General features: G+C 63.1%; 48 protein-coding genes (2 of these 48 cut by a window edge). 20 read left to right on the forward strand and 28 right to left on the reverse strand.

Features of this window, described 5'->3' with window-relative positions; translation table 11 throughout:
• From NR164_RS00510 to NR164_RS00550, 9 genes are all read right to left on the reverse strand, one after another.
• Positions 1-2,614 carry the 5' portion of an AAA family ATPase gene (locus NR164_RS00510; protein ID WP_256822069.1) on the reverse strand. The gene continues 1,025 nt to the left of window position 1, outside the view, so the window shows 2,614 of its 3,639 coding nt (coding positions 1-2,614); the start codon lies at positions 2,612-2,614; its stop codon lies beyond the left edge, outside the window.
• The gene (locus tag NR164_RS00515) at positions 2,611-3,852 is read right to left on the reverse strand and encodes an exonuclease SbcCD subunit D C-terminal domain-containing protein (RefSeq protein ID WP_046490942.1); all 1,242 of its coding nucleotides are present in this window, start codon (positions 3,850-3,852) and stop codon (positions 2,611-2,613) included. Before NR164_RS00515 ends, NR164_RS00510 begins: the two co-directional genes overlap by 4 nt.
• 409 nt (positions 3,853-4,261) lie before the next feature.
• Entirely contained in the window at positions 4,262-5,902 is a 1,641-nt protein-coding gene (locus tag NR164_RS00520; protein WP_232588752.1) for a BatD family protein, read from the reverse strand.
• Positions 5,899-7,638 (reverse strand): tetratricopeptide repeat protein, encoded by a 1,740-nt coding sequence (locus NR164_RS00525; RefSeq protein ID WP_046383654.1) that lies wholly within the window; start codon positions 7,636-7,638, stop codon positions 5,899-5,901. Before NR164_RS00525 ends, NR164_RS00520 begins: the two co-directional genes overlap by 4 nt.
• Entirely contained in the window at positions 7,635-8,723 is a 1,089-nt protein-coding gene (locus NR164_RS00530; protein ID WP_057004657.1) for a VWA domain-containing protein, read from the reverse strand. Before NR164_RS00530 ends, NR164_RS00525 begins: the two co-directional genes overlap by 4 nt.
• Positions 8,716-9,210 (reverse strand): DUF4381 domain-containing protein, encoded by a 495-nt coding sequence (locus NR164_RS00535; protein ID WP_017846484.1) that lies wholly within the window; start codon positions 9,208-9,210, stop codon positions 8,716-8,718. The genes NR164_RS00530 and NR164_RS00535 overlap by 8 nt, the downstream gene beginning before the upstream one ends.
• On the reverse strand, positions 9,207-10,139 hold the full coding sequence (locus tag NR164_RS00540; RefSeq protein ID WP_017846483.1) for a DUF58 domain-containing protein: 933 nt from the start codon (positions 10,137-10,139) through the stop codon (positions 9,207-9,209). The genes NR164_RS00535 and NR164_RS00540 overlap by 4 nt, the downstream gene beginning before the upstream one ends.
• Positions 10,140-10,144: 5 nt before the next feature.
• Positions 10,145-11,104: a MoxR family ATPase gene (locus NR164_RS00545; RefSeq protein ID WP_003218556.1), complete on the reverse strand. Its 960-nt coding sequence runs from the start codon at positions 11,102-11,104 to the stop codon at positions 10,145-10,147.
• A 148-nt stretch (positions 11,105-11,252) separates the two neighbouring features.
• Positions 11,253-11,603 carry a hypothetical protein gene (locus NR164_RS00550; RefSeq protein ID WP_256822070.1) on the reverse strand — a complete coding sequence of 117 codons (351 nt, stop codon included), beginning with the start codon at positions 11,601-11,603 and terminating at the stop codon, positions 11,253-11,255.
• Between the two features lie 826 nt (positions 11,604-12,429).
• Here NR164_RS00550 and NR164_RS00555 point away from each other — a divergent pair.
• Positions 12,430-17,298: an NAD-glutamate dehydrogenase gene (locus NR164_RS00555; protein WP_256822071.1), complete on the forward strand. Its 4,869-nt coding sequence runs from the start codon at positions 12,430-12,432 to the stop codon at positions 17,296-17,298.
• Between the two features lie 128 nt (positions 17,299-17,426).
• Here the strand turns inward: NR164_RS00555 and NR164_RS00560 are convergent, their stop codons facing one another.
• From NR164_RS00560 to NR164_RS00570, 3 genes are all read right to left on the reverse strand, one after another.
• Positions 17,427-18,122, reverse strand: a complete 696-nt coding sequence (locus NR164_RS00560; RefSeq protein ID WP_017846480.1) for a GntR family transcriptional regulator — start codon at positions 18,120-18,122, stop codon at positions 17,427-17,429.
• 16 nt (positions 18,123-18,138) lie between these two features.
• Complete coding sequence (locus NR164_RS00565; RefSeq protein WP_017846479.1) at positions 18,139-18,840, reverse strand: FadR/GntR family transcriptional regulator; 702 nt, start codon at positions 18,838-18,840, stop codon at positions 18,139-18,141.
• 109 nt (positions 18,841-18,949) lie between these two features.
• A complete protein-coding gene (locus NR164_RS00570; protein ID WP_173677810.1) occupies positions 18,950-20,275 on the reverse strand; it encodes a C4-dicarboxylate transporter DctA in 1,326 nt (441 codons plus the stop codon).
• 216 nt (positions 20,276-20,491) lie between these two features.
• Between NR164_RS00570 and NR164_RS00575 the strand changes: the two genes are divergently transcribed.
• Positions 20,492-21,121, forward strand: a complete 630-nt coding sequence (locus tag NR164_RS00575; RefSeq protein ID WP_017846477.1) for a DNA-3-methyladenine glycosylase I — start codon at positions 20,492-20,494, stop codon at positions 21,119-21,121.
• Positions 21,122-21,135: 14 nt separating this feature from the next.
• Here the strand turns inward: NR164_RS00575 and NR164_RS00580 are convergent, their stop codons facing one another.
• From NR164_RS00580 to NR164_RS00605, 6 genes are all read right to left on the reverse strand, one after another.
• Positions 21,136-21,540, reverse strand: a complete 405-nt coding sequence (locus NR164_RS00580) for a cupin domain-containing protein (RefSeq protein WP_017846476.1) — start codon at positions 21,538-21,540, stop codon at positions 21,136-21,138.
• Positions 21,541-21,623: 83 nt separating this feature from the next.
• Positions 21,624-23,057, reverse strand: a complete 1,434-nt coding sequence (locus NR164_RS00585; RefSeq protein ID WP_046383650.1) for a PLP-dependent aminotransferase family protein — start codon at positions 23,055-23,057, stop codon at positions 21,624-21,626.
• 131 nt (positions 23,058-23,188) lie between these two features.
• Positions 23,189-23,956, reverse strand: a complete 768-nt coding sequence (locus NR164_RS00590; RefSeq protein ID WP_017846474.1) for an SDR family oxidoreductase — start codon at positions 23,954-23,956, stop codon at positions 23,189-23,191.
• Between the two features lie 31 nt (positions 23,957-23,987).
• A complete protein-coding gene (locus tag NR164_RS00595; RefSeq protein WP_046383649.1) occupies positions 23,988-25,055 on the reverse strand; it encodes a phosphotransferase family protein in 1,068 nt (355 codons plus the stop codon).
• 129 nt (positions 25,056-25,184) lie between these two features.
• Complete coding sequence (locus NR164_RS00600) at positions 25,185-26,138, reverse strand: 2-hydroxyacid dehydrogenase (protein ID WP_046383648.1); 954 nt, start codon at positions 26,136-26,138, stop codon at positions 25,185-25,187.
• 142 nt (positions 26,139-26,280) lie between these two features.
• Entirely contained in the window at positions 26,281-26,805 is a 525-nt protein-coding gene (locus NR164_RS00605; RefSeq protein WP_017846471.1) for a cysteine hydrolase family protein, read from the reverse strand.
• A gap of 486 nt (positions 26,806-27,291) precedes the next feature.
• Between NR164_RS00605 and NR164_RS00610 the strand changes: the two genes are divergently transcribed.
• On the forward strand, positions 27,292-28,569 hold the full coding sequence (locus NR164_RS00610; RefSeq protein ID WP_057004649.1) for a serine/threonine transporter: 1,278 nt from the start codon (positions 27,292-27,294) through the stop codon (positions 28,567-28,569).
• A gap of 143 nt (positions 28,570-28,712) precedes the next feature.
• Positions 28,713-30,365 carry a SulP family inorganic anion transporter gene (locus tag NR164_RS00615; protein ID WP_256822072.1) on the forward strand — a complete coding sequence of 551 codons (1,653 nt, stop codon included), beginning with the start codon at positions 28,713-28,715 and terminating at the stop codon, positions 30,363-30,365.
• A 51-nt stretch (positions 30,366-30,416) separates the two neighbouring features.
• On the opposite strand, the gene acnB is transcribed toward NR164_RS00615, so the two are convergent.
• On the reverse strand, positions 30,417-33,017 hold the full coding sequence (gene acnB, locus NR164_RS00620; protein WP_017846468.1) for a bifunctional aconitate hydratase 2/2-methylisocitrate dehydratase: 2,601 nt from the start codon (positions 33,015-33,017) through the stop codon (positions 30,417-30,419).
• 396 nt (positions 33,018-33,413) lie between these two features.
• Here acnB and NR164_RS00625 point away from each other — a divergent pair, with 396 nt between their 5' ends.
• Positions 33,414-33,884, forward strand: coding sequence for a DUF1289 domain-containing protein (locus NR164_RS00625; protein WP_256822073.1), 471 nt, complete (start codon positions 33,414-33,416; stop codon positions 33,882-33,884).
• A gap of 3 nt (positions 33,885-33,887) precedes the next feature.
• Here the strand turns inward: NR164_RS00625 and NR164_RS00630 are convergent, their stop codons facing one another.
• On the reverse strand, positions 33,888-34,751 hold the full coding sequence (locus NR164_RS00630) for a universal stress protein (protein ID WP_017846466.1): 864 nt from the start codon (positions 34,749-34,751) through the stop codon (positions 33,888-33,890).
• 149 nt (positions 34,752-34,900) lie between these two features.
• Here NR164_RS00630 and NR164_RS00635 point away from each other — a divergent pair, with 149 nt between their 5' ends.
• From NR164_RS00635 to NR164_RS00645, 3 genes are all read left to right on the forward strand, one after another.
• A complete protein-coding gene (locus tag NR164_RS00635) occupies positions 34,901-35,503 on the forward strand; it encodes a tRNA-(ms[2]io[6]A)-hydroxylase (protein WP_017846465.1) in 603 nt (200 codons plus the stop codon).
• 171 nt (positions 35,504-35,674) lie between these two features.
• Entirely contained in the window at positions 35,675-36,382 is a 708-nt protein-coding gene (locus NR164_RS00640) for a winged helix-turn-helix domain-containing protein (RefSeq protein WP_017846464.1), read from the forward strand.
• Positions 36,383-37,657, forward strand: coding sequence for an ATP-binding protein (locus NR164_RS00645; protein ID WP_079444012.1), 1,275 nt, complete (start codon positions 36,383-36,385; stop codon positions 37,655-37,657).
• 108 nt (positions 37,658-37,765) lie between these two features.
• On the opposite strand, the gene NR164_RS00650 is transcribed toward NR164_RS00645, so the two are convergent.
• The 4 genes from NR164_RS00650 to NR164_RS00665 form a co-directional block, all read right to left on the reverse strand.
• Positions 37,766-38,557, reverse strand: a complete 792-nt coding sequence (locus NR164_RS00650; RefSeq protein ID WP_256822074.1) for a MipA/OmpV family protein — start codon at positions 38,555-38,557, stop codon at positions 37,766-37,768.
• An 18-nt stretch (positions 38,558-38,575) separates the two neighbouring features.
• The gene (locus tag NR164_RS00655) at positions 38,576-40,399 is read right to left on the reverse strand and encodes a serine hydrolase (protein ID WP_256822075.1); all 1,824 of its coding nucleotides are present in this window, start codon (positions 40,397-40,399) and stop codon (positions 38,576-38,578) included.
• Between the two features lie 94 nt (positions 40,400-40,493).
• Positions 40,494-40,982, reverse strand: a complete 489-nt coding sequence (locus NR164_RS00660; protein WP_256822076.1) for a GFA family protein — start codon at positions 40,980-40,982, stop codon at positions 40,494-40,496.
• Positions 40,983-41,015: 33 nt separating this feature from the next.
• The gene (locus tag NR164_RS00665) at positions 41,016-41,906 is read right to left on the reverse strand and encodes a LysR family transcriptional regulator (protein ID WP_256822077.1); all 891 of its coding nucleotides are present in this window, start codon (positions 41,904-41,906) and stop codon (positions 41,016-41,018) included.
• A 229-nt stretch (positions 41,907-42,135) separates the two neighbouring features.
• Here NR164_RS00665 and NR164_RS00670 point away from each other — a divergent pair, with 229 nt between their 5' ends.
• From NR164_RS00670 to dctM, 8 genes are all read left to right on the forward strand, one after another.
• Positions 42,136-42,954 (forward strand): MaoC family dehydratase N-terminal domain-containing protein, encoded by an 819-nt coding sequence (locus NR164_RS00670; RefSeq protein ID WP_177031460.1) that lies wholly within the window; start codon positions 42,136-42,138, stop codon positions 42,952-42,954.
• A 28-nt stretch (positions 42,955-42,982) separates the two neighbouring features.
• Positions 42,983-44,146 (forward strand): acyl-CoA dehydrogenase family protein, encoded by a 1,164-nt coding sequence (locus NR164_RS00675; protein ID WP_057004641.1) that lies wholly within the window; start codon positions 42,983-42,985, stop codon positions 44,144-44,146.
• 10 nt (positions 44,147-44,156) lie between these two features.
• Positions 44,157-45,506, forward strand: a complete 1,350-nt coding sequence (locus NR164_RS00680; protein ID WP_256822078.1) for an MmgE/PrpD family protein — start codon at positions 44,157-44,159, stop codon at positions 45,504-45,506.
• Between the two features lie 9 nt (positions 45,507-45,515).
• Entirely contained in the window at positions 45,516-46,712 is a 1,197-nt protein-coding gene (locus tag NR164_RS00685; RefSeq protein ID WP_256822079.1) for a CaiB/BaiF CoA-transferase family protein, read from the forward strand.
• A gap of 14 nt (positions 46,713-46,726) precedes the next feature.
• Entirely contained in the window at positions 46,727-47,542 is an 816-nt protein-coding gene (locus NR164_RS00690) for a CoA ester lyase (protein ID WP_256822080.1), read from the forward strand.
• A gap of 153 nt (positions 47,543-47,695) precedes the next feature.
• Entirely contained in the window at positions 47,696-48,679 is a 984-nt protein-coding gene (locus NR164_RS00695; protein WP_079444003.1) for a TRAP transporter substrate-binding protein, read from the forward strand.
• Positions 48,680-48,760: 81 nt separating this feature from the next.
• Positions 48,761-49,393, forward strand: a complete 633-nt coding sequence (locus tag NR164_RS00700; protein ID WP_256822081.1) for a TRAP transporter small permease — start codon at positions 48,761-48,763, stop codon at positions 49,391-49,393.
• Complete coding sequence (gene dctM, locus NR164_RS00705) at positions 49,393-50,673, forward strand: C4-dicarboxylate TRAP transporter large permease protein DctM (protein WP_017846452.1); 1,281 nt, start codon at positions 49,393-49,395, stop codon at positions 50,671-50,673. Before NR164_RS00700 ends, dctM begins: the two co-directional genes overlap by 1 nt.
• 34 nt (positions 50,674-50,707) lie before the next feature.
• On the opposite strand, the gene ampC is transcribed toward dctM, so the two are convergent.
• Positions 50,708-51,862, reverse strand: coding sequence for a class C beta-lactamase (gene ampC, locus NR164_RS00710; protein ID WP_057004635.1), 1,155 nt, complete (start codon positions 51,860-51,862; stop codon positions 50,708-50,710).
• 128 nt (positions 51,863-51,990) lie between these two features.
• Between ampC and NR164_RS00715 the strand changes: the two genes are divergently transcribed.
• The gene (locus NR164_RS00715) at positions 51,991-52,869 is read left to right on the forward strand and encodes a LysR family transcriptional regulator (protein ID WP_046383640.1); all 879 of its coding nucleotides are present in this window, start codon (positions 51,991-51,993) and stop codon (positions 52,867-52,869) included.
• Between the two features lie 64 nt (positions 52,870-52,933).
• Here NR164_RS00715 and yghX read toward each other — a convergent pair whose 3' ends face one another.
• The 3 genes from yghX to NR164_RS00730 all read right to left on the reverse strand — a co-directional run bounded on the left by yghX (position 52,934) and on the right by NR164_RS00730 (position 55,334).
• A complete protein-coding gene (yghX, locus tag NR164_RS00720) occupies positions 52,934-53,821 on the reverse strand; it encodes a YghX family hydrolase (RefSeq protein ID WP_102617552.1) in 888 nt (295 codons plus the stop codon).
• A 44-nt stretch (positions 53,822-53,865) separates the two neighbouring features.
• Complete coding sequence (locus tag NR164_RS00725) at positions 53,866-54,360, reverse strand: PaaI family thioesterase (RefSeq protein ID WP_046383638.1); 495 nt, start codon at positions 54,358-54,360, stop codon at positions 53,866-53,868.
• Between the two features lie 83 nt (positions 54,361-54,443).
• Entirely contained in the window at positions 54,444-55,334 is an 891-nt protein-coding gene (locus NR164_RS00730; protein WP_256822082.1) for a DMT family transporter, read from the reverse strand.
• Between the two features lie 91 nt (positions 55,335-55,425).
• Here NR164_RS00730 and NR164_RS00735 point away from each other — a divergent pair, with 91 nt between their 5' ends.
• The 3 genes from NR164_RS00735 to NR164_RS00745 form a co-directional block, all read left to right on the forward strand.
• Complete coding sequence (locus NR164_RS00735; RefSeq protein ID WP_017846446.1) at positions 55,426-56,751, forward strand: PLP-dependent aminotransferase family protein; 1,326 nt, start codon at positions 55,426-55,428, stop codon at positions 56,749-56,751.
• Positions 56,752-56,827: 76 nt separating this feature from the next.
• The gene (locus NR164_RS00740; RefSeq protein ID WP_256822083.1) at positions 56,828-57,040 is read left to right on the forward strand and encodes a DUF6434 domain-containing protein; all 213 of its coding nucleotides are present in this window, start codon (positions 56,828-56,830) and stop codon (positions 57,038-57,040) included.
• Positions 57,037-57,527, forward strand: partial view of a CPBP family intramembrane glutamic endopeptidase gene (locus tag NR164_RS00745; RefSeq protein WP_256822084.1) — the 5' portion only. The gene runs 247 nt beyond the window's last position; 491 of the gene's 738 nt are visible here — the first part of the coding sequence; it begins with the start codon at positions 57,037-57,039; the stop codon falls past the right edge of the window. Before NR164_RS00740 ends, NR164_RS00745 begins: the two co-directional genes overlap by 4 nt.

Raw genomic sequence — 57,527 nt, forward strand, 5'->3', positions numbered from 1 at the left:
GCCAGTCTTCGGCGCGTGGGTGTTCACCGAGCAGGCGGGTGAGTTTTTCCTGGGCCGCGTGTTGCTGGGCGGCCAGTTCGCTGACCTGCTGGCGCAATGCGTCGAGTTGCTGCTGGCGATGTTGCTGATGGGTGTGTTCTTTCTCGATCGCCTGCTGACGCGCTTGTTGCTCGGCCAGTTCATCGCGCTGATGGGCCAACTGTTCGAGGCGCTGACCAACCTGTTGGTCCAACTGCATGAAGGTCGCCGCCGGTTCGCTGCGCAGGCCCTCGAGTGTCTCGGTCGGCAACAGGCTGGCGAACGCCTGGAGTTCTTCGTCGAGGCGTTCGCGGTCGTTGGCCAGTTCGCGTTGCTGGTCGATCAGCAACTGGCGGGCCTGCTGGCTGGCGTCCTGGGCGGCTTGCAGCTGTTGCTGCAGGCGCCCGGCGTTTTGTTGCAGGTTGAGCAGGGCGCCTTGGCGTTGCTCGTCCTGGGTGATGTTTTGCGTCAGTTGACTGAGCTGCTGGGCCAGCCAGGTGCTGCGCAGGGCCGCCTCCTGATTGAACAGCGCGGCCGCCAGCGGGTGCGCGTCCAGGCTCGGCGCCAGGGCTTGCTGTTGGATTGCCAGTTGCTCCTGTTGCTGCAGGAATTCCTTTTGCTGGGCGATCAAACCGCCGACTTCACCGCGCAGCTCGGTGAGTTTTTCCTTGAGGCTGTCGACGGCTTTCTGCGCCATCGCCTCTTCGTTTTCGTCGTGGCGACCGAGGCTGTGCAGCAACGCTTCGGGTTGGTGATACGGATGCGCTTGGCTGCCGCACACCGGGCAGGGCTGGTCATCCTGCAATTGCCCGCGCAACTCCTCGACACTGGCACTGCGGGCCAGGCGCTGGCGCTCCAGCAGTTGCTTGGTCACCGTCAGGGTCTGTTCGGCGCGCGTGAGTTCGGCTTTGGTGTGCAGGCCGGTCTGGTTCAACTGATCGCGTTGTTGTTGCGCGTCCGCGAGTTTTTGCGTCAACACGCTGGCTTGCTGGTCCAGCTGTTGCTGGTTGTCCCACAGCCGGGTGAGGTCTTCGAAGGCGCGTTGCTGCTTGCGATTGTCTTGCAGCAGGCTGGCGAGTAACTGGATCTGCTCGGCGACGGCGTGAGGTTCGGCGCCGGCCTCCTGGTACAGCAGGTCGAGGGCATCGCGTTGTTGGGCGAACTTCTCGGCGGCGGCGGTGGAGCGCTGTTCAAGCTGCGGCAGTTCGGCCTGACCTTTGTTCAGGCGATTGCCGATCAGCATCAGTTGTTGCAGGCGGTCGCGGTAGGCGTTCCAGGCCTCGCTCAACGGCGCGAGGGCGGCGCTGCGTTCCAGGCCGGCGGCCAGGCGTTGCAGGCGCTCGGCGACGTGGGTGTGTTTTTCCTGCAAGCCCTTGAGCAAGGCCTGACCTTCGGCGCAGGCCGTTTCGTGCTGTTGCTGGTCCTCGTTGCGCTTGGCCAGTTCCTTGTTCAGGTGGGCGAGGGTGTTTTGTTCCTCGAAGGCCTGGCGCAGCAAAGGCCCGGCGTCGGCCTGAGCTTGCAGGGCCGCGGCCAGCGCTGTTTGGGCCGATGCCTGCTGTTGTAGGGCTTGCTCCTGGCGGCCATGCAGATCGGTTTGCTGCTCGATCTGCGCTTGAATGTGCGCGGCCAGCGGCGTGAGCAAGGTGTCGAGCTCAGCCTGGCGCGCGAAGTGATGGCGCTGCGGCGCCAACTGTTCCAGGCGGCTCAAGTCCTCGCGCTGCGGGCCTTGGCTGTCCCAGTGTTGCTGGGCTTGTTGCAACTGTTCGACGGCACTGAGCTTGCGCTCCTGCCATTCGCGCAGTTCCTTGAGCCAGGTGTGCTGCAGCTCCAGCTGCTTGAGCTGGGCTTGCTCGGTCTTGAGCTGTTGCTGCGCGTGGGCCAATTGTTGGTCCAGCTCGGCGCGGGCTTGCTCGGCCAGGGGTTCCACGCCGGTGGCCTGGTCCTGCAGTTGTTTGTGGGCGTCCTTGGCGTCCTTGGCCTTGTCGAAGGCGCGACGGCCGAGTTGGGTGTAGAGCGCGGTGTCGGTGAGCTTTTCCAGCAGTTCGCTGCGCTCGTTGTCGTTGGCCTTGAGGAAGGCGCTGAACTCGCTCTGCGCCAGCAGTACCGCGCGGGTGAACTGCTCGAAGTTCAGGCCCAGGGCCAACTCCAGCTGGGTCTTGTATTCGGTTTTCTGGCTCGCCAGCAACTGGTCGCTGTCCAGGTCGATCAGGCTTTGCCGGCTGTTCTGCAACTTGCCGCTGGCTTTGTCGCGGGCGCGGTTGGCTTCCCAGCGCGCACGGTAGCGGCGGCCGTTGACGCCGACAAAGTCGACCTCGGCATACCCGCCGCCGGTGCCGCGTCGCAGCAACGTGCGCGGGTCGCCGATGGAAATATCGCTGTCGGCGTCGGGCATCTTGGCCTGGCCGGTATCGCCCAGGCGTGGCACGGCACCGAACAGCGCCAGGCACAGCGCGTCGAGCAGAGTACTTTTGCCGGCGCCGGTCGGCCCGGTAATCGCGAACAACCCGGCGCTGGCCAGGGGCTCGGCGGTAAAGTCGATCTCAAACGGGCCCGCGAGGGAGGCGAGGTTTTTCAGGCGGATGGCGAGGATCTTCATGGCTGTTCGCCCTCCTGTTGCACTTCCTGGAGCAGCACCGCGAAGTCCTTCAAGGTCTGTTCATCCACTTCACTGCCGTAGTTGTCCTGCCAGGCGCGGCTGAACAGCTCCTGGGGGGTGAGCTGGTCGAGTTCGATCAGGCGCTCGTTGTCGGTGTCGTCGCTTCCGCGTTTGCCGGCGTACTCGGCAGCGATACGCACCAGGCGCACGGCCTTGCCTTGCAGGGCGGTTTCAATTTGCTGGCGCAGGTCGGGTTGCGGCTCGTCGAGGCGCACGCGCACTTCCAGCCACGGCTGGCGTTGGGTTTCGGCGAGCAGGTCGATGTCCGGCAAGTCGCCGAGCTGCTTGAGGATATCGGCCAGCGGTGCGGCTTCCAGGCGTTGCAGGTTGACCGCGCGCGGGATCAGGCGCGGTTCGACGCTGAGCAGGGTTGCGCCGTCGAACGTCACGTCGAGAATCTGGTGTTGGTAGCCGATTTCGGAAAACGACAACGGGATCGGCGAACCGCTGTAGCGAATGCGCTCCTCGCCGTTGACCCGTTGTGGCTTGTGCAGGTGGCCGAGGGCGACATAGCTGACGCTGGCATCGAACAGGCTGGCGGGCAGCGCTTCGGCGTTGCCGATGATCAGGCTGCGCTCGGAGTCTTCCGACACCGAACCGCCGGCCATATGTGCATGGCTGATGGCAACCAGCGCCTGGCCGGGCTCGCGTTTGGCGTTGGCTGCGGCAATCAGCCACTCATGCACCTGGCCGATACCGCGCAGGTAATCGTCGCCCAGTTGCGCCCCGGTGACTTCCGCCGGGCGCAGGAACGGCAGCGCCAGGCACCAGGCGGCGATCTTGCCGTCGGCGCCGGGCAGCGGGATCAGCAAGCGCTCGGTATCCAGTTGCCCGTCATCGAGCCACAACACCCGGCCCAGGGCATGGGTGCGCAAACGGCGCATCAACGGCGCGGGCAGTTCGATGCGCGAGCCGGAGTCGTGGTTGCCGGCGATCATCACAATCGTGAGGTTGGGGTTTTGTTCGTGGGCGCTGATGATGAAATCGTACAGCCGCTCCTGGGCCTTGAGCGGCGGGTTGACCGTGTCGAAGATATCGCCGGCGATCAACAGCACGTCCGGCGCGTGCGCGCCGAGCTGGCGCAGCAGCCACTCGAGGAAACAGGCGTGTTCGAAGTCGCGCTCCTGGCCATGCAGGTTTTGCCCAAGGTGCCAGTCGGAGGTGTGAAACAGACGCAAGGCGAGCTCCGTGGAGAAGATGAAAAGGAGGGGAGTTTACCTGTATTGCGCACACGCTGCTCCAGACGACGCAGATCCAGTGTGGGAGGTGGTTTGCCTGCGATGGTGGTGGTCCGCTTGCTCAGTGTTGTCTGGCCCATCGCCATCGGGGGCAAGCCCCCTCCCACAGGGGTATGCGGTGTGCGTTATGTCTTGGCTGGCAGGCAATCCAGGGCGCGGTCGGACAGGTTCGGGCTATGTCGACCAGACGACGCAGGTGCAGTGTGGGAGGGGGCTTGCCCCCGATGGCGGCGTGTCAGCCGACATCATAATTGACTGATACACCGCTATCGGCGTGGTGGGTCCGCTTGCTCGGTGTTGACTGGCCCACCCCCCGTCCCGACTCTCGATTCGTGACGTATCAGGAGCGCTATTTGGGATACAACGGCGGCAAGCTGGTGGTGTCGCTCGTCGGGTCTTGCTCGCGGTCGGCCATTGGAATGGCTTTTACCGCACGCCACAGTTCTTCACCCAGCCAATAATGGCCGCTTTCGCTGTACAGCGCGCCGTTCAACCCATCCAGCGCGTCGGACAGCGGCACGAAGCGCGCCGCCATGTCGGCCAGGGTTTCCGGTTGTTGCCGGGCCCAGGCGTCGAGGGCCTGGCGGGTGGCCTGGGGGTCGTTGGCCTGGGTCGCGCGCTTGAGGTCGTCGAGCAGGGTGCGCGGGCTCGGGCCGGTTTGTGCCGCGCGTTGCACCGCCGGCTGGCGGCGTGCGCGCCACCACAGGCCGAAACCCAGCAACGTGGTGCAGGCAAGGAGCAGGGTGCTCAGTTGCCACAGCCACAGGCGGCTATCGTCGGGGGCGGTGATCACGGTCGGTGTCGCGGGTGTGTCCACCACCAGGCTCGGGTTATTCGCCACTTGCAGCGTGCGGGCGGGCAGGCGGGTGCGTTCGAGGTGGTCCTCATGGGTGTTCCACCACACCACTTCCACCGCCGGCAAGTCCAGCGCGCCGGCGCGGGTGGGCACCAGGGCTTCGCGGTCTTCTCGGCTGCCGATCAGGCCACGGTCGTTGTTCTGGTTGCCGACTACCGGCTGGTCCGGATAGCGGCGCAGGCCATTGATCTCGGTGCTCGGCAGTGCCGGCAGTTGTGCGCTGGAGAGGCCCTCGGCCTTGACCGTCAGGCTGCGGGTCAGGGAATCACCGACCTGCACGTGGTCCGGCTCGGGGTTCCAGTTTTCGCTCAGGGTCAGGCTGCGTGCCGGCAGCCACGGCGCCTCGGCGGGGTACAGCTCGGGCTTGGGTTTGACCGTCAGCTCGAGGGGCGCGGAGCTGACGTGGATCAGCTTGCCCGGCTTGGTGCCCTGCAGCGTGTTCTCCTGCGGCGGGCGCGATTCCACCAGGGTCGCGCTGAAGGTCTGGGCGGCAATCGTCAGGCTGCCGCTGTGCTGCGGGTAGATCGCGTAGCGGGTTTCGATCACGCCGTGGCGAATGCTGTTGATGACCTTCTCGTAGGTGCGTGATTCGCCCAGTTGCTCGATGCGCGCATCGGGAATCTGCAGCGGCGTGAGGCTGCTGTCGTCGTACAGCGACACCGAGTGATACACGCGTACCGTCAACAGGGCCTGGGCCTGCACGTACACGGTGTTCTGGTCGAGGTTGGATTCGACGAACACCGGCGCGAGTTCGGCGTTGGTGTCCTGGCTGGTGGTTTCCAGCACTTGCAGGCTGATCGGCTGGGTCGTGTATTCGCCCACTTGCAGCGGCGGGATCACCACGGTGCCGTTTTGCTTGGGCAGCAGGGTAATGATCCAGCGCGTGGTGGCGTGGTTATCGCCGCCGAGGGTGGTGAGTTGGTTGATCTGGCGCGTGCCGCTGACTTCGAACTGCGCCTCCAGCGGCGACAGGTCGGGTTTGCCGAACTGCGTGACGTCGCCGGATTCCACCGTCAGTTCCACCGTTTCCCCGGAATTGAGGCGGCTGCGGTCGACGCTGGCGACCAGGTTCGCCGCCTGGGCGTGGCTTGCCGACAACGCGAGCAGAAGCAGAAGGGTGGTGCGGCGGCTCATCGAGTCTTGTCCTGATGCTGTTGCTGTTCGTACCAGAATTTGCGCCGCAGCAGTTCGCCGGGGTTGTCCGGGATCTCCTGCAGCCATTGTTCCAGGGCCTGGCGATGTTCGTCGTCCAGGCTGGCGCCGCTGGGGCGCAACGGCGGGGTGGTGGTTTGCTCGTCCTCCAGCTCGCTGCCCGGCACGTCATTGCCGCCCGCTTGTGGCGTGGCGCCGGCCTGGGTATCGGCGGTGCCGGCTTCACCCTGGTTTTGCGGCGATTGCTCGCCACCCGTGGCACTTTGCGCGCTGGCGCCCGGTTGCGCAGTTTGGCCGGGTTGGGTGGTTTCGTCATCTTCGTTTTTTGCGGGCGGGGCCGGCTCGGGCTGCGCCTGTTGTTGTATCAGGCTTTCCACCAGGGCCTTGTTTTTCAGGGCCGGCAGCAGATCGGGCTGGGCTTCCAGCGCCTGTTCGTAGGCATCGATGGCTGCTTCCAGCTCACCGGACCTGGCCAGTGCATTGCCGCGATTGTAGTGAGAGTAGGCGTCACTGCCCTCGGCAAAACGCTTGATGGCTTCGGCGTAGTTACCCGCTTCGTACAGCGCCACGCCTTGCCATTGCGGGTCTTGGAAGCGTTCGGCGGCTTCTGCGGGGCGTTTTTTCTTCAGCAGGTACTGGCCTTGCTGGTCGGGGCGCAGCCACAAGTCCTGGAGTTCGAAGGCATAACTGGGCTGCGGTGCGCCAAGCAGCAGCAACGGCAAGCAGAACAACCAGCCACGCCGCCCGGCGCACGCGGCCAGCAGCAACAACGGCAGCAGCAGCCAGTAACCCTGATCGGCCCAGGTGTCGAGGTGCAGCAGTTGGCCGTCGTTGCGCAGGGCTTGCGGCGCGTCGAGCATGCCCAGTTGGCGCAGGTCCTTGTCGTCCAGGCGCGCGGCACGGTAGCGGCCGCCCATTTCGCTGGCGAAGGCTTTGAGCGTCGGGCTGTCGAGGCGCGGCACGAGGATGGCGCCTTGGTCGTCCTTGAGGAATTCGCCGCTCTCCAGGGTCACCGGCGTGCCTTCGCGGCTACCGATGCCGAGGATCGACAGGCTTGGCGCCTGGCCGCCTTGCAGCAGCAAGCGGATGCCCTGGCGTTCCTGCTTGGACAGCGATGAACCGATCAGCAGCAGACGCCCCTGGCCGAGGCCGCCTTGCTTGAGCAGGCCGAGGGCTTTCTCCACGGCCAGGTCGGCGCGGTGCCCGGGCTCGGGCATCAACGAGGGGCGTAGCGCTTCGAGCAGGTTGCGGCTGGTGGCCAGGTCGTCCGACAGCGGCACCAGGGTGTGGGCGCTGCCGGCATACACGACGATGGCGGTTTGTGCGTCGCTGCGCGCCTGCAGTAAGTCATACAGCTTGCGCCGTGCCTGCTCCAGGCGGCTGGGCGGGCTGTCGGTGGCGAGCATTTCCGGGGTCAGTTCGAGCAGCACCACCAAGGGGTCGGAAGGCTTCTGGCTGGTCTGTTCCACCCGTTGCCAACTGGGGCCGAGCAAGGCCAGTACTGCCAGCAGCCAGGCAATACCGAGGAGCACCCACGGCGATTTGCTTTCACGGCCATTGCCACCGCTGAGCAGCACGGCATGGAACGCCGGCGGCAGGATCATCTGCCAGCGCCCGGCGCGCTTTTGCCGGTGCCACAGCTGCCACAGCAACCAGCCGAGCAGCGGCAGCAGCAACAGCCACCAGGGACGGAACCAGTGCGGCCACAGGTCGATCATCGACGCCTCCGCAAACGCAGGCGTTTGAGGCGCTGGCGCCATTCTGGGTGCTGTTGCAGAAAATGCCCCTTGGTCGACAGTTTGTTGAACAGCCGTTGCAGCGCGTTGTTCGGCCAGCGCTCCTGCACCACCAGCAACAGGCTGAGGATCAGCGCCAATGCCAGGGGGCCGCTGTACAGCGCCTGGGCCGGGCGCGCCTGGGTCGGTTGCTGTTCGACCGGTTCGAGTTGGTCGAGGGTTTCCTTGACCGCTTGCAACTCTGCGCCATCGCGGGCACGGAAGTAGCGGCCGCCGGTGGCCTCGGCGATGGCCTTGAGCGCCGGTTCGTCGAGGTCCAGGCTCGGGTTGACGCCCAGCACGCCAAGGGAACCGGTTTGTTCCGGATCGGCGCCGATACCGATCGGGTAGATCTTCACGCCTTCTTCGGCGGCCAGACGCGCGGCGGTCAGTGGGTCGATCCGGCCGCCGTTGTTGGCGCCGTCAGTCACCAGGATCAGCACGCGGCTTTGCGCCGGGCGCTGGCGCAGGCGCTTCAAGGCCAGGCCGATGGCATCACCGATGGCGGTGTTCTTGCCGGCGATGCCGATGCGCGCTTCATCCAGCCAGGTGCGTACCGTGTGGCGGTCGAAGGTCAGCGGCGCTTGCAGGTAGGCTTGGCTGCCGAACAGGATCAGGCCGACGCGATCGCCTTCGCGCCCTTCAAGGAAGTCGCCGAGCAGGTGTTTGACCAAGGTCAGGCGGCTGACGTCATCGTCCTCCCACTGCATATCGGGAAAATCCATGGAACCGGACACGTCCACCGCCACCAGCAAATCGCGGCCGCTGGCGGCAATCGGCAGCGGTTCGCCGAGCCATTCCGGGCGGGCGGCGGCGGTCAACAGCAGCAGCCACAGCACGACGAAAGGCGCCTGTTGCCGCCAGCCGGGCAGGTTCGAGCGTGCGCGGCGGCCCGCCAGGCCTTCGAGGTCGCTGAGGTAGCTGACTTTCAGCGCGGGCTCGCCGCTGTCGGCCGCCGGCAGCACCAGGCGCATCAACCAGGGCAACGGCAGCAGGGCGAAGATCCACGGCCAGGCGAACTCAAACATGTTTGCGAATCCAGGTGTCGACGGCCTGGGTCAGGCCGGCGATGGCTTTGTCGTCGAGTTTGCATTCGGGCTTATAGGCGCCTTCCACCAGCACCATCCAGCGTGTGAGGCCGGCGGCGGGGCAGCGGTTATCGAGAAACGCCAGCCATTTGCGGCCATTGAGGGTGTGGCTCTGGCTGTAGGGGTAGTCGTTGCGGCACAGGCGCTTGAGCAGGCCGTTGAGTTGCTGCAGCCAGGCCCCGGCGGGCGCGCCGTCGTAGGGTCTGGGCATCAGCGCCAGTTCGGCCAGGGCGGCGATGCGCAGCGGGTCGAGCGGTTGTTCGGCGCGGGACACGGGACGCCGCGTGGGCAGGAAGCGGCGCAGCCACCACACGCCCCAGCCCAGCAGCGGGATCACCAGCAGCAACAGCCACCAGCCTGGCGCAGGCGGCCAGAAGCCGATCGCCGGTGGGGCGATCAGCGGTTGGAGTTGGTCGAGGCTGCTCATTGCTTTTTAACCGGGCGTTGCGGGTTGAGGTATTCGCGCAGTTGCTCGACCATTTCGCTCTGGGTGCTCAAGGGCATCAGCAATACCCGCAGTTTCTGCGCGAGCAGTTCCCAGCGGGCGCTGCGCGCTTCGGCCTGGGCCTTGTAGGCCTGGCGCAAATCGAAGTTCAGCGTGTCCAGTTCCAGTTGTGCACCGCGTTCGGCAAAGCGCAGCAGCCCGGCGGCGGGCAGGGCGTGGTCGAGCGGGTCGGAGATCGGCAGCAGCAACAGGTCGCAATGGCGTGACAACAGGCTCAGCTGTTGTTCGGCGCCTTCGGTCAGTGCGCGTTCGTCGCAGATCACGATCACCAGGCTGCCCGGGCGCAGCACTTCACGACCACGGCGCAGGGCCAGGCCCAGGGCGTCGGTTTCGGGGCCGCTCTCGGTGCTCAGGCTCTGGTTGACCCGCACCAGGCGGTTGAGCAGTTGCAGCAGGCTCTGTTTGCTGCGCCGCGGTTTGATTTCGTAGTGCTCGTTGTCGCCGAAGACCAGCCCGCCGACGCGGTCGTTATGCCCAAGCGCCGCCCAGCCGATCAGGCTGGCCGCCTGGGCCGCGAGCACCGACTTGAACATCTGCCCCGAACCGAAAAACAAGCGGCAGCTTTGCTCCACCATGATGAAAATCGGGCGTTCGCGCTCTTCGTGGAACAGCTTGGTGTGCGGTTCCTGGGTGCGCGCGGTCACGCGCCAGTCGATGGTGCGGACATCGTCGCCGGCCTGGTAGACGCGCACCTGGTCGAAGTCGACCCCGCGCCCGCGCAGCTTGGAGTGGTGCAGGCCGATCAGCGGGCTGCGCTGGCTCGGCGTGGAAAACAGCTGCACTTCGCGCACGCGGTGGCGCATCTCAATCAATTCGCTGAGCGTGACGCGCACTCCATCGCTGGCGTTCATCGATTTCAAGCGACGGCTACGACGTCGAGAATGCGTTGCACCACGCGGTCCTGGTCGATCCCGGCGGCTTCGGCTTCGAACGACAGAATGATGCGATGGCGCAGCACGTCGAACAGCACCGCCTGGATGTCTTCCGGGCTGACAAAGTCTCGCCCGGCCAGCCAGGCGTGAGCGCGGGCGCAGCGGTCGAGGGCGATGGAGCCGCGGGGGCTGGCACCATAGGCGATCCACTCGGCCATTTCCGGGTCGAATTTGGCCGGGGTGCGCGTGGCCATGACCAATTGCACCAGGTATTCCTCCACCGCATCGGCCATGTACAGGCCGAGAATTTCCTTGCGCGCGGCAAAGATCGCCTGCTGGCTGACGCGGCGTTCGGGCTTGGTTTCACCGTTGAGCGCCTCGCCACGGGCCTGCTGCAGGATGCGCCGCTCCACGGCCGCGTCCGGGAAACCGATCTTGACGTGCATCAGGAAACGGTCGAGCTGGGCTTCGGGCAGCGGGTAGGTGCCTTCCTGCTCGATGGGGTTTTGCGTGGCCATCACCAGAAACAGCGGCGACAGCTCGTAAGTACTGCGGCCCACACTGACCTGGCGCTCGGCCATGGCTTCGAGCAAGGCCGACTGCACCTTGGCCGGGGCGCGGTTGATTTCGTCCGCCAGCACCAGGTTGTGGAAGATCGGCCCCTGCTGGAACACGAAGCTGCCGGTTTCGGGGCGATAGATTTCAGTGCCGGTGATGTCGGCGGGCAACAGGTCGGGGGTGAACTGGATACGATGGAACTGCGCTTCGATGCCTTCGGCCAACTCCTTGATGGCCTTGGTCTTGGCCAGGCCCGGCGCGCCTTCCACCAGCATATGGCCGTCGGCAAGCAAGGCAATCAGCAGGCGCTCGATGAGTTTTTCCTGGCCGAGAATCTGCGTAGAAAGAAAGGTTCGCAGCGCAAGCAGCGCTTCACGATGTTCCATCGATGACGGTTCCTGGAGAGATGAGCCCGAGCGTCGAGAAAAAACGCCGGGCCTGGGGGGCTTACTTTAATGCATCGGGGGGGGCGGCGACTAACGGCGCGCGGGGTATTTTTCGCGAAACGTGTAGGAATTTTGTGTGTCAGTAGCCTCAGGCACGGATATAAGTGCCTGTGCCCCTGAGAATGTTCTGCAGGGTTTCTTCAACTTCAGTCAAATCCTCAGGGGCGGTGCTGTGCAGAATCTCCAGGCGATCCTTGCCGCCCAGCGCATCGGCATCGCCTGCCGCCAGCTCAATCAGCAACGTGCTGTCACTCAACGTGACCTTCAGGCCCTCGAGGGTCGATGGTTCGTCGTCCCAGGTCAGCTCCACCTCGTCTTCATCCGGGTAACGGGCCAGTATGAACATTTCGCCCTTAGTGCTATGGCAGCAGAGCATGGCCATGTTGTCTTCTTCTTCGTCACATGGGTTGGCGATCAGGTTGGTAGTGATCAATTGCATGGCAGTCCTATGGGTTTATTGGCCGCAAAAGGGGGATTTTGCCACTGCCGCCATATTTATGTCGGTGTGAATTTCATCAGTGCGTCATGGCTTGAGCACAACGATTTTGCCTTTTTTATAGGTTGACTATCTAAACGGCGGCACGCCTGTCGGCTGTGGCCTGGGGGCCGCCTGGTTATATTTATCCCATTGCGCAGAATATACGCCGCTGTCGGCGAACGAAATCGGCGGATTGATGTTATCCGGTGACGAGGTGGGTTGCGAAATGATGGGCGAGGGGGCTGTTGGCGTAATCATGACGGGCCTGCATAGATGACAGTCGGTTAACCACGCTCCCTGTGTTTTTTTTGATTGGCGGTTGGCGCAGGAAAAGTTCCCTGATGTTTGAGGTCCCTTGCTTGATGTGCCGTAGGTATGTGCCGACGGGCTTCGCGTGTGTTAGCTATCATTGGCTTGAAATCAGCGCCGGTGACCGGCTTTTTTGTCGTTCGGTGTGTGTGGTTGCCCTTTGTGCAACCCTTCATTGCCAGCCGATGACCGAATATGTCGCAGCGCCGCAAGCAGCTGTCTTCCTACACTCGTTAAGCTGCGCAACGGATGTGCTCACTGCTGGGAGCCTGACCTGCCCGTCACACCGTCGCCTGGCAAGGTGTACGTCCAATGGAAGTTGTATGTGACCTGATCGTCTTGTCCAGCTTCACCCACCTGTCACCCTGATTCGTTTATGGTGCTTGTATCGTTACCTGCGAACAGGGCTGACGGTCTCCCCCAAAGGGGATAACACGCGACGCTTCCATCAATAACAAGCCCAAGCGGAGTACCACAGATGGCGTTCTTCACCGCAGCCAGCAAGGCCGACTTCCAGCATCAACTGCAAGCGGCACTGGCGCAGCACATCAGTGAACAGGCACTGCCACAAGTGGCGCTGTTCGCTGAACAATTTTTCGGCATCATTTCCCTGGACGAACTGACCCAACGTCGCCTTTCCGACCTGGCCGGTTGCACCCTGTCTGCCTGGCGCCTGCTTGAGCGCTTCGACCACACCGAACCCCAGGTGCGGGTCTACAACCCCGATTACGAACGTCATGGCTGGCAGTCGACCCACACCGCGGTCGAAGTGCTACACCATGACCTGCCATTTCTGGTGGACTCGGTGCGTACCGAGCTGAACCGCCGCGGCTACAGCATCCACACCCTGCAAACCACCGTGCTCAGCACGCGCCGTGGCAGCAAGGGCGAATTGCAGGAAATTCTGGCCAAGGGCACCCAGGGCGAAGGCATCCAGCAAGAATCGCTGATGTACCTGGAAATCGACCGCTGCGCCAACGCCGCCGAACTGAACGTGCTGAGCAAAGAGCTGGAGCAGGTACTGGGCGAAGTGCGCGTGGCCGTGGCCGATTTCGAGCCGATGAAAGCCAAGGTCCAGGAACTGCTGGTCGGTATCGACGCCAGCCGGTTCAGCATCGACGGCGAAGAACAAGCCGAGATCAAGAACTTCCTGGAATGGCTGGTGGGCAACCACTTCACCTTCCTCGGCTATGAAGAGTTCGTGGTACGTGACGAGGCGGACGGTGGTCATATCGAATATGACGCCGGCTCCTTCCTCGGTCTGACCAAGCTGCTGCGCGCCGGCCTTACCGCCGACGACCTGCGCATCGAAGACTACGCCGTGTCCTACCTGCGCGAGCCGACCGTGTTGTCGTTCGCCAAGGCCGCCCACCCGAGCCGCGTGCATCGCCCGGCTTATCCGGACTACGTGTCGATCCGCGAGATCGACGCCGACGGCAAGGTCATCAAGGAATGCCGCTTCATGGGCCTGTACACCTCGTCGGTGTACGGCGAAAGCGTGCGGGTGATTCCTTATATCCGCCGCAAGGTCGCGGAAATCGAACGCCGCTCGGGCTTCCAGGCCAAGGCGCACCTGGGCAAGGAACTGGCGCAGGTGGTCGAAGTACTGCCGCGTGACGACCTGTTCCAGACCCCGGTCGACGAGCTGTTCAGCACCGTGATGTCGATCGTGCAGATCCAGGAACGCAACAAGATCCGCGTGTTCCTGCGCAAAGACCCCTACGGGCGTTTCTGCTACTGCCTGGCCTACGTGCCGCGCGACATCTACTCCACCGAAGTGCGCCAGAAGATCCAGCAAGTGCTGATGGATCGCCTGAAAGCCTCGGACTGCGAATTCTGGACGTTCTTCTCCGAGTCCGTGCTGGCCCGTGTGCAACTGATTCTGCGGGTCGACCCGAAGAACCGTCTGGACATCGACCCGCTGCAACTGGAAAAAGAAGTGGTGCAGGCCTGCCGCAGCTGGCAGGACGACTATTCCAGCCTGGTGGTCGAAAGCTTCGGCGAGGCCCACGGCACCAACGTGCTGGCGGACTTCCCGAAAGGTTTCCCGGCCGGCTATCGCGAGCGTTTTGCTGCGCATTCGGCGGTGGTCGACATGCAGCACTTGCTCAGCCTCACCGAAGCCAACCCGTTGGTGATGAGCTTCTATCAGCCGCTGGGCCAGGTGTCCGGCCAGCGTGAGCTGCATTGCAAGCTCTACCATGCCGACACCCCGCTGGCGCTGTCCGACGTATTGCCGATCCTGGAAAACCTCGGCCTGCGCGTGCTGGGTGAATTCCCGTACCGCCTGCGTCATGCCAATGGCCGTGAGTTCTGGATCCATGATTTCGCGTTCATTGCCGCCGAAGGCGTGAACCTGGATATCCAGCAGCTCAACGACACCCTGCAGGACGCGTTCGTGCATATCGTCCACGGCGATGCCGAGAACGATGCGTTCAACCGCCTGGTACTCACCGCCGGCCTGCCGTGGCGCGACGTGGCGCTGCTGCGTGCCTATGCGCGCTACATGAAACAGATCCGCCTGGGCTTCGACCTGGGTTACATCGCCAGCACCCTGAACAACCACACCGACATCGCCCGCGAGTTGACCCGGTTGTTCAAGACGCGCTTCTACCTGGCGCGCAAGCTCACCGCCGACGATCTGGAAGACAAGCAGCAACGCCTGGAACAAGCGATCCTCAGCGCCCTGGACGAGGTTCAGGTGCTCAACGAAGACCGCATCCTGCGTCGCTACCTCGACCTGATCAAGGCCACCCTGCGCACCAACTTCTACCAGACCGACGCCAACGGCCAGAACAAGGCGTACTTCAGCTTCAAGTTCGACCCGCGGGCCATTCCCGAGCTGCCCAAGCCGGTGCCGAAGTTTGAAATCTTCGTCTACTCGCCACGGGTCGAGGGTGTCCACCTGCGCTTCGGTAATGTCGCGCGCGGCGGCCTGCGCTGGTCCGACCGTGAAGAAGACTTCCGCACCGAAGTGCTCGGCCTGGTAAAAGCCCAGCAAGTGAAGAACTCGGTGATCGTGCCGGTGGGCGCCAAGGGCGGCTTCCTGCCGCGCCGCTTGCCACTGGGCGGTAGTCGCGACGAGATCGCGGCCGAGGGCATCGCCTGCTACCGCATCTTCATTTCCGGCCTGTTGGACATCACCGACAACCTCAAGGATGGCGCCCTGGTGCCGCCGGTCAACGTCGTGCGGCATGACGGCGATGACCCGTACCTGGTGGTCGCGGCCGACAAAGGCACTGCGACCTTCTCCGACATCGCCAACGGCATTGCCATCGACTACGGCTTCTGGCTCGGCGATGCATTCGCCTCCGGCGGTTCGGCCGGTTACGACCACAAGAAAATGGGCATCACCGCCAAGGGCGCGTGGGTCGGTGTGCAGCGTCACTTCCGTGAGCGCGGCATCAACGTGCAGGAAGACAGCATCACCGTGGTCGGCGTCGGCGACATGGCCGGCGACGTGTTCGGTAACGGCCTGTTGATGTCCGACAAGCTGCAACTGGTCGCGGCCTTCAACCACCTGCATATCTTCATCGACCCGAACCCGAACCCGGCGACCAGCTTCGTCGAGCGTCAGCGCATGTTCGAGCTGCCGCGTTCGGCGTGGAGCGACTACGACACCAGCATCATGTCCGAAGGCGGCGGTATCTTCTCGCGCAGCGCGAAGAGCATTGCCATCTCGGCGCAGATGAAAGAACGCTTCGACATCCAGGCCGACAAACTGACCCCGACTGAACTGCTGAACGCCTTGCTCAAGGCGCCGGTGGACCTGTTGTGGAACGGCGGTATCGGCACTTACGTCAAGGCCAGCACCGAAAGCCATGCCGATGTGGGCGACAAGGCCAACGACGCGCTGCGCGTCAACGGCAACGAACTGCGCTGCAAGGTGGTGGGCGAGGGCGGTAACCTCGGCATGACCCAACTGGGGCGTGTGGAATTCGGCCTCAATGGCGGCGGTTCGAACACCGACTTCATCGACAACGCCGGCGGCGTGGACTGCTCCGACCACGAAGTGAACATCAAGATCCTGCTCAACGAAGTGGTGCAGGCTGGCGACATGACCGACAAGCAACGCAACCAGTTGCTGGCGAGCATGACCGACGAAGTCGGCAGCCTGGTGTTGGGCAACAACTACAAGCAGACCCAGGCCCTGTCCCTGGCCGCCCGCCGTGCCTACGAGCGTGCCGCCGAGTACAAGCGCCTGATGAGCGACCTGGAAAGCCGTGGCAAGCTGGACCGCGCCATCGAGTACCTGCCGACCGAGGAGCAGCTCACCGAACGCGCCGCCACCGGCAAGGGCCTGACCCGTCCGGAGCTGTCGGTGCTGATCTCGTACAGCAAGATCGACCTCAAGGAAGCCCTGCTCAAGTCGCAGGTGCCGGATGACGAGTACCTGACCCGTGACATGGAGACTGCGTTCCCACCGAGCCTGGTGGCCAAGTTCGGCGAGGCGATGCGTCGCCACCGTCTGAAGCGCGAGATCGTCAGCACCCAGATCGCCAACGACCTGGTCAACCACATGGGCATCACCTTCGTGCAGCGGCTCAAAGAGTCGACCGGCATGAGCCCGGCCAACGTGGCGGGCGCCTATGTGATCGTGCGCGACATTTTCCATCTCCCGCACTGGTTCCGTCAGATCGAAGCCCTGGACCACCAGGTCTCCGCCGACGTGCAACTGGAGCTGATGGACGAGCTGATGCGCCTGGGCCGCCGTGCCACGCGCTGGTTCCTGCGCAGCCGTCGCAACGAGCAGGATGCCGGGCGTGACACCGCGCACTTCGGTCCGCACCTGGCCGCACTGGGTCTCAAACTCGACGAACTGCTCGAAGGCCCGACCCGCGAAGGCTGGCAGACCCGTTACCAGGCCTACACCGAAGCCGGCGTACCGGAGTTGTTGGCACGCATGGTTGCAGGCACGACGCACCTGTACACCTTGCTGCCGATCATCGAAGCCGCCGACGTGACCGGGCATGACGCCGCCGAAGTGGCCAAGGCCTACTTCGCCGTCGGCAGCGCCCTGGACTTGCCATGGTACCTGCAGCAGATCAGCGATCTGCCGGTCGCCAACAACTGGCAGGCCCAGGCCCGCGAAGCCTTCCGCGACGACGTGGACTGGCAGCAACGGGCGATCACCATTTCCGTACTGCAAATGGCCGAAGCGCCACAAGACATGGAAGCCCGCGTGGCCCTGTGGCTTGAGCAGCACCAGGACATGGCCGATCGCTGGCGCGCAATGATGGTGGAAATCCGTGCCGCGGTCGGCACGGACTACGCCATGTACGCGGTGGCCAACCGTGAGTTGCTGGACCTGGCGTTGAGCGGTCAGTCGGTGCTGGCATCGGTTTGATCGAGCGGTAAACAACTGTGGGAGGGGGCTTGCTCCCGATAGCGATGGATCAGTCAACACCGGTATGACTGATCCACCACTATCGGGGGCAAGCCCCCTTTTTCATTGTGAGCGCCATCGACTTGGGATCAGTGGTGCTTGAGTAGTCGGGTCTCCAGGTGATCCAGGTGCCGGGTCATCAAGTTCACCGCAATGCCAGAGGCCCGTTGCTCGATGGCATCGACAATCGCCACATGCTCCTGCCACGCACAATAGCTGCTGGCTTGCGCCTCGTACTGGGCAATGATCAGCGACGTCAACGGCACCAGGCTGTTGAGAAACTGCGCCAACGGCGCATTCCCCGCCATCGCCGCCAATTGCAGATGAAACTCCCCCGACAAGCGAATCGCCGGCCCACGCTGGTCGCGTTCAATACAATCACGCTCGCGGGCAATCAACTCGCGCAACTGGCGGATCTGCATCGGTGTGGCCTGGGCGCAGGCCAGTTGTACCACCGTGATCTCCGTCAACCGCCGCGCTTCCAGAATCTGCCGCGTCTGCTGGGCATCCGGTGCGGCTACCTGGGCGCGCTGGTTGGGGCGCAGGATGATCACGTGCTGGTGCGACAACTTGGCCAACACCCGGCGAATCACGCTGCGGCTCACTCCGAAGGTTTGGCCCAGGCTTTCCTCGGTCAACCGGGTGGACGGGGCGATGCGCTGTTCGAGAATGGCGTCGAACAGCCGTGGGTAGATGTCATTCACCGAGGGCTTTTTACCGGCCACCAGGCACATGGCGGGCAGGCCGGTGATGGGCAGGTCGCGTGGCAAGGCGTGGGCGGTCATGGCCGGTCTCCAAAAATCAACTGCCCAGATGGTCGTCCGGGATGGTCAAGCGAATGCCCATGCGCAGGCCTTCCTGGAGGATGTGCTTGCGCATTTCGGCACTGGCCAGGGCGCTGTTCTTGTTGCGGATGGCGCGCACCACGGCATCGTTTTCCTGCAGGCGTTCCGCCAGGTGTTCCGGGGAGTTGCGCAGCACCTGTGCGCTCTGCTTGAGAGCGTTGCTGGTTTGTTGCACCACGTTCTGGAAGATCGGGTTGGAGGTGAGGGCGAACAGTTCTTCGTGGAAGGCAATGTAGGCATTCATCCCGGCTTCGGCGTCGCCAGCGTCGAGGGCTTCGCGCATGTCCATCAGGGTCAGGCGCAGTTGGCCAACCTCTTTGCTGCTGATGGATTGGGCCACCAGGCCGACAATAAACGGTTCGAGGGTGTAGCGCAGTTGCAGGATATCTTCGAGGCTGGCGTCGGCCACGGCGTCGCTCGATTGCGCCTCGTTGACGTGGGTTTCGAGCACCACCACGCCTTTGCCGGGCATCGAGCGCACCAGGCCGAGGGTTTCCAGCACGATCACGGCTTCACGCAGGCTGGGGCGGCTGATGCCCAGCTGTTCGGCCAGTTCACGCTGACCGGGCAGCATTTCACCGCGCCGCCACTGGCCCCGCGCCAGGGAGGCGCGGAGTTTTTCTACGACTGAATTGACGACGGTTGAGGGGGTGACCACGTCGATTGCTCCTTGATGTTGCGAATACAATTGCCACAAAGGCGACGATTGAGTGTGGGAGAGAGCAAGCTCCTTCCCACTGGTGATCTGTGTCGCTCATGCCAATGGGTCAGAACTCCTGGTGCGCGGGCACTACCGGCTTTTTAGCCTGGAACGCATAACCCTGCTGGCCGGCGAGTACCTTGTTGGCGCGCTGGATATCGATGTCTTTTTCCCAGCGCGCAATGGCCACGGTGGCGACGCAGTTGCCGATCAGGTTGGTCAATGCACGGCCGATGCCCATGAACCAATCCACCGCCAATACCAGCACCAGGCCGACCACCGGAATCGCCGGGATGGCCGTGAGTGTCGCCGCCAGAATCACCAGCGCTGACCCCGGAATGCCATGGGCGCCCTTGGAGGTGATCAACGATACCAGCAGGATGGTCAGCAAGTCGGTCATCGACAGCGGTGTGCCGGTAGCGTTGGCGATAAACACGATGGCCAGGGTCAGATAGATCGAGAAACCGTCGAGGTTGAACGAATAGCCTGTCGGAATCACCAGGCCCACGGTGGAACTGCCGATGCCCAAGTGTTCCAGTTTACGCATGATCTGTGGCAGCACCGCGTCGGACGAGGCGGTGCCCATCACGATCAGCAGCTCTTCGCGCAGGTACTTGAGCAGCGGCAGCATGCGCAGGCCGGACAGGCGCATCACCAGGCCGAGGATCACCCCGACAAACATAAAGCAGGTCAGGTAGAACAGGCCTACCAGGCTGCCCAGGTGCTGCAGTGAGTCCAGGCCGTAGGTGCTGGTGGTAAAGGCGATCGCGCCGAACACGCCGATCGGCGCCAGGCGCACGATCATGCCCATGATGCGGAAGATCACGTGACTCAGCTCGTTGATCAGCCGCGAAATGCCCGACGCCGCTTCACCCACCAGGTTCAAGGCGCTGCCGAACAGCACCGAGAACAGCAGCACTTGCAGCACGTTGTTGTCGGCAAATGCACCGATCACCGAGTTGGGGATCAGGTCCATCAGGAACTGGCTGGTGCCCTTGATGTGTTGGCCCTTGTCGGCCAGTTCATGCAAGCCGGCGGAGGACAATTGCTCCAGGTGGATATTCGCACCGCTGCCGATGCCGGTGCTGAAGGCCATGAGCAGGCCGATCACCAGGGCGACGGTGGTCAGCACTTCGAAATAGATCACCGACTTGAGGCCGATGCGCCCGACCTTTTTCAAGTCGCCGGCGCCGGAGATACCGCTGACCACCACGCAGAACACGATCAGGCCAATCAACATCTTGATCAGTTTGATGAAACCGTCACCCAGGGGTTTGAGTTGCGAGGAGAATTCGGGAAGGGCCAGGCCGCAGAGGATGCCGAGCATCAGACCGATCACGACTTGCAGGAAAATCGAACGCGAGCACCATCTGAACATGGGAGGGATCTCTATTCGGTGCCCTGGTGGGTCCAGGGCTTAATTGTTGTGGTCATACCGGTAAGTCCAGTGCGTGGCCAGTCTACGCTGGGTTTTTTCCAGGTCACAAGTGATTTTCGCGGCTTGTCCGGTTGCGGTCTGACCAGTTGCTCTGCGAGGGCGGTGCTTGAGCGGTTGACGGGGCGCAAATTTTTTCGCTTATCATCCGCCGCTGAGTACGCGAGGTGACGGATGGACAAACCAGGACTGAGCACCAACGACGCAGGGCTGACCCATTGCAGTTGGCGTACCGCTGCGCCGGAATATCCGCACTACCACGACCATGAATGGGGCGTGCCGGTGGCGGATGACATTCAGTTGTACGAGAAGATTTGCCTGGAGGGGTTTCAGGCGGGGATGGCGTGGATCACCATCCTGCGCAAGCGCGAGCATTTTCGGCGGGCGTTCGACGGTTTTGATTTCCGCCGTGTGGCGCAGTACGGCGAAGCGGATATCGAACGCCTGATGGCTGACCCTGGCATTGTGCGCAACCGCGCGAAGATCGTCTCGACCCTCAACAATGCGCGCAGGGCGTGCGAGTTGGTGGCGGAAAGCGGTTCGTTGGCGAAATGGCTATGGTCGTTTGAACCGACGCCTGACGAACGCCCGGCGCGGGTGGATCTGGCGTATTGGCGCGCCAACCCGACGTCACCGGCTTCGGTGCGCTTGTCGAAGGCCTTGAAGAAACGCGGGTGGACCTACGTGGGGCCGACCACGATGTATGCGTTGATGCAGGCGACGGGGATGGTCAATGACCATCTTGAAGGTTGCGCCTGCCGCGAGCCGATCGAAGCACTGCGCCGTCGATTCAATCGCCCTTGAGTCTCGCAGCGGTGCTATTCGTGCGCCAGAGGGGTGAGCACCTCAGCCTTGTCATCCAGCACCATCACCACCAGCAGTTTCGCCGGTCGGGTCTGGCTGGCATTGCTCGACTCGAAGTGCCGCGAGCCCGCCGGCTCGTAGAATGACTGGCCGGCCGTGTAGGTGATCGCCGGTTCATCGTTGACCCGCGACGTGATGGCGCCCTCCAGCACGTAAGCCACGGCAGTGCCGGTATGGCTGTGGGGCACGGTGGCCTGGCCCGCGGCGTAATCGACGCTCAGCATGATGGTTTTCTTGCCGGGCACGTTGCTCAGGGCGTGCTCTTGCAGAACCTTGATCGACTCCTGGTTGTACACCGGTTCATGGGCGAAGGCACTGAACGAGGCCAGTATCAGGGCGGTTGCGAGTGAGCGTTTCATGGCGAGTTTCCGAGTCGTTCGAGAGGTCTTCACCCTACGCCGCGTGCTCCCGCCGACCAATGACCAATCCAGCCGAAAAACCTCTAGCCAATCTGCTGGAGAATGTCGCGCACCTTGTCCAGGGCCGGGTCGATGTCCAGGGTTTCGATCGCGCCGAAACCGATGATCAGGCCCGGGCGTACCGGCGTGTCGTGAAAAAACACGTCGAGCGGGTACAGGCCCACGTCGACCTGGCGTGCCAGCTGCATCAACAACGCAATATTCACCGGCACCTTGCACAGGGCCGCCATATGAAAGCCGGCCACGGTGGGCACCGCTTCGAACCACGGCGCCAGGTCGCCCGCCAGGCGCTGCAGGATGCGCTCGCGGCGCCCGGCATACACGCTGTGGCAGCGGCGAATATGCTTGAGCAGATAGCCTTCGCTGATGAACTTGGCTAACGCCCATTGCGGCAAGGTGGAGCTGTGTTGATCGGTCAATTGCTTGGCCTTGAGCACCGCGCCATAAAGGGCTGGCGGCAGTACCGCATAGCCCAGGCGCAACTCCGGCAGCAGGGTTTTGGAGAAGGTGCCGACGTAAGTCACCACGCCTCGGGTGTCCATGTTTTGCAGGGAGTCGGTGGGACGGCCTTCGTAACGGAATTCGCTGTCGTAGTCGTCTTCGATAACCATCGCCCCCAGCTCGAACGCACGGGCCAGCAGGGCTTCACGGCGTGCCTGGCTCATGGGCATGCCGAGGGGGAACTGGTGGGACGGTGTCACATAGATCAGCCGCGCACCGTCGGGGATCCGCTCGACCTGAATGCCCTGATCGTCGACGGGCACCCCGATGACGTTTGCCCCCATCGCCATGAACAACTGGCGCGCCGGGGTGTAGCCGGGGTCTTCCATGGCGACGATGCTGCCCGGCTCCAGCACGACGCGGGCGATCAGGTCGAGAGCCTGCTGCGCGCCGTTGGTGACCACGATGTCGTCGGCGCTGCATTTGACCCCACGGGAAAACGCAATGTGCCCGGCGATGGCGCTGCGCAACGCCAGCAGGCCTTCGGTCTGGCTGTAGAGGCCACTGTTCTGGGCAATACGGCGCAGGGCGTCCTGGGTGCAGCGTCGCCATTCGTCCTGGGGGAATTGGTGGCGGCTGGTGGCGCCGCCGAGGAACTCGTAGCGCAGGGCACTGTCGCGCGTGGGGTGATGCATGGGCGAGGGCAGTGCCTGCCACTTCGCCAGGTTGGCGGCGCAGGCCAGGTCGGTGGCGGTTTGCAGGCGTTCGGTCGGCGGAGTGCGGCTGTTGACGAAGGTGCCGCGTCCGATCTTGCCCACCAGCAGGCCTTCGTAGGTCAGGGTGGCGTAGGTGTCGGACACGGTCTTGCGTGACACGCCCAGTTGCGCGGCCAGCAGGCGGCTGGGCGGCAATTGCGCCCCGGCGGCCAGGCGGCCGGAGTCGATGGCTTCGCGCAGTTGCTGGTAAAGCTGTTCGGCCAGGTCCTTGCGGCCGTTGATGATCACGTGCAGTTCCATGTTTTTCCTGAGGGGCTGAGTCGGTCCAAGACTACTCGCTGGCGACGTTTGCTCCAAAGGGGCTGTATGACAACGCGAAAAAAAAGTGGGAGCGGGCCTGCTCCCACCTGGGAATTGTGCTGCTTATGTGGTCAGGACAGGAAACCACCGTCCACGTTCAGCGACACCCCGGTGGTGTAGCTGGATGCATCGCTGGCCAGGTACAGCACCGCGCCGGCCATCTCGCTCGGGTCCGCTACGCGCTTGAGCGGGATCTGCGCCAGGGCCATTTTCAGGATCGCGTCGTTCTTCACCAGCGCCGAGGCGAACTTGGTGTCGGTCAGGCCCGGCAGCAGGGCGTTGCAGCGGATGCCGAATTCGGCGCATTCCTTGGCGAACACCTTGGTCATGTTGATCACCGCGGCCTTGGTCACCGAGTAGATGCCCTGGAACACGCCCGGCGAGATGCCGTTGATCGAGGCCACGTTGATGATGCTGCCGCCGCCGTTTTCGCGCATCAGCTTGCCGGCTTCCACCGACATGAAGAAGTAGCCGCGAATATTCACATCCACGGTTTTCTGGAAGGCGCCCAGGTCGGTGTCCAGCACGTTGCAGAATTGCGGGTTGGTTGCGGCGTTGTTGACCAGTATGTCCAGGCGGCCGAACTGCTCGCGGATGCCGGCGAAGACCTGGCTGATCTGCTCCATTTCACCGATATGGCAGGCAACTGCAGTGGCCTTGCCGCCGTCGGCGATGATCGCATCCGCTACGTGCTGGCAGCCTTCCAGCTTACGGCTGGACACGATCACGTGGGCGCCTTGCTGGGCCAGCAACTTGGCGATGGCCTCACCGATGCCACGGCTGGCGCCGGAGACAAAAGCGATCTTGCCGTCGAGGTCGAACAGGTTGGTCTTGGACATGGGGGTTCCTTGTGGGTCTTGGCTCGGTCGATCAGAGGGCGGATTTGCCGATGACATTCAGGCTCATCTGCTCCAGCAGCTTGTTCATCTGAATGAACTGCGCAAAGCGTTTGTCCTGGGTCTGTCCATGGAAAAAACGGTAGTAGATCTGCTGCACGATGCCGGCCAGGCGGAACAGGCCGTAGGTGTAGTAGAAGTCGAAATTGTCGATCTCAAGGCCGGCGCGCTCGGCGTAATAGTCGACGAACTGGCGACGCGTGAGCATGCCCGGCGCGTTGCTCGGCTGGCGGCGCATCAGTTGCACGGGCGCCGGGTCGGCGGCTTCGATCCAGTAGGCGAGGGTGTTGCCCAGGTCCATCAGCGGGTCGCCGAGGGTGGTCAACTCCCAGTCCAGCACGCCGATGATCTGCATCGGGTTGTGCGGGTCGAGGATCACGTTGTCGAAGCGGTAGTCGTTATGCACGATGCTGGAAGTGGGATGGTCGGCCGGCATCTTGTCGTTGAGCCAGGCGCGCACGGCCTCCCAGCGAGGTGCGTCGGGGGTCAGGGCTTTTTCGTAGCGGTCGCTCCAGCCGCGGATCTGGCGTTCCACGTACCCCTCGGGCTTGCCCAGGTCGGCCAGGCCGCAGGCGTTGTAGTCCACTTGGTGCAGTTCGACGAACTTGTCGATAAAGCTTTTGCACAGCGCTTCGGTCCTGCTCGCGTCCAGGCCCAGTTCGGCCGGCAGGTCGGAGCGCAGGATGATGCCGTTGACGCGCTCCATCACATAGAACTCGGCGCCGATCACCGATTCATCGGTGCAATGCACGTAGGCCTTGGGGCAGTAGGGAAAGCCGTCTTTCAGCTGATTGAGAATGCGGAACTCGCGACCCATGTCATGGGCCGATTTGGCCTTGTGCCCGAACGGCGGGCGGCGCAGCACGAATTCCTGGCCCGGGTATTCCAGCAGGTAGGTCAGGTTGGACGCGCCGCCGGGGAACTGGCTGATCTTGAGCGTGCCGCTCAGGCCCGGGATATGGGCCTTGAGGTAGGGATCGATCAGGCTGGCATCAAGTTCTTCGCCTGGGCGGATCTGGGTCGATTGGTCGTTCAGCGCCATGCTTATCCCTTCTGCTTATTCTAAAGGCCTCGGACTATTGGCTAATCTAATGCGCCCAGCCGCCCGGCCACAAGGTCGGGGCGGCTTAATAGGTTCGCGTGTTGGATGATGATCAGCGTGCCTGATCGGTCATTTTTCGGGCGGGGGCAAGGCGACTGGCGTCAGCACCGGCCGGCCGGCGAAGTACTCCAGCAGGTTGTCGGCCACCCGCTGCACCGTATCGTGCGCGGCTTCCGGCGACAGCCCGGCCACATGGGAGGTCAGCACGGTATTGCTCAGGCGCTTGAGGGCATCGGGCACCTTGGGCTCGTCGTCGAACACATCCAGTGCCGCGCCGCCGATACGCCGCTGTTCCAGGGCGGCGACCAGGTCGGCGGTCACCACCACGCTGCCACGGCCGATATTCACCAGGTAGCCGTTCGGCCCCAATGCATCCAGGGCATGCCGATCGATCAAGTGGCGCGTGCCCGGGCCGCCGGGCGTGGCCAGGATCAGGAAGTCCGAGCTGTGTGCCAGCTCCACGGCGGTCGAGCAATAGATGTAGTCCACGTCATCGCGCGGCTGGCGGTTGTGGTAACTCACCTGCATGCCGAACCCGAGGGCGGCGCGCTTGGCGATCTCCAGGCCCACCGCGCCGAGGCCGAGAATCCCCAGTTGCTTGCCGCCCAGGGAAGGGCGCATCACTTTGGGCCACTCGCCGTGGCGCACTGCCGCGTCCGTTTGCGGAATGCCGCGCACCAATGACAGCAGCAAGGCCATGGCGTGGTCCGCCACCGAAGGCGCGTTCACCCCGGCGCCGTTGGTCACCACGATCCCGCGGTTGCTTGCCGCCTGCAGGTCGACATGCTCATAGCCGGCACCGATCACGCAGATGATCTCCAGCAACGGCAGCGCGGCGATTTCTTCGGCATACAGGCCCAGCGGGCCACGCGTCAGTACGGCCTTGATCTGCCCGCCGTGGGCCTTGATGGCCTGGGCGCGTTCGGCGGGCGTCGGTGCCAGGATCACATGAAAGTCATTGCTTTCGATGATGGGCAGGTATTCGTTGATGGTTTCGACCAGGACCAGAACAGTGGTTGTCATCGGACGGCTCTTCCTGAAGGTTTTGAGAGCAAGAGTATGCGGGATTTGTCAGCAAAATCGCTTTGCCGTGGCAGAAAAATCGTCGTAGGGCCGAGCTTGCAGGTGTTGGGGGCGACGCGTGCCCCCTACGGTATTTGCGTTGTCAGAAACTGATCGCGGCGGCGCTCACGCGTTGCACAAACGCCCCGGCCAACGTGGCATTGTGATGTTCGATGATCGCCGCCGCCGACAGCGTCGCAGTGTCCATGCAGGTGTGGCCGTCTTCGGGCAGTATCACCGAGAACCCCAGTTCGACTGCGACGCGGCAAGTGGTATCGATGCAGAACTGGGTTTTCATCCCGACAATCACCAGCTCATTGAGCTGCATCGCGCGCAGTCGCTGCGCCAGATCGGTGCCGAGGAAACAACTGGGCCGGGTTTTGTTGAAGAACTGGTCACGCGCCTCATCGACATCCAGCTCATGCCACACCTGCCAATACGGGCTGCCCGCGGCAATCGCGGAGCCCGCCGGGCCCGTGTGGCGGGCGACGAAGATCGGTGCGCCGGCGTGGCGCGCGCGCCCGATCAGTTGGTTGATGGTCTGCAGCACCCGTTCGCGTTCGAAGGGGTGCTCCGGGCCAGCGTACAGGCCGGTTTGCATATCGATGATCAGCAGGGCGTCAGCCATGGTGTTGCTCCTTTCGCGTGCCGGATGGCGGCGCAATAAAAAGGCCCCGTCCATTGCTGGCGGGGCCTTGGGTTGAATCCGTGAGGTGTCTAGTTCAAGCACCCACAGCAACCGCACGACCCGCCAGAAGCGGTCGTGGTGGTGGTGCGGGTGAGGTGCTGCTGAAAAAGGTTCATGACCGATCATGCTGGGGCATAAGTTTGGCTGTCAAGCGTCGCAGGCAACTTCTTATAAGGCGCGACGATATTTCGGGCATCCACAAGGGACTCGCCTGACACGCGACTACCCAGGGGGCTCTTCACGCCAAACGCGCAAAAAATAGCCGACAACCTCGTCCTTGAGCCTCTGCACCGCTTAACCATTCCTCAGCTAAGCCTTTGCTTATTTAAAAGAATCCCGGACAATCGCGCCCCTGTTATAGCCGGGGCGCTGCCTGTCAGGTTTTTCTGACTCGTGCCGGCTGTGGAAATGCGGAGATCCGACTGGATGAATGATCAGGCCAATAGCGTCGACGAACGCTATGTCACGACACCTGTAATCCTTACAAGCTGGAGTCGTCAGGACACCACCTGGATGCTTGGCTTGTTTGGCACGGCGATTGGTGCCGGCACTTTGTTTCTACCTATCAACGCTGGCCTCGGCGGCTTCTGGCCGCTGGTGATCCTGGCGCTGCTGGCCTTCCCGATGACGTTCTTTGCCCACCGTGGCCTGACGCGTTTCGTGCTGTCCGGCCGTGAAGGTTCCGACATCACCGACGTGGTCGAAGAGCACTTCGGCGTCAAGGCCGGCGCGCTGATCACCTTGCTGTACTTCCTGGCGATTTTCCCGATCCTGCTGATCTACAGCGTGGCGCTGACCAATACCGTCGGCAGCTTCATGGAGCACCAGTTGCACATCATGCCGCCGCCACGGGCGATCCTCGCGTTTGTGCTGATCCTCGGCCTGCTGGCCGTGGTGCGTTGCGGTGAGCAGGCGATCGTCAAGGCCATGAGCCTGATGGTGTACCCGTTCATCGTCGCCTTGCTGTTCCTGGCGGTGTACCTGATCCCGCACTGGAACGGTGGCATCCTCAGCACCGCCAACGTGGTGCCGGCACCTTCGGCGTTGCTCAACACCTTGTGGCTGGCGATTCCGGTGATGGTGTTCTCGTTCAACCATTCGCCGATCATCTCGGCCTTTGCGGTGGACCAGAAGCGCCAGTACGGCGCGCATGCCGATGAGCGCAGTTCGCAGATCCTGTCGCGCGCGCACCTGTTGATGGTGGCGATGGTGCTGTTCTTCGTGTTCAGTTGCGTGCTGACCCTGTCGCCGGCGCAACTGGCTGAAGCGAAAGCACAGAACCTGTCGATCCTGTCGTACCTGGCCAACCACTTCGACAACCGGACCATCGCCTTCGCCGCGCCGCTGATTGCGTTCGTGGCGATTGCCAAGTCGTTCCTGGGCCATTACATCGGCGCCAGTGAAGGCCTCAAGGGCCTGGTCGCGAAAACCGGCCGGCGTCCGGCACCGAAGACCCTGGACCGCATGACCGCCGCCTTCATGTTGGTGGTGTGCTGGATCGTCGCCACGCTCAATCCGAGCATCCTTCGCATGATCGAGACATTGGGCGGGCCGATCATTGCGTCGATCCTGTTCCTGATGCCGATGTACGCGATCCGCAAGGTGCCGGCGATGGCCAAGTACCGCGGGCAGGCGTCCAACGTGTTTGTCACGGCGGTCGGCCTGGTGGCGATTACTGCGCTGATTTACTCGCTGCTCTCCTGACCGCACGCTGCACCGAACAGGGCCGATTCGCACGCGTGGCGAGTCGGCCTTTTTTTCGCTCGGAAAACCTGACACGGCGCAACCGCCGCACGGCAATGGGCGCTAAGCTGGAACACATTTTTAGCCAGGATGGATGGGGCCGATTGAACACTGAAACCGATACGCCCGTTGTCGCTGCGTCGAAGCGAACCCAGGACATAATTGCCGGCTTATCGATTGCCGGTTTGCTGTTGCCGGAGGCGGTGGCCTATTCCAGCATTGCCGCGCTCCCGCCCCAGGCCGGTGTGATTGCCTTGTTTGCCGGGCTGGTGTGCTACGGCCTGTTCGGCACCAGCCGTTTCGCGATCGTCTCGGCGACTTCGTCGTCGGCAGCGGTGTTGGCGGCGGCAACGGCCAGCCTGGCGGGGGATGACCCGGCGCTGAGGCTGTCCCTGGCCTTCGGGCTGGTGCTGATCATTGGCGTGTTTTTTCTGCTGGCCGGGCTGTTCAAGCTCGGTGGCGTCACTTCGTTTATTGCCAAGCCAGTGTTGCGTGGGTTTGCCTTCGGCCTGGCGCTGACCATCATCCTCAAGCAACTGGCCAGTGTGGTGGGCGTCCACCTGACCGATAACAACCTGATCCGCTTCCTGCCGCAGTTGCTGGAGCAGCTGCCGCACTGGAACTGGCCCGCCGCGCTGGTGGCTGCGGTGGCCTTGCTGGTGTTGTGGTTATGCGCCCGCGTTCCGCGCCTGCCCGGCGGGCTGGTGGTGATCGTGCTCGGCGTTATTGCCGGCCAGGGCCTGAACCTGCAGGCCCACGGCGTCGCGCTGATCGGCCTGATCGACCTGCGCCTGGAGCTGGGGCATTTGCCGGTACTGCCGTTTGCCGATTGGCTGCGCCTGGGTGAGTTGGCGTTTGCGTTGGTCATGATTTTGTACGCAGAGTCCTACGGGTCCATCAGTTCGTTCGCTCTCAAGCACGGCGACCGGGTGTCGTCCAACCGCGACTTGCTGGCGCTGGGCGCGGCCAACCTGGTGTCTGGGTTGTTCCACGGCATGCCGACGGGCGCCGGGTATTCGGCGACCTCGGCGAATGAGGCGGCTGGCGCCTATTCGCGTTTGGCGGGGATCGTCGCGGCGCTGGTGATCCTGGTGATTGTGTTGACGGTGCTGCCGTATGTTGCGCTCACGCCGGAGCCGGTGTTGGCGGCGGTGGTCATCTATGCCCTGGGCCGGGGTTTGAGCCTGCAGCCCCTGGGGCGTTACTTCCTGTGGCGACGCGACCGTTTGCTGGTGGTGTGTGCGGTGGCGGCGGTGCTGGTGCTCGGCGTGCTGGATGGCTTGTTGTTGTCGGTCGGGATCAGCGTGGTGTTGATGTTGCGCCAGATGTCGGCGGCGGATATCCAGGTGCTTGGGCGCCTGGGCGACACTCATGATTTCGTGGACCGTCAACACCATGCCGATGCGCTGACCGTTCCCGGCGTGTTGATCATACGGCCAAGCGAGGCGCTGTTTTTTGCGAATGCCGAGCGCATCCTCGGCGCCGCTCTGCGCCTGATGCGTCAGTCATCCGCGCAGACGGTGGTGTTGAGCCTGGAAGAATCCCCCGACCTCGACGGCACCAGCGTCGAAGCGCTGGCCGCTTTTTTTGCCCAGGTGCGCGGGGAGGGTAAGCAACTGGTGCTGGCGCGGGTGCGCCATGACGCCCATGAAGTCTTGCAGGCGCTGCCCGAGGCCCAGGCGCCCGAGGTGTTGCTCAGCGGCTTGAGCGTCGATGGTGCGGTGCAACTGGCGTTGCACAGCCATCCCCAGGCATAAAAAAACGCCGCGTATCTTGCGATACGCGGCGTCCTTTACATCAACACACCCTTAGGCTTGCAGCACCGGGATGTTGGCGTTTGCAGCGCTTTCACGGAACTCGGCGATCTGATCGAAACTCAGGTAGCGATACACATCGCTGGCCATGGTGTTGATCTTCGCGGCGTATTCCATGTACTCCTCGACGGTCGGCAGGCGACCCAGGATCGAAGCCACCGACGCCAGCTCGGCCGAAGCCAGGTAGACGTTGGCGCCATCGCCCAGACGGTTCGGGAAGTTACGGGTCGAAGTCGACACGACGGTCGAATTCGGTTCTACACGTGCCTGGTTACCCATGCACAGCGAGCAGCCCGGCATTTCCATGCGCGCGCCAGCCTTGCCGTAGATGCCGTAGTAGCCTTCTTCGGTCAGTTGGTGAGCGTCCATCTTGGTCGGCGGCGACAGCCACAGACGGGTTGGCAGCTGACCCTTGACCTGATCCAGCAGTTTACCGGCAGCGCGGAAGTGACCGATGTTGGTCATGCACGAACCAATGAACACTTCGTCGATCTTCTCGCCAGCAACGCTGGACAGCAGACGGGCGTCGTCCGGGTCGTTTGGCGCGCAGAGCACAGGCTCCTTGATGTCGGCCAGGTCGATCTCGATGATTTCGGCGTATTCCGCGTCGGCATCGGCCACCATCAGCTCCGGGTTGGCAACCCAGGCTTCCATCGCTTGGGCGCGACGTTCCAGGGTACGTGCATCGCCGTAGCCTTCGCCGATCATCCAGCGCAGCAGGGTGATGTTGGAGTTCAGGTACTCGGTGATCGACTCTTTCGACAGCTTGATGGTGCAACCGGCAGCCGAACGTTCAGCCGAGGCGTCGGACAGCTCGAAAGCTTGTTCGATGCTCAGGTTGTCCAGGCCTTCGATTTCCAGGATGCGGCCGGAGAAGGCGTTCTTCTTGCCTTTCTTCTCTACGGTCAGCAGGCCAGCCTGGATCGCGTAGTAAGGAATGGCATGAACCAGGTCACGCAGGGTGATGCCAGGTTGCATTTTGCCTTTGAAGCGCACCAGGATCGATTCCGGCATGTCCAGTGGCATCACGCCAGTGGCTGCGGCGAACGCTACCAGGCCGGAACCGGCCGGGAACGAAATGCCCATCGGGAAACGGGTGTGGGAGTCACCACCGGTGCCGACGGTGTCCGGCAGCAGCATGCGGTTCAGCCAGCTGTGGATGATGCCGTCGCCTGGGCGCAGCGACACGCCGCCACGGGTCATGATGAAGTCAGGCAGGGTGTGGTGGGTGGTCACGTCGATCGGCTTAGGATACGCCGCGGTGTGGCAGAACGACTGCATCACCAGATCGGTCGAGAAGCCCAGGCACGCCAGGTCTTTCAGTTCGTCACGGGTCATAGGACCGGTGGTGTCCTGGGAACCCACGGTGGTCATCTTAGGCTCGCAGTAGGTGCCTGGACGAACGCCAGTCACGCCGCATGCCTTGCCGACCATCTTCTGTGCCAGGGTGAAACCCTTGGTGCTTTCGGCTGGAGCTTCCGGCTTCTTGAACAGGTCGGACGGTGGCAGACCCAGTTCGGCACGCGCCTTCTCGGTCAGGCCACGGCCGATGATCAGCGGGATACGGCCGCCGGCACGGACTTCGTCCAACAGCACCGGGGTCTTCATTTCGAAGGTGGTCAGGACTTCATCGGTACCGTGCTTGCAGACTTTGCCAGCATGCGGGTACAGGTCGATCACGTCGCCCATGTTCATGTTGGTGACGTCGAATTCGATCGGCAGTGCGCCAGCATCTTCCATGGTGTTGTAGAAGATCGGAGCGATCTTGCTGCCGAAGCAGAAACCACCGGCGCGCTTGTTCGGCACGTAAGGAACGTCGTCGCCGAAGAACCACAGTACGGAGTTGGTTGCCGATTTACGCGACGAACCGGTACCGACCACGTCACCGACGTAGGCGATCGGGAAGCCTTGGCCGCGCATTTCTTCGATCTGCTTCATCGGGCCGGTCTTGCCTTGCTCGTCCGGCACGATGCCGTCGCGAGCCATTTTCAGCATGGCCAGGGCGTGCAGCGGGATGTCAGGGCGGGACCAGGCGTCCGGCGCAGGCGACAGGTCGTCGGTGTTGGTTTCGCCGGAGACCTTGAACACGCGCAGGCTGATCTTGTCGGCCAGGGTCGGACGGTTCTTGAACCACTCGCCGTCGGCCCAGGACTGGATCACGGCCTTGGCGTGTGCGTTGCCGGCCTTGGCTTTTTCAGCCACGTCGTGGAACGCATCGAACATCAGCAGGGTGTGCTTGAGTTGAGCGGCGGCAACAGGCGCCAGTTCGGCGTTGTCGAGCAGCTCGACCAGGGTCACGATGTTGTAGCCGCCTTGCATGGTGCCAAGCAGTTCAACGGCGCGTTTCTTGTCGATCAGGGGAGAAGTGGCTTCGCCCTTGGCCAGGGCAGACAGGAAACCGGCTTTGACGTAGGCAGCTTCGTCAACGCCTGGTGGAATGCGGTTGGTGATCAGGTCAACGAGGAATTCTTCTTCGCCAGCCGGGGGATTTTTCAGCAGCTCGACCAGGCCTGCGGTTTGTTCGGCATTAAGCGGCTGGGGAACAATACCCAGGGCTGCACGCTCTTCGATATGTTTGCGGTAGGCTTCAAGCACAGTTATTACCCTCATCAGTGGTCCCACGGGACGCTCATCCAGAAATGAACGGCACGCATGCGCTCGGGGGCTTTTTGGGCCGCAAAGCCAGCGCTGCCGACATTCCTCACAGAAGCTGCTTTCAAAGTTTTACGCCTGCAGAACGGAGCTGATGAGGGTTGGCGCTGGCTTGACCTGCCGGGTCATTGACCATCGCCAACACCGTTCTGAAGGAACGACTGTGCTCGTGACGCTTTGAAAACAGCTTCCAGCGGATTATTGGCGCCTTATAAGGCCGGATGATTCTACGGCAAAAAAATTCTAAACGTAAGTTGCCAAGCCAAGTTTGCTGGGTGATCAACCTTAGACAAAGGGCTAACATGGCGCCCTGTTTCGCTGATTTGCGTGTTGCCGCCCATGTCCAACCAAGCCATCAAGACCCCCTGCGTAGGCCTGTGCTCCACGGTTTACGGTGACCTCGTGTGTCGCGGCTGCAAGCGTTTCCACCACGAAGTAATCCAGTGGAACGGCTATAACGAAGAAGAAAAACGTGCGGTGTGGCTGCGGCTCGAGCAATTGTTGGTGCAGGTCATGGCCGGCAAGCTGGAGGTTTTCGACCCCAAGACCCTGCGCAGCCAGCTGGAGCAACGCAAGATCCGCTTTGTGCCGCACCAGTCCGAGTACTGCTGGGCCTACCAGTTGATCGCCCGCGGGGCACGGGTGATTTCCAACCTGGAGGCCTATGGCATGGTGCTGCTGCCGGAGTTCCGCGAGTGGAACCTGCCGCAGCTGCGCGATGCCATCGACCGTGAGTTTTTCATCCTGTCCGAGGCGCACTACCAGCGCTATTTCGCGCCGGGGTTTCTCAAGGATGTGTTGGGCGCCTGACGATCAGGCTTTGTTGGCCAGCTTTTCCAGTTGATCCGTCAGTGCCTGGGGCTTGAGCACCAGCACATCGCTTTCCAGCGCATCGAGCACCACTTCCGCCGTATTGCCGATCAGCGCGCCGGTCAGCCCGGTGCGCGCCACGGTGCCGATGATCGTCACTGCGGCTTTCAAGGTGTAGGCGGCATGGGGAATCAGCACATCCGCCGGGCCTTCTTCGATATGCAGGTGGGCGTCGTCGATATCGAACGTGGCCTGGAATGCCTTGCACTGCTCGCGATAACGCGCCTCGATGGTTTCCTTGAGCTGAAACACCGGGTCGCCGGCCGAGAGCATTGGCGATGGATGGGCGCTGATGACATGCAGTGACGCCTTGGCCAGGCTGGCGATGTCGAAGCCGTAGTCGATGATCATGTGGTGCAGCGCACGATGCTCGGTGTCGGTATTGCCTACATCGATGGCGGCGAGAATGACGCCGTCGTTCCATGGGGTTGCTGTCTTGACCAGCAGCACCGGCACCGGGCAGTAGCGCAACAGCTTCCAGTCGGCCGGGGTCAGCAGCGCCTTTTTCAGCGGGCTGTCGGGGTAGTGCTGCTTGATCACCAGGCCACAGCCTTCGGCCTGCTGCACCTCGATGATGGTTTCATGCAGGCTGGTATTCCACGCCTGTTCGGTGGTGACGCTGTAGCCGTCTTCGGTCAGGCCGGACTTGAGCAGGCTCAACAGCGCCGAATGCTCATGTTTCTTGTCGCACACCAGCAGGTGCAGGCGCGCGCCGGTAGTCCCGGCGATCAGTTTGGCGCGTTTGAGGGCCAGGCTTTCCGAATGCTCGGGCTCAAGGACCACCAGGATGCTGCGGATGGCTTGCATGGTCGGGACTCTCCAGAAAGGGGGCGTTGAACAACTATAGTTGCTGCCCGCCAGACGTCATGTTGATGCACATCAAGGCCAGTGGCTGGTGGTCTGCGGCGCGGTCGGTATAATCGGCGACCTTTTGTGATCCTTTGCCCGTGAGCCCGATGAACCTGCCCGAAATCCACGAATTCCTCGGTTGCCCCACCCCTGACGCCTGGGTCCAGGCCGCGTTGGCCGATCAGGAAACCCTGCTGATCGACCACAAGAACTGCGAATTCAAGGCCGCCAGCACTGCCTTGAGCCTGATCGCTAAGTATCACAGCCATGTTGACTTGATCAATATGATGTCGCGCCTGGCCCGGGAAGAGCTGGTCCATCACGAACAGGTCATGCGCCTGATGAAGAAGCGCAAGGTCGCGCTGCGTCAGTTGCACGCCGGGCGTTATGCCTCGGGCTTGCGCAAGGTGGTGCGCAGCCACGAACCGGTCAAACTGGTGGACACCCTGGTGGTCGGCGCCTTTATCGAGGCGCGCAGTTGCGAGCGTTTCGAGGCGCTGGTGCCACATCTGGACGAAGAACTCGGCAAGTTCTACTTCGGCCTGCTCAAAAGCGAGGCGCGGCACTACCAGGGTTACTTGAAACTGGCTTATCAGTATGGCGAGGCCAAGGATATTGCCCAGGTGATCGAACGGGTGAGGGCGGCCGAGCAGGAACTGATCGAGTCCCCTGACGTCGAGTTCCGCTTTCACAGTGGCGTGCCAGCCTGAGGCGACGGCTGCGCATACAACACCCGGTGACGGCGTTAAAAATTGCAGGCTATTTGTTAAAAACTCTTAAAAGCATGAAGCTTCATCGCGTGTAGCCGGTCAAGCGCTGCCGGCGGGCAACTTGCCACCTATAATGCGCGCACTTCAATCCGCGTTGTGCACTGAGAACTTATGGAAAACCTGGGGCTGGGCAAGGTATTGCTCGTTGAGGACGATGAGAAGCTGGCAGGGCTGATCGCGCACTTTCTGGCACAGCACGGTTTTGAGGTACGGGCGGTGCATCGCGGCGATGCGGCCTTGGCGGCCTTTCTTGACTTCAAGCCCAAGATTGTCGTGCTCGACCTGATGCTGCCGGGCCAGAGCGGCTTGCATGTGTGTCGCGCGATTCGCGCGGTGTCCGACACGCCGATCGTGATCCTCACCGCCAAGGAAGACGACCTGGACCACATTCTCGGCCTGGAGTCCGGCGCCGACGACTATGTGATCAAACCGATCAAACCGCCGGTGCTGCTGGCCCGCCTGCGAGCGTTGCAACGGCGCCAGGCGCCAGAGCCGACGGTGCGCGGCGCCATCGAGTTCGGGCGCCTGGTCATTGATCGCAGTTGCCGGGTGGTCAGCCTGGGCGGCGAGAAGATCGACCTCACCACCATGGAGTTCGAACTGTTGTGGTTGCTGGCCAGCAGTGCCGGCAAGATCCTCTCGCGCGATGACATCCTCAACCGCATGCGTGGCATCGCCTTTGATGGCCTGAACCGCAGCGTCGACGTGTACATCAGCAAACTGCGCGGCAAGCTCAACGATAACCCCCGTGAACCGGTGTGCATCAAGACCATCTGGGGCAAGGGCTATCTGTTCAATCCGTTTGCGTGGGAGGTCTAGATGCTGCGCCTGTTTCTACGCCTGTATGTGATTCTGGCCCTGGGCCTGGCGGGAGCGATCTGGCTGGTCAACTACACGTTCGACGAGTTGTTGCCCGACGCTAACGAAACGTATAGCCGCGAGATCCTGCGCGGCCCCGCCTATGGTCTGGTCGAACAACTGCGGCCGCTGCTCGGCGAAGCGCGGCAAGCCCGCTTGGCTGAGTTGCAACGCCATTATGGGCTGCACCTGAAGCTGATTGAAAAGGACGCTCTGGCGCTGACCGAGCGTGAACAAAAACTCCTGACCGACGGCTCGCTGTTGGTGCGTGGTGACTTTAGCGAGTTCATCACTCCTATCGACGGTGGCGCGCAGTTGCTGGAAATCAAACTGCCGCAAGAACCCAAGATATACCTCTGGGCCTATGTTCTTCTCGGGCTGTGCCTGGCTATCGTGCTGTATTTTTGGGTGCGCCCGCATTGGCGCGACCTGGAGCATATCCGCCTGGCCGCCCAGCGCTTCGGCGATAACGACCTCGGCTCACGCATCCTGTTGCCGCGTCGCTCCACCGTGCGCGAACTGGCCGGGCACTTCAACCAGATGGCCGAACGCATCGAGAGCCTGATCGCCAACCAGCGTGAGTTGACCAACGCGGTCTCCCACGAACTGCGCACGCCCATCGCGCGCCTGTCGTTCGAGCTCGACCAGCTCAAACAACAGGCCGATCCCCGGCAGTGCCTTGCACTGATCACCGACATGTACGCCGACCTTGGCGAGTTGGAGGAAATGGTCTCGGAATTGTTGACCTACGCCAGCCTGGAGCGCGGCGCCACCCAGGTCACGCAGGAAAATATCGAGGCCCACAGCTGGCTCGACAGTGTGATCGGCAGCGTGGCCCTGGAGGCCGAGGCGGAAGGCGTGCAGTTGTCCTTGCGTACCTGTGAAGTCGATTTTATCCAGATCGAACCGCGCTTCATGGCCCGTGCGGTGATCAACCTGCTGCGCAACGCCATTCGTTACGCCGAGCGCCGCGTGGAAGTGTCGCTGGTCAAGTTCGGCAGTGGTTATGAAGTGCGGGTGTGCGATGACGGCCCCGGCATCCCCGAGGAAGGCCGGGCGAAGATCTTCCAGCCGTTCATTCGCCTCGACGCCAGCCGCGACCGCCGCACCGGCGGCTTCGGCCTCGGCCTGGCGCTGGTGCAGCGGGTTTGCCAATGGCATGGCGGGCAGGTCCAGGTATTCGATTCGGAGTGGGGCGGGGCGTCGTTTCGGATGAGTTGGGCGTATACCGAATAAGGCTTTTTGGGGGTAATGGTTAAAAAACCGGAGACCGCTGTGCAGTCAACCGCAGCAAGCGCCCTCGCCACGGTTGGCTCCTTCTGTCGTTTCAATCGGGTTGTCGGATCAGAAGCTGTACTTCAGCGAACCCATCACCGATGTCTGCAACCGCCGCTCCACGATCGGGCTGTTGCCCGCTTCATTCGCCAGGTACTGCACATCCAGCAAGGTCGAGAACTGGGTGTGCTCACTGATCGGCACGCTCCATGTCAGGCTCATGCCGTTGCTGATATTGCCCCCGTCCGCGTTGTAGGCCTTGAAGCGGCTCTGTGCCGCCTGGCCGGTGGTCACGCCATACCAGGTCTGCAGGTAGTCACGGTCTCCAAAGTGGCTGCTGAGGCTGGCGTCGATCACGCCATAGCGCCCGTCATACAGGTTGGTGCCAACGCTCAGTTCCAGATGGGTAAATGCCTTGCCGCTGTCTTTGTGATCATCTTCCTTGAGTGCATGTTCCAAGGTGGCGCCGACAATCACGCCGCCCAAGTTATAGCTGGCACTCACGCCCAATTGCGTGCGTGATTTGATTTCGCCCATGCCCTTGAGCCGTTTCGAGCCGGCGCGCAGGCGTTCGTTTTTGTCCATGCGTGAGGCGCTCGCGCCGACGTATGCGCTGAAGCTCAGGGCATCGTCTTTATAACGCCAGCCCAGGCCCTTGTCGGAGTCGAGGAAAATCCCCCAGGGGCTGACGATGGCGCCGCCGAGCAGCGGTTCGGTCCTGCGTTCATCGCTGCCGCTATACCGGGGCATGCTGGCTACGCCGGCTTTCAAGCTGTATGTCCAGTCCTGTGCCAGCACCGTGTCGGCACCTGCCAACAGGCACACTGAGGTGATGGACAGGCAAAGGTGTTTCGAGCGCATAAGGAGGTTCATCCGTGGTTATAAAATCAAGGGTTTACGGGGCGCGTGCGTGCGTTTGAAGGCGTAGCCCGAGGCACTGAGGCCGTTGACCTGGCGGCTGACGGTGTCGCCCAGGCCATAGCCGTTGCCGGCAAGCACGGCATGGGCGTTGTCCACGGGCAGCAGGATGTAATCGGTCAGCGGCTTGTCGTGCAGTTGGCCGCGAATCACCAGGAAGCCTTCTTCCAGGCGCACGCTGATGCCGCTGAGTGGCGCGTCGGGTTCGTGGGTGCTGAGCACTTGATAGGTGCCGACGGTGTCGGCCCAGGCCAGTGGCAGGGGCAGCGGGTCGATGCGTTCGCCCACGGCCACCCGCTGGCCGTGACTGCGCGCGGTGAGTATCTGCCGGCCTTGCACCGTCACCACGTCCAGTTGCACGCGGCCCAGCCCGCCGAGATCCTTGAGCCAGAACCCCAGGACTTTTTGCTGCGCGCGCAACCAGCCGTCTTCATCGCGCAGCAGTTCGAAGGTGTATCCGGCCAACTCACCGGACAATCGCGTAGGGGTATCCCTGATCCGGAATACGCCCCAGGCCGTGGCGTAGAACCCGGCCAGGCGCTTACGGTCGATGGCGGCGGGCACCTGGCGCAACTTGCCCCCGTGCTTGGGCGCCTGGCAGTCGTCGGCGCATACCGGCGCGCCGGTTTGCGCCTGGAGCATCAGGCGCAGGGTGTCGGTGCTCAGCGCGACCACCATGTCTTCGGCGTTGCTGTCGTTGGCCATGATGATCACTGCCAACTGCTGGTCCGGCAGCACCGTCACCTGCGCGGCAAAATCGTCGCCCCCGCCGCTGTGCTGGAACGTGCGTATGCCGGGGCTGACCGGCTTGTCGCCACAGGGCGAGAGAAACCAGCCCAGGCCCATCTGGCAATCGAAGTCCAGCACGTTGCCGATATTTTGTTGGGTAAACATCTGCTCGATGGAGGCGCGGTCCATTACGCGGGTGTCGTTGTAGAGGCCTTGGGCGAACAGCATCTGTACGTAGCGGCTGAGGTCCTTGGGGCTGGTCCACAAGCCGCTGGCGGCGAGGTCGCGCACCTGGGCGTCGGTGCTGGCGCTGCCGTCCTGATAGCCGAGCGCGCGGTGGGCCACGTGTGCGCCGACGCCGACAAAACTCGATTGGTTCATCTTCAACGGTTTGAACAGGCTGTTTTGCAACTGGGTCTCGAATGCCTTGCCGCTACTGCGTTCGATAGCCGCGCCCACCAGCGCATAGCCGAGATTCGAGTAGGCCACCTGCGAACCCGGCGGGGTGCTCAGCCACACGCCCGACATACGCATTGGCATCTGGCCCATGGCGAAGGTGTTGCGCAGGCCGCGCAGGTGTTCGCTGGGCAAGCCCGACTGATGACTGAGCAAGCGGCGCAGGGTGATGGCGCGGTCGGCGTCGGCCTGCTCGTCATGGAAGCGCGAGCGCACATAGAACTCGCGCAAGGTTTGCTGGATCGGTGCGTCAAGCGCCAGTTGCTGTTGTTCCACCAGCTGCAGCGCGGCGGCGGCGGTGAGGAGCTTGGAGATCGCGCCGGCGCGAAACGCCGTATTCGGCGTCACCGGTACGCCCCGGGCCTTGTCGGCCACGCCGAAACCACTGGCCCAGATCAACTCCTGGCCATTGACCAGGGCGATGGACAGCCCGGGCACCTGCTCCCGGGCCATCTCCCACGGAATGCGGGTTTGTAGATAGCGAATGATCGCGTTGTAGTCACCCTTGGGGATCGGCGGCGGGGCAGGCGGTTGGCCATGGCAACCGATACTGCCGAGCAGGCAGCCCAGCAGCGGAATACCGCGCAATGTGCGAAACATGAAGAGCACCCAGATGGCTGTTTGGATGCTCGAATGCTAGGGAAGGGCTGTCCGACAATCTTTGCAAGCTTTGTCGGAAAACTGTCAAAGACTGTTAACGCACCAACCCCAACCGCTCATGCCACTGCGCGATCGATTCCTGCGGGTAGTCATCGAACTGCAGGTCGCCCTTGCGCACGCTGACTTCGACCCAGGGCGCCTTGGAACCGAGCATCAGGTGCGTGTGCTGCGGCGGCACCGGCAACGGTGTGTCGATGGCTGAGGCAAACGGATGGATCAACTCCGGCCATTGCGGGCTGAACAGCCATAGCGCGCTGCCGCATTGTGAACAGAAATGCCGCTCGGCGCTGCTGGCATGGGCGCGGCTGGCGCCTTCGGGCTTGAGCCTGGCGTGGTAGATCGAGATCAGCTTGCGCCCGCGCACTTTCAGGCTGTTGCTGTCGCCCGCGAGGTTGATCGCGTAACCGCCGCCGCCCTGGGTCTTGCGGCAAATCGAGCAATAGCAGCGCTGGTAAGGGTAGGGGTGGGCACTGGTCAGGCTGAACGTCACAGCGCCGCAATGGCAGGAACCTTCGAGTTGCATGGGCAGTCTCCTCTGGCAAGGTGACTCTGGAGTCTAGGCGCTTTGTGGCATCAAGGTCGCGATCAGGGCACGAATGGTCCCCGGCAGCGCTTCCAGCTCGCGCACCAGGATACTGCGTTCGCGAATCGCCCACGGCTCATCCAGTTTCACCGCCACCAACTGCATGGTCCGGCTGTGCCGCAAGGCGGCGGATTCCGGGATGATGCCAATGCCCACGCCCGCCTCGACCATCCGGCAGATCGCCTCGAAACTCGACATTTGGATGCGCAGCGACAACTGCTTGCCGACCCGCTCGACGTGCTCGCGCAGGAAGCTCAGCAAGGTGCTGCCTTCGTGCAGGCCGATATGCTGGTAGGCGAGGGTCTGTTCCAGCGTCACCGAGGGTTGGTCCGCCAAGGGGTGGCCCACGGGCACCATCAATACCAGTTTATCGGTGCTGAAGTGCAGCACCTGCAGGCCCGCGGCTTCCACGGGACCGGCGATGATGCCCATGTCGCTGGTGCCATCGAGCACGCCGCGCACGATATCGCGGGACAGGCGCTCCTGCAGGTCGACAGTGACACCGGGCCGCTGGGAGAGGAAACCGGCCAACACTTCGGGAAGAAACTCAGTGACCGCCGTGGTGTTGGCGAAGATGCGGATATGTCCGGCAGAGTCGACGCCGTATTGGGTGAACTCACTTTTCAGGTAGTCCACCTGGCGCATGATCAGCCGCGCATGGTGCAGCAGCCGCTCGCCTGCCGGGGTGATCTCTACGCCGCGGCTGTCGCGGTACAACAGACGTGTTTCCAACTGGCCTTCCAGGGCCTTGATGCGCGCACTCGCAGCCGCTGGCGAGAGGAAGGCGCGCTTGGCGCCCTGGGTCAGGCTGGGTGATTCGGCGATATGGATAAACAGGCGCAGGTCGGCGAGATCGAAGTGCATGGCGGCTCCGGGGTGGACAGGGCTGTTCGGTGCAGCGGCGGTGCGGGGCTTGCCTGCGCTGACAGTGTGCCGGCGATGAAAATGCCAACCAACCGAAGCGAGCCCGTTGCCCATCAATGCGTGGCGTTCAGCATAGCCGAACGCTGGCTTATTGAAATGCAAATTCTCAGAACGGTCGGGCGCTTGCATGATCCGGGGCACACATTCACAGCCCGAGGACCTGCACCCGATGAGCGCCACTGATTGGATCGGCCGAAGCGAAACTGCCCACGACCACCTGAGCCACAACCTGCTCACACGCATCGCCGCGACATTCGGCGAGCCCGTGCCCGAACACGGCGCGGCGGTGCCGCTGTTGTGGCAATGGTGTTTCTTCCAGGACCCGCTGCCGGAATCGGCCCTGGGCACCGACGGCCACCCGGCCCGTGGCGGCTTCCTGCCGCCGGCGGATAACCGCAATCGCATGTGGGCCGGTGGGCGTCTCGAGTTCTTGCATCCGCTGCGCGCCGGCGAGGCGGCCAGCCGTGTGTCGACCATCACCCAGGTCGAAGAAAAGACCGGCCGCACCGGTGCGTTGCTGTTTGTCACCGTGCGCCATGACTACACCCAGGACGGCCGCCTGGCGATCCGCGAAGAACAAGACATCGTCTACCGCGAACCGACCCCACCCAAGCCGGGCAACGGCGCGGCGCTGGCGGCGGGTGAGTGGTGCGAAGCGATCGAGCCGACGCCGACCCTGCTGTTCCGCTACAGCGCCGTGACTTTCAACGGCCACCGCATTCACTACGACTATCCCTACGTCACCGGCACGGAAGGCTATTCGGGCCTGGTGGTGCATGGGCCGTTGATCGCCACGTTGAGCCTGCGCGCCTTTTGTCGGGCCCATCCCCGCGCCACGGTGCGCCGTTTCGACTATCGCGGCGTGCGCCCGCTGATCGCTGCGCAACCGTTTGAAGTCGCCGGGCGTATCAGCCAAGCCGGCGTGGCAGAACTGTGGGCCGGTAATCACGATGGCTTGGCCCAGCAGGCCCGTGTGCATTTCGAATAACACCAGAACAACAGGCGGAGAGCCGTTAATGAACCCGAATGACAATGAAGCACTCAATGCCATCCGCGCAGGCGTGCGCGCGTTGTGCGCCGAATTCGATGCGGCGTACTGGCGTCGGATCGACGAAGAAAAAGCGTTCCCCGATGCCTTCGTCAAGGCCTTGACCGCCGCCGGCTGGCTGTCGGCGATGATCCCGGAAGAGTACGGCGGCTCCGGCCTCGGCCTGGCTGAAGCGTCGGTGATCCTTGAAGAGGTCAACCGTTGCGGCGGTAACTCCGGCACCGTCCACGGCCAGATGTACAACATGTTCACCCTGCTGCGCCACGGCAGCGCCGCGCAAAAACGCTTCTACCTGCCCAAGCTGGCCAGCGGCGAATTGCGACTGCAATCGATGGGCGTCACCGAGCCCAGCACCGGCACCGACACCACCAGGATCAAGACCACCGCGATCAAGCGCGGCGACAAGTACGTAATCAACGGCCAGAAAGTCTGGATCTCGCGGGTGCAGCATTCCGACCTGATGATCCTGCTGGCGCGCACCACGCCGCTGGCCGACGTGAAGAAAAAGTCCGAAGGCATGTCGATCTTCCTCGTGGACCTGCGCGAGGCGATCGGCAACGGCCTGACCGTGCAACCCATCGCCAACATGGTCAACCACGAAACCAACGAGCTGTTCTTCGACAACCTCGAACTGCCTCTGGACAGCCTGATCGGCGAAGAGGGCAAGGGCTTCAAGTACATCCTCGACGGCCTGAATGCCGAGCGCACCCTGATCGCCGCCGAGTGCATCGGCGATGGTCGCTGGTTTATCGAAAAGGCCAGCGCCTATGCCCGCGACCGTGTGGTGTTCGGCCGGCCCATCGGGCAGAACCAGGGCGTGCAGTTCCCGATTGCCGAAGCGCATATCGAAATCGAAGCGGCCGACCTGATGCGCTGGCGTGCCTGCGAGGAATACGACCGTGGCGCGCCTGCCGGGGCCAGCGCGAACATGGCCAAGTACCTGGCGGCCAAGGCGTCCTGGGAGGCGGCCAATGCGTGCCTGCAAACCCACGGCGGCTTTGGTTTTGCCTGCGAGTACGACGTGGAACGCAAATTCCGCGAGACCCGCCTGTACCAGGTGGCGCCGATCTCCACCAACCTGATCCTGTCCTACGTGGCCGAGCACTTGCTCGAGCTGCCACGCAGTTTCTGAGGGCCTGAACATGAGCCATACCCAAGCCCTGTGTCGGTTCCTCGCCGAATTGACCTATGCGCAGTTGCCCGAACCGGTGCTGGCGCGCACCGAAGACCTTTTTCTCGATTGGCTGGCGTCGGCGCTGGCCAGCCAGGGCGCGCACCCGATCCCGCTATTTGAACGCTACGCGCAGAAAATGGGGCCGAGCAGCGGCCCGGCGCAGGTGATCGTCAATGGCCGCAGCAGCAGCGCGTATTTCGCCGCGTTGGTCAACGGCGCCTCGTCGCACCTGGTGGAGCAGGATGACCTGCACAACAGTTCGGTGCTGCACCCGGCGACGGTGGTCTTTCCCGCGGCCCTGGCGGCAGCCCAGGACCTCGGCAAATCCGGCCGTGAACTGCTGCTGGCCGCGGTGGCCGGTTATGAAGCCGGAATTCGCATCGGCGAATTCATGGGCCGTTCCCACTACCGCATCTTCCACACCACCGCGACCGTCGGCACCTTGGCGGCGGCGGTGGCCGTGGGCAAATTGCTGGGGTTCGATCAGGAGCAATTCATCAACCTGCTCGGCAGCGCCGGCACCCAGGCTGCCGGGCTGTGGGAGTTTTTGCGCGATGCCGCCGACTCCAAGCAATTGCACACGGCCAAGGCGGCGGCGGATGGCTTGCTCGCCGCGTACCTGACGGCGGACGGGCTGACGGGCGCGCGCAATATCCTCGAAGGCGACCAGGGCCTGGCGGCCGGGATGTCCAGCGATGCCGAACCGCACAAGCTGTCCGCCGACCTCGGCTGGCGCTGGGCGCTGCTGGAAACCTCGTTCAAGTTCCATGCCTCGTGTCGCCACACCCATCCTGCCGCCGATGCGTTGCTGCAGTTGATGCAGCGTGAAGGCCTCGATGCCGCCGCGATCGCCAAGGTGCAGACCCGCGTGCATCAGGGCGCCATCGATGTGCTGGGGCGCGTCACTACGCCGGCCAGCGTTCACCAGGCCAAGTTCTCCATGGGCACCGTGCTGGGCCTGATCGCCGTGCATGGCAAGGCCGGGCTGGTTGAGTTCCACACGCTGGCACTGAGCGATCCCGCCGTCTCGGCCTTTCGCGACAAGGTCAGCATGACCCTCGATCGCGAAGTCGACGACGCCTATCCGCAGCGTTGGCTGGGCCGCGTCACCGTCACCACCGAGGATGGCCGCACGCTGCACGGCGCTATCGACGAGCCCAAGGGCGACCCCGGCAACAGCCTCAGCCGCGCCGAGCTGGCGGATAAATTCCAGCGCCTCAGCCAGTTCAGCGGCGCACGCACCCCGGCCGAGGCCGACGCGTTGATCGCCAAGGTCTGGCAGTTGCGCAACACCCCGTGCATGGCCCACTGGCTTTGAGGAATCGTCATGACTGCTAATCAACGACCGCTGGACGGTATCACCGTTGTCAGCCTGGAACATGCGATTGCCGCACCCTTTTGCACACGCCAATTGGCCGATCTCGGCGCGCGTGTGATCAAGATCGAACGCCCCGGCAGCGGTGACTTCGCCCGTGGCTATGACGAACGCGTGCGCGGCCTGGCGTCGCATTTCGTGTGGACCAACCGCTCCAAGGAAAGCCTGACCCTGGACCTCAAGCAAGACGCGGCGGGCACCATTCTCGACAGCTTGCTCGCCGACGCCGATGTACTGGTGCAGAACCTCGCACCCGGTGCGACGGCGCGCATGGGCCTGTCGTTCGAGACGCTGCATGCGCGCTTCCCGCGCTTGATCGTCTGCGATATTTCCGGCTATGGCGAAGGCGGGCCCTACGCGCAAAAGAAGGCTTATGACCTGTTGATCCAGAGCGAGGGCGGCTTTCTGTCGGTGACCGGCGGGCCCGCTGACGACCAGATGGCCAAGGCCGGTTGCTCCATCGCCGACATCGCCGCCGGCATGTACGCCTACAGCGGCATCCTCTCGGCGCTGTTGTTGCGCGGCAAGACCGGCGAGGGCAGCCGTATCGACGTGAGCATGCTGGAAAGCCTGGTGGAGTGGATGGGCTACCCGATGTACTACGCCTTCGACGGAGCACCGCCACCGCCGCGTGCCGGGGCGGCGCATTCGACGATTTATCCCTACGGACCGTTTCCCACCGGCGACGGCGGTACGGTGATGCTCGGCTTGCAGAACGAGCGCGAATGGGCGGCGTTCTGCGACAAGGTGCTGCTCACCCCGGCGTTGGCCACGGACGAGCGCTTCTGCGCCAACTTCAAGCGCTCGGCCAACCGCGAGGCGCTGCGCCGGATCATCGTCGACAGCTTCGCCCGGCTCGACGCCGAGGCCGTCATCCAGCGCCTGGAACATGCGCAGATCGCCAGTGCCCGCGTCAACGATATGCACGGCGTGTGGGACCACCCGCAACTCAAGGCACGTGACAGCTGGCGCGAAGTCGCGAGCCCGGCCGGTCCGCTGCCAGCGCTGTTGCCGCCAGCGCGCAATACGGCATTCAGCCCGCGCATGGATGCGGTGCCCGCGTTAGGCGAGCACAGCCAGGGCATTCTCGATCAGCTCGGTTATTCGGGCGAAACCATCGACGACCTGCGCGCGCGCGGCGTTATCTGACAAGGAGTGTGGTGATGCCAACGCCTGTAGTTCGTTCAGCCCTGTTCGTTCCCGGCAGCCGCCCGGAGCGGTTTTCCAAAGCGCTGGCCAGCGGTGCCGACGCGGTGATTGTGGATTTTGAAGACGCGGTAGAAGAGCCGCTCAAGCGGCAGGCGCGGGAGAACCTTGGCGCGTTTTTGTGCGCCAACCCCGACGCCCGGGTGTGGGTGCGGATCAACGCGCCGGAGCACGCCGAACACGCTGACGATGTGGCGTTCTGCAACGCCCATGCAAACGTGGCGGGCGTGCTGCTGCCGAAAGTCGAAAGTGCCGCCCAGGTCGCGGTGGTGGCCGCCGCCGGCAAACGGATCTGGCCGATTATCGAAAGCGCCAAGGGCCTGCTGGCGGTGGCCGCGATTGCCCATGCGCGGCAGGTGGAGCGCCTGTCGTTCGGCGGCCTGGACCTGGCGCTCGACTTGAATCTGAGCAGCCCTTCGCCAGCGGCTGACTTTGCCCTGGACCAGGCGCGCCTGGCGCTGATCGTGCATTCCCGCGCCGCCGGCCTGGTGGCCCCGCTGGACGGCGTCCACCCGTCCATCGACGACCCCGAAGGCCTGCGCCGCTCGATCCGGCATGCCTATGAAATGGGTTTTGCCGGCGCGCTGTGCATCCATCCCCGGCAGGTGGCGGTGATCCATGCGGCCTTGGCACCGAGCGCCGCAGACCTGGCCTGGGCCAAGCGCGTGGTGGCGGGCGGAGCACACGGGGCAGGCGCGTATCAGATCGATGGGCAGATGGTGGATGCCCCGGTTCTGTTGCGCGCACAACGGCTGCTCGCCGCCCAGCGCTGACCGCAGCCGAAGCCAGAAGCGAGAGAGGATCTGCATTTTCGTTCGGGTTGGCGTTCATCTAGGCCGAACGCAGGTATCAAAAATTCGAAATTCACTACACGCGCCATATCAGGCACCTTGCCCTACAACACAACAATAAGAAGGTGATTTCCCATGCTCAAGCTCTCCCGGGCGCTGTTCTGCGCCGCCACCTTGTTCGTCGTGGGCCTGGCCCAGGCGGCGGACCCGATTGTGATCAAGTTCGCCCATGTGGTCGCCGAAAACACGCCCAAAGGCCAGGGCGCGTTGCTGTTCAAGAAACTTGCCGAAGAACGCCTGCCCGGCGTGGTCAAGGTCGAGGTGTACCCGAACTCGTCGCTGTTCGGCGACGGCAAGGAAATGGAAGCGCTGCTGTTGGGCGATGTGCAGATGCTCGCGCCGTCCCTGGCCAAGTTCGAGCAATACACCAGACAGGTGCAGATCTATGACCTGCCGTTCCTGTTCAACGACCTGGCCGCCGTCGACCGCTTCCAGGCCGCCCAAGGCAAGCAGTTACTGACCTCGATGCAGAACAAGAACATCCTCGGCCTGGCCTATTGGCACAACGGTCTCAAGCAGTTGTCGGCCAACAAAGCCCTGCACGAACCCAAGGACGCCCGTGGCCTGAAGTTCCGCGTGCAAGCCTCCAGCGTGCTTGAAGAGCAGTTCAAGGCGATCCGCGCCAACCCGCGCAAGATGAGCTTTGCCGAGGTCTACCAGGGCTTGCAGACCGGTACGGTCAACGGCACCGAAAACACCTGGTCGAACTATGAAAGCCAGAAGGTCAACGAGGTGCAGAAGTACTTCACCGAGTCCAACCATGGCCTGATCGACTACATGGTGATCACCAACGCGAAGTTCTGGAACGGCCTGCCAGCGGATGTGCGCAGCACCCTGGAGCAGATCATGGCCGAGGTCACCGTTGAGGTGAACAAGCAGGCCGAGGCGCTGAACCAGTCGGCCAAACAGAAGATCGTCGACGCCAAGACCAGCGAAATCATCGAACTGACCCCCGCGCAACGCCAGCAATGGCGCGAAGCCATGCGCCCGGTCTGGCAGATGTTCGAAGGCGAGATCGGGGCTGACCTGATCAAGGCGGCGGATGCGTCCAACCTGTAATGCCGGGGCATACCGAGATCTCTCCCACAGGTTGATCCGGTTTCCACTCTGAAACCTATTCCCGCTTCGCGAGGTTTTGCCATGCAAACGCTCAGGCGCGTCTGGGAGCACCTGGAGGAAGGCGTCATTGCCTTCCTGCTGGCCGCCATGACCCTGGTGACATTCGTCTACGTCATGCTCAACAACATCTACACGCTGTTCTTTGCCCTGGCCGACCAGTGGGCCTGGAGCAGCCATTTTTTCAACGCCCTGGGCGACGGCACCATGACCTGGGCCCAGGACATGACCTGGAGCGTGGCGCTGACCAAGGCCATGTTCGGCTGGCTGATTTTCTTCGGCATTTCCTACGGCGTGCGTACCGCCGGCCACCTTGGAGTGGATGCGCTGGTCAAGCTGACCGGACGCCGGGTGCAGCGCTTGCTTGGGATGCTTGCCTGCCTGTGCTGCCTGGCCTACGCCGGGCTGTTCATGGTCGCCAGTTACAGGTGGGTGAGTGCGGTGATGACAGCGCACATCGGCGCCGAAGACCTCGACCAGTTCGGCATCGATGTCGGCGACATCGTGCTCATCGTGCCGGTCGGTTTTGCCCTGGTGTTTATCCGCTACCTGGAAATTTTCTATCGCCTGTTCACCCACCGCCAGGTCGGGTTGGGGCTGGCCGACGAGGCCGCTGAGGCGAGCAAATTGGCCGGCGGCCATGAGGAGCGTCACTGATGGCCGTGCTCTGTCTGTTTCTGCTGTTGTTTGTGTTCATGTTCCTCGGCGTGCCCGTCGCGATTTCCCTCGGATTGTCCGGCGCGGTGTCGATCCTGATGTTCAGCCAGGACTCGGTGAGTTCCCTGGCGATCAAACTGTTCGAAACCTCGGATGCCTATACCTTCCTGGCGATTCCGTTCTTCCTGCTGTCCGGTGCGTTCATGACCACCGGCGGCGTGGCGCAGCGGCTGATCGACTTCGCCAATGCGTGTGTCGGACATATCCGTGGCGGCCTGGCGATTGCGGCGGTGTTGGCGTGCATGTTGTTTGCCGCGTTGTCCGGTTCGTCACCGGCCACCGTGGCGGCCGTCGGTTCGATTGCGGTGGCCGGGATGGTGCGCTCCGGTTACCCGAAGGCGTTCGGCGCGGGCATCATCTGCAACGCCGGCACCCTGGGCATCCTGATTCCGCCGTCGATCGTGATGGTGGTGTATTCGGCCGCCACGGAAACGTCGGTCGGCAAGTTGTTCATGGCCGGGGTGATCCCGGGGCTGCTGCTGGGCCTGATGCTGATGGTCGCGATCTATATCGTGGCGCGCATCAAGAAGCTGCCGGCGCAGCCACGGGCGAGCTTTCGCGAGTGGCTGGCCTGCGCGCGCCGTGCGTTCTGGGGCTTGCTGCTGCTGGTGATCATCCTCGGCGGCATCTACAGCGGGATGTTCACCCCGACCGAAGCCGCGGCGGTGGCAGCGGTGTACTCGGCGTTTGTCGCGCTGTTCGTCTACAAGGACATGAGCCTGCGCGACTGTCCCAAGGTGCTGCTGGAGTCCGGGCGGCTGGCGATCATGCTGATGTTTATCATCGCCAACGCGATGCTCTTCGCCCATGTGTTGACCACCGAACAGATCCCCCAGGAAATCACCGCCTGGGTGCTGTCCGAAGGGCTCACGCCGATTGGCTTCCTGATCATGGTCAACGTGGTCTTGCTGATCGCCGGCAGTTTCATGGAACCGTCGGCGATCGTGTTGATCCTGGCGCCGATCTTCTTTCCGATCGCGATGAAGCTGGGCATCGATCCGATTCACTTGGGGATCGTGATGGTGGTGAATATGGAAATCGGCCTGGTCCACCCGCCGGTGGGCTTGAACCTGTTCGTGACCTCGGCGGTGACCGGCTTGACGCTGGGGCAGACCATTCGTGCGGCGATGCCGTGGCTGATGATCCTGTTGGTGTTCCTGATCATGGTCACCTACCTGCCGTTCATCTCGCTGGCGCTGCCGCACTGGCTGGGGATGTAGACCTCACGATGTGGGAGCCTGGCTCCCACCTTGCTCAGTGATCCAGCGCGCTCAGGATCGCATGGGCGACCTTGACCCGCTCGGCATTCGGATAGTTCTTGTTCGCCAGGATCACCACGCCCATGTCCTTGCTTGGCACATACGCCACATACGCGCCAAAGCCTGCGGTTGAGCCGGTTTTGTTGTACAGCACGTTGGCCGGTTGCGCTTGCGGCGTCGCCAGCCAATCGGGACGGTGAGGTTCCATGGCCATCGGTGTCGAGTTGCCGTCAATCAGCGCTTGCAGGGCGATGGGGTAGGGGTAGTACTCCCAGCCCAGGCCCTGGGTCATGCCGTTCACGCGGTAATAACCAGCGTGGGTACTGGCGATGGCTTGTTGCAGCGGCTTTTCCAGGGTTTGCGGGTGCAGGTTGGCGATCACATAGCGCGCCAGGTCGTGGGTGCTGGTCTTGATGCCGTAGGCTTCGCTGTCCAGTGCGCCAGGGCTTACACGGACGGGTTTCTGCTGCTTGTCGTAGCCTTGGGCGTACTCGCCGGATTGCGCGGTGGGCACGCTGAGGTGGGTGTTGCTCAACCCCAGCTTGGGCAGCAGGGTGTGCTCCATGGCGACATTGAACGGCTGGCCCAGGCTTCGCGCCGCGAGGTAGCCAAACAGGCCGATGCTCGGGTTGGAATAGAGACGTTGCGCGCCTGGGGCGTAGCTGGGTTTCCAGCGCTGGAAGTAGCCGAGCATGGCGTCGGCGTTGTCGGCGGCATCCGGAAACTGCAGCGGCAGGCCGCCGGGGGTGTAGGTCGCCAGTTGCAGCAGGCTGATGCGGTCAAAGGCGCTGCCGGCCAACGCAGGCCAGTATTGGCTGGCCTTGTCCGACAGCGTGAGCTTGCCGATGGCCTGGGCATAACCACCCAGGGTTGCGGTGAAGGTTTTGCTCACTGAGCCGATTTCGAACAAGGTGTTTTGGTTGACCGGTTGCTGCGCTTCTTTCGATGCCATGCCGTAGTTAAAGTATTGCACCTTGCCGTTCTGCACCACCGCCACCGCCAGGCCGGGAATGGCCTGTTGCTGCATCAGCGGTTTGACGCTGGCGTCTACCACGGCCTGCAGGTCGGTGGCGGCCAGGCACTGGCCGGCGCCTAGAAACATTGCCAGCGCCGTTAAATGACGCACTCCAAATACCGCTTGTTGGGGCATGATATCGCTTCCATGAGTGTGATCGATTGAATGAACAGCCTGCGCGGGCGTGCCAAAGGTAGACAGTTCGCCGGGCCTGGGCAAACGATGATATTTCGCACCAGCCATTAGAAAAATTAGGGGCAAGCATGCTGCGTTCCCATCTGCCTCTCAATGCCCTGCGCGCATTCGAGGCCTCCGCCCGGCACCTGAGTTTTACGCGGGCCGCCATTGAGTTATGTGTCACCCAGGCGGCGGTCAGCCACCAGGTCAAGAGCCTGGAGGCGCAACTGAACGTCACCCTGTTCAAACGCCTGCCGCGTGGCCTGATGCTGACCCGCGAAGGTGAGACGTTGTTGCCGGTGCTGCGCGAATCCTTCGACCGCATTGCCCACACCCTGGGCCAGTTCGAAGGCGGGCATTACCGCGAAGTGCTCAGCGTCGGCGCGGTCGGCACTTTTGCGGTGGGCTGGCTGCTGCCGCGGCTGGCGGACTTCCAGCACCGCTACCCGTTTATCGACCTGCGCCTGTCGACGCACAACAACCGTGTCGATGTCGCCGCCGAAGGCCTGGATTACGCGATCCGTTTCGGCGCCGGGGCCTGGCATGGCACCGACGCCTGCCCATTGTTCGAAGCTCCGCTGACGGTGCTCTGCGTGCCGTCAATCGCCGAGCAGTTACACACGCCGGCCGAGCTGTTGAAGCACACAGTGCTACGCTCCTATCGCGCCGATGAGTGGAACCTGTGGTTCCAGGCCGCCGGGCTGCCTGCCGACACCCTGGTGCCGCGCAGCATCGTGTTTGACTCATCGTTGGCGATGATGGAAGCAGCGCTGCAGGGTGTCGGTGTGGCGTTGGCCCCTGCGCTGATGTTCTCGCGACAACTGGAAAGTGATGCGATCCGCCAGCCCTTCAACGTGGGCATCAGCACCGGCAGCTATTGGTTGACGCGCCTGCAGTCACGCGCCGAAACCTCGGCGATGCTGGCGTTCAAGGCCTGGCTGACGGTGATGGCGGCGCAGGGCTGAAATTTTCATCAAGAAGCAAAATGAAACAGTTGTCGGCGGCTAACCTCTACACATTCAGAGGCGGTCAGGCCAGGTATTTGTTGAACCACCCCAGCGTGCGCTGCCACGCCAGGTTCGCCGCCGCCTCGTCATAACGCGGCGTCGAGTCGTTGTGAAAACCGTGGTTGGCGCCCTTGTAGATATACGCTTCATAGGTAGTGCCCGCGGCCTTCAGGGCCTTTTCATAGGCCGGCCAGCCTTCGTTGATCCGCGTATCCAGTTCGCCGTAATGCAGCATGATCGGTGCCTTGATGCGCGGCACGTCCTTGGCCTCTGGCTGCCGCCCGTAAAATGACACGGCGGCGCCCAGTTCCGGGTAGGCCACGGCTGCTGCATTGACCACGCCGCCGCCATAGCAGAAGCCGGTAATCCCGACTTTGCCGGTGCTGTTGTCGTGGTGCATCAGCCACTCGATGGCGGCGAAGAAGTCGTTCATCAGCTTGGTCGGGTCGACTTTTTGTTGCAGCGCTACGCCTTTTTCATCGTTGCCGGGGTAGCCCCCCACGGATGTCAGGCCATCCGGCGCGAGGGCGATAAAGCCGGCCTTGGCCAGGCGTCGGGCGACGTCTTCGATATACGGGTTGAGGCCGCGGTTTTCATGCACCACGACCACGGCGGGGACTTTGCCGGTGGTCTTGGCCGGGCGCACCAGATAGCCGCGCACCGTGCCGTTGCCCTTGGGCGAAGGGTAGGTGATGTAGTCCGCGACGATGTCCGGGTCGGTGAATTTCACTTGCTCGGCCAGCGCATAGTTGGGGCTCAGGGCGGCAAGCAGCGCCGACGCGGTGAGCCCGCCGAAGGTGAACAATGCGGCGCGGTCGAGAAACTCGCGGCGGTTGATCTTGCCGTGGGCGTAGCCGTCGTAGAGCTCCAGCAGTTCGGGGGCGAAGTCTTTCGCGGTGAGACGAGTCATCGGTGCAGTCCTCGATTAGCGGTGCCAGTCAATGTAGACCAGGATCACGCGTTGCGAGCGTGGGCGGCGGCGGCCAGTTGCCCGGTATCGACGCGCACGAACACCGAATCGCCGATCGCCGTGAGCACATCGCCGGCGTATACCTCGCAGACCACGCGGCTTTTACGCCCCACATCGCCCTCGACCCGGGCACGCAAGGTCAGCGTGACACCCAGGGGCGTGGGCTTGATGAATTTGATCCCGAGATGCCCGGTCACGCAGTCGATACGCGGCAGGCTGCCGGGTTCGCGTTGTTCGGCGCGGTAGTGGTAGGCCATGGCGGTCCAGTTCGAGTGGCAGTCCACCAGCATGGCGATCAGGCCGCCGTAGACCAGATCCGGCCAGCCGCTGTATTTCGCTTCCGGTTGGTGCTCGGCGACCACGTGAATGCCATCGGCATCCCAGCGGCTCTTGATATGCAGGCCATGGGGGTTGTTGCCGCCGCAGCCGTAGCAGATGCCTTCGGGGGCGGTGGTGTCTTGCAGTGACGGGGTGTGCATGCCAAGTCCTTATTGTTCTGGGAGGGGACTGTCCTGTTTAACAGGACGCGCGCCGGATGGGAATAATGCCATCGCCGCAGACGCTAGCGCGCAAACCGCTTGGCTCCGGCCACACAGCCGATCACCGCGACTGTCACCAGCACCATGCCCAGGCTGACCTGCTCATGCAGCAGGCCCGCCGCCAGCGCCAGGCCGAAGAACGGTTGCAGCAACTGCAACTGGCCGACCGCGGCGATGCCGCCCTGGGCCAGCCCGCGGTACCAGAACACAAACCCGATCAACATGCTGAACAGCGCCACATAGCCCAGGCTCAGCCACGCCGGCAGGCTGATGCCAGTGAAGGTCGGCGGCGCGAGCATCAGGCTCAATGGCAGCGCCACCGGCAACGACACCACCAGCGCCCAACAGATCACTTGCCAGCCGCCCAGGCTGCGCGACAGCTTGGCGCCCTCGGCGTAACCCAGGCCGCACACCAGCACCGCCAACAGCATCAGCACGTCACCGGCCGGGGCGGCGCTCAGGCCCTGGGCGACGGCATACCCCATCACCAGCGCGCTGCCCAGGATCGAAAACAACCAGAACACCGGGCGTGGCCGCTCACCGCCGCGCAGTACGCCAAAGAGCGCCGTGGCCAGCGGCAACAGGCCGATAAACACGATGGAGTGCGCGGACGTCACGTATTGCAGGGCCAGCGCCGTCAGCAAGGGGAAGCCGATGACCACGCCGAGGGCGACGATGACCAGGGGCAGCCATTGCGCGCGTGTTGGGCGTTTTTCCTTGAAAAAAACCAACAGGCACAACGCCAACACGCCGGCCAGGGTGGCGCGCAGCAGGGTGAGGAACACCGGTTCGAATTCCATCACCGCCAGACGCGTCGCCGGCAACGAACCGCTGAAAATCCCCACGCCGATAAAGCCATTGATCCAACCCTGGGTGCTGTTGGCCAGGGGATTGAGCGGTGAGGTCTGTTCCATGAAGGGGGCCCGAAAAAAGGAGAGGTTGCGTGCGGGCCATGCTAGGCAGGAAGATTAAGACAATCAAAAAATTGTCATGGATACATCGCCCATGCCCCGCGCCCGTTACAAAAACCTGGTCGACACCTTCGCCGAGGACATCCGCAGCGGCAGGCTGTCGCCCGGCGAGCGTCTGCCCACCCATCGGCAATTGGCCGCGCGCCACGGCCTCGCGCTGGTCACCGCGAGCCGCGTGTACAGCGAGCTGGCGGCGATGGGCCTGGTCAGCGGTGAAACCGGTCGCGGCACCTTCGTGCGCGAGATCTCGCTGCCGCCGGGGCAGGGCAGTGGGCAGATGAGCGTGGCGCCGGGCATGCTGGATCTGAATTTCAACTACCCGTCATTGCCGGGCCAGGCCGAGCTGCTGCGCACGGCATTGCGTCAACTGGCGCTGTCGGGCGATCTGCAAGCGTTACTGCGTTACCAGCCCCACGCCGGGCGCCAGCATGAACGCGCGGCGGTGGCGCGCCATCTGCTGAGTCGAGGGCTGACGGTCGAGGCCGACCAGGTGCTGCTGGTCAGCGGCGCGCAACATGGGTTGGCCGTGACGCTGATGGCGCTGCTCAAACCGGGGGATGTGATTGCCGTCGATGCGCTGACCTATTCAGGCTTCAAGGTGCTGGCCGAGACCCTGCACCTGGAAATGCTGGCGATCCCGCTCACCGCCAGCGGCCCCGACCTTGATCATCTGCACAGCCTGTGTCGCAAGCATCCGGTCCGCGCGGTGTATAGCATGCCGACCGTGCATAACCCGCTGGGTTGGGTGATGAGCCTGGAGCAACGCGAACACCTGGTAGCCATCGCCCGTCAGCACAACCTGATGATCATCGAGGACGCGGCCTACGCATTTCTGGCAGAACACGCGCCACCGCCGTTGGCGACCCTCGCGCCGGAACGCACGGTGTATGTCGGCGGCTTTTCGAAAAGCGTCGCCACCGGCCTGCGGGTCGGCTTTGTGTCAGCCCCGGCGGCGTGGGTGAAGGCCCTGGAACGCAGCATCATGGCCACGACCTGGAATGTGCCGGGGGTAATGAGCGCGATTGCCGTGGCCTGGCTCGACGACGGCACGGTGGCTCAACTGGAAGCACAGAAACGCCAGGATGCCCGGGCACGCCAGGCATTGGCGGCACAGGTGCTGAAGGGGCTGACGTACATCAGCCATCCTTCCTCGTATTTTCTCTGGTTGCCCCTGGCGGAAGAGGCCCGCGCCGATCAGATCGCCATGACCTTGCAGCGCGAAAATATCGCCGTGTCCACCGCCGAACCGTTTGCCGTATCCGCCCATGTACCGCATGCGCTGCGCCTGGCGTTGGGCTCGGTGGACATGACGGCGCTGCGCGAGGCCTTGCTGGCGGTACGCAAGGTGGTGGCGTGGTGACGCTATCCGGCACTTCCTGCTTAACTGGCACATCGCTATGCTACGGCGAAAACAACAAACCGCCTTGTGAGAAAACATGGACTTTAATTGGCACAGCGACCCCATCACCCGCAGCACCCCGATCACCCCGCTCTACAAAAACACCCAGAACGTGCGCCGTTTCATGCTTGAACACTGCGGCCCGGGGTTTAAGTTCGACCGCGCATTCATGGCCTGGATTAGCAACGATACGGCCAAAACCCTGGGCGATATGGTGGATGAGTGGCAGCGTCGAAACGCCGGCTTATGATTACTCAAGGCATGGCGACACTGGTTAACTTCGGCATCCATTTGACGCCAGGCCTGCTGCTGTTCGGCGCGTGGTTCGCGCTCACACCCAGGTCGATGACGGCGATCCGCATCCTGATTCTGTTGGCGGCGTTTGTGCTGATGCGCGATGCGATGACGCCGTTGCGCATGTGGGCGCTCAGTGACGATGTGCAGGTTGCATTCACCGCCAACACCTTTGTGCTGGCGGCGCTGGGCGGTCTATCGCTGTTGCTGGTTGCCGGGCTCGCGTGGGTGGCGCCGGACTTGTCGCGGCTGGTCTTGTGGTCCAAGGGCAATTGCGCCGTCGGACTGGCGAGGGGCCTGGCGGTGGGCTGCCTGATCGGCGTACCGCTGCGGCTTTACCAGGGCGTGGATACGCAAGCGATCCACGACTACTGGGTGTGGCTGCCAGGCATGGTGGTATTGGCCTATGGCGCCAATGCGTTGGAAGAGGTGTTGTTTCGCGG

Source organism: Pseudomonas sp. Pse79 (genome assembly GCF_024519615.1).
Classification (GTDB): Bacteria; Pseudomonadota; Gammaproteobacteria; order Pseudomonadales; family Pseudomonadaceae; genus Aquipseudomonas; species Aquipseudomonas veronii.

What these genes read in the sequence shown, in the direction of transcription:
- NR164_RS00525 (WP_046383654.1), bottom strand. Translation starts at nt 7,638, where the DNA reads ATGATCGACCTGTGGCCGCACTGGTTCCGTCCCTGGTGGCTGTTGCTG.
- NR164_RS00655 (WP_256822075.1), bottom strand. Translation starts at nt 40,399, where the DNA reads ATGTTTCGCACATTGCGCGGTATTCCGCTGCTGGGCTGCCTGCTCGGC.
- NR164_RS00595 (WP_046383649.1), bottom strand. Translation starts at nt 25,055, where the DNA reads ATGGCGCTGAACGACCAATCGACCCAGATCCGCCCAGGCGAAGAACTT.
- NR164_RS00715 (WP_046383640.1), top strand. Translation starts at nt 51,991, where the DNA reads ATGCTGCGTTCCCATCTGCCTCTCAATGCCCTGCGCGCATTCGAGGCC.
- NR164_RS00540 (WP_017846483.1), bottom strand. Translation starts at nt 10,139, where the DNA reads ATGAACGCCAGCGATGGAGTGCGCGTCACGCTCAGCGAATTGATTGAG.
- NR164_RS00690 (WP_256822080.1), top strand. Translation starts at nt 46,727, where the DNA reads ATGCCAACGCCTGTAGTTCGTTCAGCCCTGTTCGTTCCCGGCAGCCGC.
- NR164_RS00665 (WP_256822077.1), bottom strand. Translation starts at nt 41,906, where the DNA reads ATGCACTTCGATCTCGCCGACCTGCGCCTGTTTATCCATATCGCCGAA.
- NR164_RS00560 (WP_017846480.1), bottom strand. Translation starts at nt 18,122, where the DNA reads ATGACCGCCCACGCCTTGCCACGCGACCTGCCCATCACCGGCCTGCCC.
- NR164_RS00545 (WP_003218556.1), bottom strand. Translation starts at nt 11,104, where the DNA reads ATGGAACATCGTGAAGCGCTGCTTGCGCTGCGAACCTTTCTTTCTACG.
- NR164_RS00700 (WP_256822081.1), top strand. Translation starts at nt 48,761, where the DNA reads ATGCAAACGCTCAGGCGCGTCTGGGAGCACCTGGAGGAAGGCGTCATT.
- NR164_RS00555 (WP_256822071.1), top strand. Translation starts at nt 12,430, where the DNA reads ATGGCGTTCTTCACCGCAGCCAGCAAGGCCGACTTCCAGCATCAACTG.
- NR164_RS00650 (WP_256822074.1), bottom strand. Translation starts at nt 38,557, where the DNA reads ATGCGCTCGAAACACCTTTGCCTGTCCATCACCTCAGTGTGCCTGTTG.
- NR164_RS00530 (WP_057004657.1), bottom strand. Translation starts at nt 8,723, where the DNA reads ATGTTTGAGTTCGCCTGGCCGTGGATCTTCGCCCTGCTGCCGTTGCCC.
- NR164_RS00605 (WP_017846471.1), bottom strand. Translation starts at nt 26,805, where the DNA reads ATGGCTGACGCCCTGCTGATCATCGATATGCAAACCGGCCTGTACGCT.
- NR164_RS00600 (WP_046383648.1), bottom strand. Translation starts at nt 26,138, where the DNA reads ATGACAACCACTGTTCTGGTCCTGGTCGAAACCATCAACGAATACCTG.
- NR164_RS00725 (WP_046383638.1), bottom strand. Translation starts at nt 54,360, where the DNA reads ATGCACACCCCGTCACTGCAAGACACCACCGCCCCCGAAGGCATCTGC.
- NR164_RS00625 (WP_256822073.1), top strand. Translation starts at nt 33,414, where the DNA reads ATGTCCAACCAAGCCATCAAGACCCCCTGCGTAGGCCTGTGCTCCACG.
- NR164_RS00590 (WP_017846474.1), bottom strand. Translation starts at nt 23,956, where the DNA reads ATGTCCAAGACCAACCTGTTCGACCTCGACGGCAAGATCGCTTTTGTC.
- NR164_RS00735 (WP_017846446.1), top strand. Translation starts at nt 55,426, where the DNA reads ATGCCCCGCGCCCGTTACAAAAACCTGGTCGACACCTTCGCCGAGGAC.
- NR164_RS00730 (WP_256822082.1), bottom strand. Translation starts at nt 55,334, where the DNA reads ATGGAACAGACCTCACCGCTCAATCCCCTGGCCAACAGCACCCAGGGT.
- NR164_RS00680 (WP_256822078.1), top strand. Translation starts at nt 44,157, where the DNA reads ATGAGCCATACCCAAGCCCTGTGTCGGTTCCTCGCCGAATTGACCTAT.
- NR164_RS00550 (WP_256822070.1), bottom strand. Translation starts at nt 11,603, where the DNA reads ATGCAATTGATCACTACCAACCTGATCGCCAACCCATGTGACGAAGAA.
- NR164_RS00675 (WP_057004641.1), top strand. Translation starts at nt 42,983, where the DNA reads ATGAACCCGAATGACAATGAAGCACTCAATGCCATCCGCGCAGGCGTG.
- NR164_RS00670 (WP_177031460.1), top strand. Translation starts at nt 42,136, where the DNA reads ATGAGCGCCACTGATTGGATCGGCCGAAGCGAAACTGCCCACGACCAC.
- dctM (WP_017846452.1), top strand. Translation starts at nt 49,393, where the DNA reads ATGGCCGTGCTCTGTCTGTTTCTGCTGTTGTTTGTGTTCATGTTCCTC.
- NR164_RS00645 (WP_079444012.1), top strand. Translation starts at nt 36,383, where the DNA reads ATGCTGCGCCTGTTTCTACGCCTGTATGTGATTCTGGCCCTGGGCCTG.
- NR164_RS00580 (WP_017846476.1), bottom strand. Translation starts at nt 21,540, where the DNA reads ATGAAACGCTCACTCGCAACCGCCCTGATACTGGCCTCGTTCAGTGCC.
- NR164_RS00640 (WP_017846464.1), top strand. Translation starts at nt 35,675, where the DNA reads ATGGAAAACCTGGGGCTGGGCAAGGTATTGCTCGTTGAGGACGATGAG.
- NR164_RS00610 (WP_057004649.1), top strand. Translation starts at nt 27,292, where the DNA reads ATGAATGATCAGGCCAATAGCGTCGACGAACGCTATGTCACGACACCT.
- yghX (WP_102617552.1), bottom strand. Translation starts at nt 53,821, where the DNA reads ATGACTCGTCTCACCGCGAAAGACTTCGCCCCCGAACTGCTGGAGCTC.
- NR164_RS00630 (WP_017846466.1), bottom strand. Translation starts at nt 34,751, where the DNA reads ATGCAAGCCATCCGCAGCATCCTGGTGGTCCTTGAGCCCGAGCATTCG.
- NR164_RS00585 (WP_046383650.1), bottom strand. Translation starts at nt 23,057, where the DNA reads ATGGAACTGCACGTGATCATCAACGGCCGCAAGGACCTGGCCGAACAG.
- ampC (WP_057004635.1), bottom strand. Translation starts at nt 51,862, where the DNA reads ATGCCCCAACAAGCGGTATTTGGAGTGCGTCATTTAACGGCGCTGGCA.
- NR164_RS00535 (WP_017846484.1), bottom strand. Translation starts at nt 9,210, where the DNA reads ATGAGCAGCCTCGACCAACTCCAACCGCTGATCGCCCCACCGGCGATC.
- NR164_RS00575 (WP_017846477.1), top strand. Translation starts at nt 20,492, where the DNA reads ATGGACAAACCAGGACTGAGCACCAACGACGCAGGGCTGACCCATTGC.
- NR164_RS00695 (WP_079444003.1), top strand. Translation starts at nt 47,696, where the DNA reads ATGCTCAAGCTCTCCCGGGCGCTGTTCTGCGCCGCCACCTTGTTCGTC.
- NR164_RS00685 (WP_256822079.1), top strand. Translation starts at nt 45,516, where the DNA reads ATGACTGCTAATCAACGACCGCTGGACGGTATCACCGTTGTCAGCCTG.
- NR164_RS00635 (WP_017846465.1), top strand. Translation starts at nt 34,901, where the DNA reads ATGAACCTGCCCGAAATCCACGAATTCCTCGGTTGCCCCACCCCTGAC.
- NR164_RS00660 (WP_256822076.1), bottom strand. Translation starts at nt 40,982, where the DNA reads ATGCAACTCGAAGGTTCCTGCCATTGCGGCGCTGTGACGTTCAGCCTG.
- NR164_RS00740 (WP_256822083.1), top strand. Translation starts at nt 56,828, where the DNA reads ATGGACTTTAATTGGCACAGCGACCCCATCACCCGCAGCACCCCGATC.
- NR164_RS00520 (WP_232588752.1), bottom strand. Translation starts at nt 5,902, where the DNA reads ATGAGCCGCCGCACCACCCTTCTGCTTCTGCTCGCGTTGTCGGCAAGC.